Raw genomic sequence first — 54469 nt, 5'->3', positions numbered from 1 at the left:
CACCGGCAGGGGCGTCAGTCCGGTGTCCAGGATGAAGCGGCGCTGTCCGCTGTGTCCGGGCTCCTCGATGGCCAGTTCGTGGATGCCGAGGCGCTGGAGGGAGTCGGAGAGCAGGGCCAGCCCCTGGGCGAATCCGGCGGTGACCATGACCTGGCCGGGTTCGGTGTGCACGGAGCGGACCCGGCCCAGATAGCCGGAGAGTTCGTTGCGCAGTTCGGCGATGCCGGCGACCGGGGGGTAGTCCATGCCTTCGCGGCCGACGTTCTGCAGCACCTTCGTATAGGAGTTGAGCCACTCCTGGCGGGGGAAGTTCGACAGGTTCGCTATGCCGACCCGCAGATCCCAGCGCGCGCTCGTCGCCGGACGGGAGTCCAGCAGGGACGTGTCGCCGATGCTGTCGGGCATCTTCCGGGCCACGTGGGTGCCCGATCCGCGGACCGCGTCCAGATAGCCCTCGGCGATCAGCTGCTCGTACGCCTCGACCACCACGCTACGGGAAAGTCCCAGGTCCAGGGCGAGTTGACGGCTCGACGGCAGTCGTGACCCCGGATGCAGGACCCGGTCCTCGACCCTCGTCTTGATGGCGTTCTGGAGCTGCGCGGTGAGCGGCACCGCCGAGTCCCGGTCCACTTGCACCGACAGATGCCAGGCCATCTGGTCTGCTCCGTCTCCCCCGCAGTGGTCTGGGTGGTCCCCCTCGCCCACTGGCCTACTTGATCACGCCAACGGCCTTTATTTATAGCACTCAGAGGGAGAACACCATGGTTGAAATGACTGGCGTACTCGCTCCCGTGATCCATGGGCGGGACGGCGCGAGCCTCTTCGACGAGAAGATCGAGCGCCGCACTCTGCGGGTGGGAATCGTCGGCCTCGGATACACCGGTCTGCCGCTCGGTCTCGGCTTCGCCACGGCCGGTCTTCCGGTCCTGGGGATGGACACCGACGCCGAGCGCGTCGGCCGGGTGGCGTCCGGCAGTTCCTACCTGCCGGATGTGAGCGACGCCGAACTGGCTTCGGTCGGCGCCCGGTTGAAGGCGACCACGGAGTCCGGCGAGCTGGCCGGCTCGGACGTCCTGATCGTCTGCGTGCCCACCCCCGTCACCGGTGACCAGCAGGCCAATCTCGACTACGTGCAGGCTGCGATGGACTCGGTGGCGCCGCTGCTGCGCCGCGGGACGCTGCTGATCCTGCAGTCCACGGTCCCGCCGGGCACCACGGCCGCCGCGGCGGCCGCCCTGGCCCGCGCCACCGGCCTGGAGCCGGGCACCGACTTCCACGTGGCGATGGCCCCGGAGCGGGTCGACCCCGCCAACACCAACGGATGGAACCTGGCGAACACCCCGAAGGTGGTGGGCGGCCTCACCGAGGAGTGCACGCGTCGCGCGGCGGCCCTGTTCGGGCTGGTCTGCGAGACGGTGGTCCCGGTGTCGCGGACCGAGGTCGCCGAGCTGTCGAAGGTCTTCGAGAACACCTTCCGCCTGGTCAACATCAGCCTCACGCTGGAACTGTCCGACCTGTGCAGGAAGTTGGACATACCCGTCCGCGAGGTGATCGACGCCGCGGCCACCAAGCCCTACGGGTTCCTCCCGCACTATCCGGGGCCGGGTGTGGGCGGGGAGTGCATCCCCGTCGACCCGCTGTTCCTGCGGGAGGCCGCGGACCGGGCCGGCACCGAGATGAAGCTGGTGGCCGCCGCGTTCGAGCGGGTGGAGCAGCGGCCCTGGCAGGTCGTGGAGCGGCTCGCGGAGCTCGTCGAGGCGCGCGGCTCCTCACTGCGGGGCGCCAAGGTGATGGTCGTCGGCGTCAGTTACAAGTCCGGCGTCGCCGATCTGCGCAACGCGCCCGCCCTGGACGTCATCCGGGGCCTGCGCGCCGCCGGGGCCATCGTCTCGTACCACGATCCGCTGGTCCCGGGCCTCGTCATCGACGGGGAGCCGGTCACCGCGGCCGACTGGGCGGTGGTGGAGCTGGCGCAGCTGGACGCGGCGGTGATGGTCACCTCCGTGCCCGGCCTGGAGCAGGACCTGCTGTGGGGCATTCCGCCGGTCGTCCTCGACACCCACAACAAGCTCACGGCGGCCAGCAATGTGGCGGTGCTGTGATGGCGGCCACCCTGCTCGCCGGCCGTGCGCTCCCCACCGTCACCCGGGACGCGGTCGCGGGTCGTACGGTGTCGGCCGAGGCGGCCCGGGCGGCGGTGGCGGAGCTGCTGGACGAGGCCACGGACGAGGTGGACGCCGCTGCCTTCCTGACCGCCGTCGCGGTGGGCGGGGCGACGCCGGTCCTGGTGGCGTCCGCGGTGGAGGCGGTGCTCGCGGTGGCCAGGCCGGTCGCCTGGACGGGCCCGGCGGTCGATGTGGTCGGCACCGGCGGTGACGGCAGCGGCTCGGTCAACATCTCCACGCTGGCCGGTCTCGTCGCGGCCTCGGCCGGGGCGACCGTGGCCAAGGCCGGTAACCGGGCGGCGACTTCGCAGTGCGGGAGCGCCGACCTGCTGGAGGCCCTCGGGATCGACCTCGACGCCGGGGAGCGCATCCCGGAGCTGCTGGCCGAGCACCGGTTCGCGTTCCTCTTCGCCCCCGCGCTCCATCCGGCGCTGCGGAGGCTGGCCCCGGTCCGCCGGCGGCTGGGCTTCCGCACCCTGTTCAACCTGTCCGGCCCGCTCGCCAACCCGGTCCCGCTGACCGGGCGGCTCATCGGCACGGCGACCCTGCAGGACCAGGAAGTCCTGGCGCAGGCCGCCCTGCTGCTCGGCCACCGGCGGACCTGGGTCATCCAGGGCTTCGACGGGATGGACGAACTGACCACCTCGGGCCCCGCGCGGGTGCTCCAGGTGGACGGCGGCACACTCACCGCGTTCACCATCGACCCGGCCGGGCTCCCGCTGCGGCCGGCGGGCCGCGCCGAGCTGGCGGGCGGTGACGCGGCACGCAACGCGGTCCTCTCCCGCCAGGTCCTGGGCGGGACGGCCCCCGGCCCGCTGCTCGACACCGTGCTGCTGAACGCGGCGGCCGTGCTCCACCTGGCCGGGCGCGCCGACGACATGGCGTCCGCGCTGACCCTCGCCCGGAACGCCGTGGAGCAGGGAGCCTCTGCCGCCCTTGCCGACCGGCTCGCCCGGGCCTCGGACACCGACCGGCCCGCCCGCACCACGATCACCGACCGGCTCGCCCGGACCCCGATCCACCCGACCGCCCCGACCACATCGGAGAACCGCTGATGGCCACCCACCTCGACGACATCGTCGCCGCCAAACGCGCCGCCTGGAGCGGCCCGGTGGCCGCGGACGCCGCCGCACGCGGCCGCAGGACGCCCGCCGCCCCCGGCCGGCTGGCCGCCGCGTTCCGCGGGGACGAGGTCTCGGTCATCGCCGAGATCAAGCCCAAGTCCCCCTCCAAGGGACAGCTGCTCGACCCCGCACAGGCCGTGCCCACGGCCCGGAGCTACATCGCGGGAGGCGCCTCGGCCATCTCCGTACTCGGTGACACCCCCTACTTCGGCGGCTCGCCCGAGCTGGTCCGTACCGTCGCCGAGCACCCCGACGTCACCGTCCCCGTCCTGTACAAGGACTTCCTGGTCGACGTCCGCCAGGTGACCCTCGCCCACGACACCGGCGCCGACGGCGTCCTGATCATCGCCCGCGCCGTCGACGACGCGCTCCTGACCGACCTGGTGCGCACCGCGCACGGGCTCGGCCTCGACGCCCTGGTGGAGACCTTCACCCAGGACGAGGTGGACCGGGCGCTGACCGCCGGCGCCCGCATCATCGGCATCAACAACCGGGACCTGCAGACCTTCTCGGTCGACCTGGACAACTCGGCCAGGCTGCGCCGCGACATCCCGCGCGGCGTGCTGACCGTCAGCGAGAGCGGTCTCGGCGGCCGCCCCGACATCGAACGCATCGCCGCGCACGGCTTCGACGCCGCGCTGATCGGCGAGTCCCTGCTCAGCAGCCCCGACCCCGCCGCGCAGCTGCGGTCCTACACCGGGGTCCAGATTCTGGAGGTGGCCTCGTGAACGGCCGATTCGGCGAGTACGGCGGACAGTTCGTCGCGGAGACCCTGGTGGGCCCGCTGCAGGAACTGGAGGAGGAGTACGAGAAGGCGCTGCTCGACCCGGAGTTCACCGCGGAGCTCGACAAGCTGCTGAAGATGTTCGTCGGCCGGCCCACGCCGATCACCGAACTGCACCGGCTCGGCGCCACGGAGAACGGCGTCAAGCTGTGGCTCAAGCGCGAGGACCTCACCCACACCGGCGCGCACAAGATCAACAACTCGATCGGGCAGGCGCTGCTCGCCCGCCGCCTCGGCAAGAAGCAGATCATCGCCGAGACCGGGGCCGGCCAGCACGGTGTGGCCGTGGCCGCCGCCTGCGCCTACCTCGGCCTCGACGCCACCGTCTACATGGGCCGGGTCGACGCCGAGCGCCAGGCCCCCAACGTGCAGCGGATGAAGCTGCTCGGTGCCCGCGTCGAGCTGGTCGACCTGGGCACGGCGACGCTGAAGGACGCCATCAACGCGGCGATCCGCGAGTGGATCGCGCGCCCCGACACCACCCACTACCTGCTCGGCTCGGTCGTCGGCCCGCACCCCTTCCCGACGATCGTGCGCAACTTCCAGTCGGTCATCGGCCGCGAGGCCCGCGCCCAGTTCCTGGAGGCGAACGACAAGCTGCCCGACGCGGTCGTGGCCTGTGTGGGCGGCGGCTCCAACGCGGCCGGCATGTTCAGCTCCTTCCTCGACGACCCGGTCCGGCTCGTCGGCGTACAGGCCGCCGGTGAGGGCAAGGGCGGACAGGGCGGCCACGCGGCACCGCTGCTCTACGGCGACCCCGGCGTGCTGCAGGGCACCCGCACCTATCTGCTGCAGGACGACGACGGGCAGATCCAGCTCACCCACTCCATCGCCCCCGGCCTGGACTACGCGGGCGTCGGCCCCGAGCACTCGCACTACAAGGACACCGGGAAGGTCGAGTACATCTCCGCCTCCGACAACGAGGCCCTGGACGCGTTCGTCGCGCTCAGCTCCCAGGAGGGCATCCTCCCGGCCCTGGAGTCCGCGCACGCGGTGGCCGGCGCCCTGAAGGTGGCCCGCCAGTGCGCACCCGGCTCCACCGTCCTCGTCAACCTCTCCGGCCGCGGCGACAAGGACCTCACCTCCGCCATGGCCGCCCTGAAGCAGCGTGAGGAGACCTCCTGATGAAGCGCATCGAACAGACCTTCACCGACAACCGCACCAAGGACGAGACCACCCTGGTCGCCTACATCACCTCCGGCTACCCGCTGCTCGGCGAGACCGTCGGCCTGATCTCCGCCGCGGTGGAGGCCGGCGCCGACGTGATCGAGCTCGGTGTCCCGTTCTCCGACCCGCTGGGCGACGGCCCGGTCATCCAGGCCACCGGACAGGCCGCTCTGGACACCGGCACCACCGCCGCCGCCACCCTCGACGTCGTCGCCGAGGCGCGCGCCGCCGGGGTCGAGGCGCCGATCGTGCTCATGGGCTACTGCAATCCGTTCCTGCGCTACGGCCTCACCCAGCTGTACGACGATGCCAGGTCGGCCGGTGTCGACGGGTTCGTCGTCCCCGACCTGCCGGTCAGCGAAGGCGCCGAATGGCTGGCGCAGGCCGAGGCGAACGAGCTGGGCCAGACGTTCTTCACCGCCCCCGGCAGCTCGGCCGAGCGCATCGCGGCCTCCGCCGCCGCCTCCCGCGGCTTCCTGTACGTCCTCGCCGCCAACGGCGTCACCGGGGTCCGCAAGGACCTGGACCCGGGCCTCGACTCCTATCTGGAGCGGGTGCGGGCGGCCGGCGACACCCCGATGGCCGTCGGGTTCGGCATCTCCCGGCCGGAGCACGTGGCGTCGCTGCACGGCAAGACGGACGGCGTGATCGTGGGCAGCGCGCTGCTCCAGGCCATCGGCGCCGCCCGGGACGCGGCCGGCCGCCGCCGGGCCGTCACCGGGCTGGTCTCCTCCCTCAAGGCGGCCACGCGATGAGTGACGCCACCGCCATCCCGTTCTTCAGCGGTGCCGCGTCCGCCCGCCGCGACCGGACCCGGCTGGAGGCCATGGTCCGCCAGGTCGCCGCCTCCGGCCGGTTCACCTCGGGGCCGGTCACCGCCGAACTGGAGGCCGCGATCGCCGACCGCACCGGCGCCCGGCACGCGGTGGCCGTCGCCAACGGGACCGACGCCCTCGTGATCCTGCTCCGGGCGGCGGGCATCGGCCCCGGCGACGAGGTGATCGTCCCGGCATACACCTTCTTCGCCACCGCGTCGTCCGTCCTGCACGTGGGCGCCGACCCGGTGCTGGTGGACGTGCTCCCAGGCAGCTACGCGATGGACCCGGAACGCGCCGAGGCCGCGATCACCGAGCGCACCAAGGCGATCATGCCGGTGCACCTGTTCTCGCAGATGGCCGACATGGAGGTGCTGAAGGACCTGGCCGACCGGCACGGGCTCCTCCTGCTGGAGGACAGCGCCGAGGGCATCGACATGTGGGCGGGCGGGGTGCACGCGGGCCTGTGGGGGAGCGGCGGGGTCCTCTCCTTCTTCCCCACCAAGACCCTCGGCTCGCTCGGCGACGCGGGCATGCTGCTCACGGACGACGACGAGCTCGCCGCGTGCGCCCGGCGGCTGCGCCTGCACGGCCAGGGCACGGACGGCGCGTACGCCACGGACGGCGCGTACGTCTACCAGGAGATCGGCTACAACAGCCGGTGCGACGAACTGCAGTCGGCGTTCCTGCTGCACCGCCTGGAGCGGCTGACCGAGGAGACCGGCCGGCGCGCCGAGCTGGCCGCCCGGTACGACCGGCTGCTCGCCCCGCTGGCCGGCACCGTGACGACCCCCTGGATGGCGCCCGCCAAGTCGCCCAGCAACCAGGTCTATTACGTGTACCTCATCGAGTGCGAGCGCCGGGACGAGCTGGCCGCGTACCTGGAGGAGCACGGGGTCGGCACGGAGGCGTACTACCCGCGCCCGCTCACCGAGCAGCCCCTGCTCGCCCCGCTGCCCGGCTCCCGCCACCCCGTCCCGGTGTCCGAGGCCGCCGCCCGGCGGGCCCTGGCGCTGCCCCTCTACCCCGATCTCACCGACCAGCAGGCCGACCGCGTCGCCGCTCTGGTCCACGCCTTCTACGGAGCCGCATCATGACCACCGTCGTCCCGTACTTCGACTGGCCCGCCCGCTCGGCCGACTGGGCCGACGACATCGTGGAGGTCTTCCAGGAGGTCGCCGAGAGCGACGAGTTCATCCTGAAGTCCCGGGTCGAGCGCCTGGAGGCGGAGATCGCCGGGCGCACCGGCGCCGCGCACGCGGTCGCCGTGGCCAGCGGCACCGGAGCGCTGACCGTGGTCCTGGCCGCGCTCGGTCTCGGCGACGGGGACGAGGTCGTCACCCCCGCCTTCTCCTTCGTCTCCACCGCCTCCACCGTCGCCCTGCGCGGGGCCCGCCCGGTCTTCGCCGACGTCGAGTACGAGACGGGTCTGCTCGACCCGGCCGCAGCCGAGGCCGCCGTCACCGCACGCACCCGGGCGCTGCTGCCGGCCTATCTGTTCAGCGGCTCGCCGAAGATGGGCGCCTTCGCGGAGATCGCCGCCCGGCGCGGACTGCACCTGGTCGAGGACAGCGCGATCGCGCTGGGCGCCGAGGTGGACGGCAAGCCCGCCGGCCGGCACGGGCACGCCGGGGTCTACTCCTTCTTCCCGGCGAAGCCCGCCGGTGGCATCGGCGACGCCGGGATGATCGTCACGGACGACCCCGACCTCGCCCGTACCGCCCGGATGCTGCGCAACCACGGCCAGCCCGCCGGCAAGCGCTTCTACCACGAGCTGCTCGGCTTCAACTGCCGCATGGACGAGCTGACCGCCGGCTTCCTGCTGCGCAAACTGCCGCACCTGGACCGGCTGCTGGAGCGGCGCCGCGAGATCGCCGCGCTCTACGAGGAGGGGCTGCGCCCGCTCGCCCCGGCGCTGCTGCCCCCGCCGGCCGGGTTCGAGGGGCGCTCCGTCTACACGTACGTGGTGCGCGCCCAGCAGCGCGAGGAGTTGCGCGGCTACCTGGCCGGCCAGGGCATCGAGACGGCCGTCTACTACCCGCGCCCCCTCCACCTGCAGCCCGCGTTCGCCCACCTCGGCCACCGGCCCGGGGACTTCCCGGTCGCCGAGCAGCTCTCCCGCGAGGCGCTCGCCCTGCCCCTGCACCCGGACATGGCACCGGGAGCGGCCGAACACGTCGTCGCCGCCGTCAACCGCTTCTACACGGCGGGGAGGTGAGCGCGGTGTCCGTACGAGACGCCCTGGCCATCACCGCCGACCGGCTGTGCGGCATCGGGGACGAGGCCGCTCCCGATCTGGCCGGCCAGCTGGCCATACACGACGAACTGGGCATGACCGCCATCGAGTTGCGCAACGTCGACGGGCGCGGACTGCACGAGCTGCCCGCCGGTGACGCCGCCGACCTCGCGCGGCGCACCATCGTCGCCGGTCTGCGGGTGCCGGTCGTGGACACCCCGGTGGGCTCCTGGTCCACCACCGTCGCCACCGGCATGGACGGCGAGCTGGCGACGCTGGAACGCTCCGCCAAGGCGGCGGCGCTGCTCGGCTGCGACCGGCTGCGCGTCATGTCGTACCCCAGCGACGGCCGGCCCGAGCGCGAGTGGCGCACCGAGTCGCTGCGCCGGATGCGGATGCTGGCCCGTGAGGCCGAGCGCCTGGGCGTGACCCTGCTGCACGAGAACTGCCAGGGCTGGGCCGGGCAGAGCGCCGCGCACACGGTGCGCATGCTGGAGGAGGTCGCGAGCCCCCGGCTGCGGCTGCTGTTCGACACCGGCAACGGGCTCGCGTACGGCTACGACTCCCTCGACTTCCTGCGGCGGGTGCTGCCGTGGGTGGAGCACGTGCACATCAAGGACGGCGTCCGCTCCGGCGGCCGGGCCGAGTTCACGATGCCCGGCGAGGGCACGGCCCACGTCGCCCGGTGCGTGGCCCTGCTGGAGGAGCACGGCTACCGCGGCCACTACAGCCTGGAGCCCCACCTGGCCCACATCCCGCACCTCGGGCTGTCGGGCGATCCGGCCGCACTCGCCGACGGCTACCGGGAGTACGCCCGGCGCTGCGCCGGGCTGCTCGGCATCGACACCACGGACACCCGGACGTACTGGGAGGAGAGCCACCATGGCTGAGACGGCCCGCACCACCCGCACCGACGGCGGCCTGGTGGCCGGTGACCTGGAGTGGCTGACCGAGCTGATGGCCGTCGACTCGGTGTCGCCCCTGGAGGGCGGCCCCCTGGACGGGGCGGCCCGCGCGCAGCGGATCTTCCTGGCCGGTGCCGTCGAGCGCGGCTTCCGCACCGTCCTGCACGGGCCGCCCGCGCCCGAACTGCTGGAGCGGCCCGAGGTGCCGGCCACGGTGCGGGAGGTGGCCGCCCGCAACCTCCCGGCGTTCCTGGCCGGGCAGCCCTCCGTGGTCGTCGCCCACGGGTCACCGCAGCCGCAGGAGCGGCGGCTCGTCGTCAACTTCCACATGGACACGGTCGGGCCGCACGTCCCGCCGCGCCTGGAGGGGCGGATGCTGCACGGCCGGGGGGCCGTGGACGACAAGGGCCCGGGTGTCGCCGCCGCGGCCGGGGTCGCCGCCGCCTTCGCCGAGGACCCGGGGCTGGACGGCCGCATCGAGGTGCAGATCGCCTCCGTGCCCGGCGAGGAGGGCGGCGCGATGGGCACCTACGGGACGCGTGCGCTGATCGACGCGGGGTACACCGGGCGCCTGATGGTGTTCGCCGAGCCGACCGGGAACACCTTCATGGACGGCTGCACCGCCGCGATGACGCCGCGGATCACGGTGACGGGCCAGGACTCCACCGACGACCACCCGGCGGACGGCCACAACGCCACCGTGCTGCTGGGCTTCCTCGCGGACTTCCTCGCCCGCCGGCTCGGGCCGCTCGCCCACGGCATGGGAGCCAAGCTCTGCGTGTCGGGCCTGCACACCGGCACCGCGCACAACCGGGTGTACGGGGGCGGGCAGTTGCTGCTCAACATCGCCTACCCGGCGACCGAGCAGGCCGAGCTGCTCGCCGCCTCCCTCGAAGTGCTGATCGAGGAGGCCCGTACCGAATTCGCCCATCTGCACGCCCACGACCCTTTCAGCCGCCGCACGGTGAAGGACTGGCGCCGGATCGTCCGGCTCGACTGGCTGAAGCAGGGCCTGCCCACGCTGAACAACCGCGACGCGGAGGCCGAACTCGTGCTCAACGAGGCCGGGTTCCTGCGCCATGACGGCCTCGCCGACGGCTCCGCGTTCACCTGCGACGCCATCTGGGCGCCAGGACCCGGCCGCTACGTCGTGGCCTGCGGGCCGGGCCGCCTGGACGCCAACGGGGCGCACACCGACGACGAGTTCGTCCATCTGGACGACCTCGACACGTACGCCCTGCGCATCAAGGACCTGGTGCACGCGTTCGCCGCCCGCACCGCCTGAACCCTCGACTCACCTCCCTACGAAACATACGAAACAGAGGACCTGCCATGACCGTCCGTGTTCCCCTCGCCGAGCTCACCTCCTTCGTCCACAACGTCCTCACGGAGTGCGGTCTGGACGCCGAGTCGGCCCGTACCGCCGCCGACGTCATCACGTACGCCGACGCGAACGGCTTCACCACCCACGGCACCAACGGGCTGGTGAACATCTACGCCCCCCGTCTGCTCGACGGCCGGATCGACGCCGGTGCCGCACCCCGCGTCGTCCAGGAGACCGCGGGAGCCGCCCTGCTCGACGGTGACCGCGGGCTCGGGCTGGTCACCATGGACCTGGCCATGGACATCGCCATGGCCAAGGCGCGGCAGACCGGCATCGGCATGGTCGCCGTACGCAACAGCACCCACTTCGGCAGCGCCGGCTACTACACCCAGAAGGCGGCGGCCGCCGGGCTGATCGGTATCGCCATGACGAACTGCGGCGCCCAGGGCGTCGCCCCGCCGCTCGGCGGCACCGTGCGGATGCTCGGCACCAACCCGCTCAGCGCGGCCGTCCCGGTGACCGAGGGTGCGCCCTTCGTCCTCGACATGAGCACCACCGTGGTCGCGACCGGAAAGATCAAGGCCGCCCACCGGGAGGGCCAGGAGGTCCCGCAGGAGTGGCTGGTCCGCCACGACGGCACCCCGACCTCGGACCCGGCCGACTTCATGGCCGAGGAGGCGGACGTCGCCTGGCTCGGCGGGCCCGCCGCGACCGGTGGCGCCAAGGGCTTCGGGCTCGCCCTGCTGGTGGACCTGCTGTGCGGCCCGCTCTCCGGCGCCGCGTACGGCCCTCGCCCCGGCGTGCTGAAGGGCGAACCGGCGGGCGACGACAACGTCGGCCACACGGCGATCGTGATCGACCCCTCGGCCTTCGGCTCCGCCCGGGCGATCGCCGCCGAGAACCGCATCCTGCTCGACACGGTCGCGAACTCCCCGGCCGCCGCCTACGCGACGCGCGGCGTCACCTACCCGGGCGCTCCCGAGGCACAGCGGTACGCGCGGTCCCAGCGCGACGGCGTCGAGCTGCCGGGGCCGGTGGCCGCGGGCCTGGCCGCGCTCGCCGAGCAGCTTTCGGTCCAGGCGCCCGCCGCGCTGACCGGCCGGACCCTCCAGCCGGCCGCCTGACGTCTCAGACACACGACCATCCACCATCCACGCGTCACGGAAGGGACCGAACCATCATGCGTATCGGAGTGATCGGAGTGGGCGTCATCGCCCCCTTCTTCCTGCAGGCCATCGAGGACGACCCGGAGCTGCGACTGACCGCCGTCTGCGACCTCGACCGGGGGAAGCTGACCGGGTTCGCGCCGGGGACCGTCATGTTCACCGACCACCGTGACCTCCTGGCCTCCGGGCTGGTGGACGGTGTCGTCGTCACCCTGCCCAACCACGCCCACGCCCCGGTCGTGGCGGACGCCCTGCGGGCCGGTGTCCACGTCTGCTGCGAGAAGCCGCTGACCGTGCACGCCGCGGACGCGCACCGCCTGATAGGGCTGGCCGACGAGCACGCCACGACCCTGTTCACCGCCTTCCACCGCCGCTACAACACCCATGTGCGGGACCTGGCGGACCGGCTGCCGGAGCCCGCGCTCATCTCGCACGTCACCAGCCGCTACCAGGAGAAGATCGAGGAGCACACCGGCGCCGACCGCTGGTACCAGGACCTCGACCGCTGCGGCGGCGGCTGCATCATCGACAACGGCCCCAACGCCCTGGACGCCCTGGAGACGGTGCTCGGCCCCCTCACGCTGACCGACGCGACGATCGGGGAGGTCAGGTCCGGCGTCGAGTTCTGCGCCGAACTGAGCCTGGCCACCGCCGACGGCATCCCGGTCCAGGTGGACCTGGACTGGGCCCTGGAGACCGGTGAGCGCAAGGACATCACCGTCCACCTCAAGGACGGCCGCGAGCTGCACGCCGACATGCTGGACGGCTTCGAGGCGTTCAAGTCCTCCCTCGACCACGAGTACGCGGGCATCATGGCGGACTTCCACCGGGTGGTGCGGGACGGCCGGAGCGAGCCGGACCGGGGGCCGCACATCGTCGACCTGGTCGAGGAGGCGTACGGCATCGGCCGGACCAAGGAGCAGCGGCTGCGGATGTCCGCCAAGGAACCGGTTTCGGCCCATCTCGTGAAGCTGCTGTTCCACCGCCGTACGGACCGGGGGATGCGGCTGTCGCCCTGGCAGTCGCGCTGTGTGCGGGCCGGCGACGTGCACGAGCTGGTCACCACCACCGACCGGCCCTCCACCACCGGGGACCGCGTCGACCACGTGGGGTTCCTGGGCTTCGCCGAGTTCCCCACCGGCACGGTGATCGACCGGGGCGACGTGGTCTCGGGCCCGAACGGACCGATCGGAAGGGTGGCCGGATTCGACGAGTGCCACGCGCCGAACCACTACAACATCCTCATCGACACCGAACGCGTCCTCACCGCAGAGGACCTGGACCTGCACACGCTGGACACCTTCACCTTCTCCGGAGGAACCCGATGACCACCGCACAGGGCACGCCCACCTTCCGCAAGGTCTCCGTGACGCCCGAGGCCCGCGCACTCGTGCCCGGCGTCCAGGTCCTGACCCTGGAGGCGCAGATCCCCGCCGCCGGCCCCGCACCGGCCGACGAGGTCTGGGCCGAGGCGCACGCGCAGTGGACCGGGGCGAGCCGCGCCGAGGTGCGCGCGGCCCCGAACGTCACGGCCTACCGGGAGCTGAGCCGCATGCTGGGCAGCCACCCCGACAAGCGGCCGCCCTCCGTGCAGGCGCTGATCGACCGGGGGCTGCGCGCCAAGCCGCTCGGCTCCTGGCCGAAGATCAACCCGGCCGTCGACGCGGTCAACGCGGTGGCGGTACGCACCCTCGTCGCGCTCGGCCTGTTCGACCGGGACATGATCGAGGGCGAGGTGGCGCTGCGGCTGACCGACGGCACCGAGGAGTTCACCGCACTCGGAGCGGACGGCCCGGTGACCCTGGAGGCGGGCGGGCTCGTCCTCGCCGACGAGAAGCGCGTGCTGTCGCAGTTCGCCCACCGGGACGGCGTGCACCAGGCGGTGACCGCGGGGACCCGCCGGGTGCTGCTGCTGGCCTGTTCGGTCCCCGGCGTCGACGAGGACACCTGCCGGGACGCCCTGCTGGAAGCCGCCGGACTGCTGGGCGGCGCCGCGCGGTAGAGGCGGATCCGGGGGTCTCCCGGGCGGGCCGGTCAAGTGGTCCGCCGCCGCCCCGGAACAGTGGACTGCCGGGCGGGTACGCGCAGTTGGTTGGCTGGAAGCACGTCGCCGACCGACCCCCGTACCGAAAAGAGACCGCCCACGATGACCATGACCGCCGTCGAGCCCGCCGCAGCACCACCCCGGGCGGTCGCCGCACCCCTGCGGGTGACCGTGGCCCGCACACCGCTGCCGCCGCACGCCCCGCTCGCCCTGGGCGCCGAGCTGCGCCGGCTGCTCGGCGAGGACCAGGTGTTCCTCTTCGAGAGCCTGGCCGGCCCCGACGAGGACTGCCGCTTCGCCGCCGTCGGCGCCGAGGCTCTGGCCCGGATCACCGTGCGGGACGGACAGGCCGTCGTGGATGGCCTGCCGGAGCTGGTGGACCGGCTGCGCCCCCTCGCCGACCGTGCCCGCGACGGCGTCCGGCACCTGCTGGAGGCCGCGAACGGGGCCTTCGCCGTGGAGACCGACGTACCGCTCGACACGTACGCCTTCGGGTTCCTCGCCGTGCTCGGATACGAGGCCGCCTGGCACCTGGAGCAGCTGCCGCCACGCGCTCCCGGCCATGACCCGGAGATCACCCTCACGCTCTTCCGGCACGTCGTCACCTACAACCTCGCGACCGGCGAGAGCCATCAACTCCATGCGAGCGCCGCTGAGTTCGGTGCCGGCGGCCTGCTGGGCGACGATCTCTCCACCCTCGTACGCACCCTGCCGGACGGGGCCGAACCCCCCGTGCCGCCCGCTCCCCGGCCGTACGCCGTGCGACGCACCGTGCGCCGGGAGGTGTTCACGGAGCGGGTGCGCCGCTGCCTGGAACACATCAGGGCGGGCGACGTCTACCAGATCCAGATCGGCCACCGCATCGAGGTGACGACGCCCCTGCCGGCGATCGACGCCTACCGCCGGCTGCGCCGGAGCAACCCCTCGCCGTACATGTACCTGGTGCCGTGGGCGGGAAAGACGCTGGTCGGGGCCAGCCCCGAACTGCTGCTGCGGATCGAGGGCCGGACCCTGGCGATGCGGCCCATCGCCGGCACGATCGCGCGGGCCGCCGACCCCGCCGAGGACGCCCGCCGGGTCGCCGCGCTGCACGCCGACGAGAAGGAACGCGCCGAGCACATCATGCTGGTCGACCTGTGCCGCAACGACGTGGCCCGGGTCTGTTCGCCGGGCACCCTCGCCGTCGGACAGATGATGGCCGTCGAGCACTTCGCCCAGGTCCACCACCTCGTCTCCACGGTCCGCGGCGAGCTCGCCGACGGCGCCGACGTCTGGTCCGCCCTGCGCGCCACCTTCCCCGCCGGCACCATGACCGGGGCGCCCAAGGTCCGCGCCATGGAGCTGATCCAGGAGATCGAGGGCCGGCCGCGCGGCGCCTACGCGGGCGCGCTGGGCCTGATCGACGTACGCGGGCAGGCGGCGACCCTCGCCCTGTGTATCCGTACCGCCGTCCACGACCCCGACACCGGGACGTACGCGCTGCAGGCGTCCGCCGGGGTCGTCGCCGACTCCTCGGCCGACGGCGAATGGCGCGAGACGCTGATCAAGATGAGTGCGGTGTACGCCGCCCTGACGGGCGAGGTGCTGAGCGCATGAGGATCCTGCTCGTCGACGCACGCGACAGCTTCGTCCACATCATCGACCACTACCTGCGGGAACAGGGCGCCCACACCGACGTCGTCACCGCGCTCGCCCACGCCCCGGACGAGCTGGACGCCCTTCGCCCCGACGCGGTGGTCCTCGGCCCCGGCCCGGGGCACCCGGCCGACTCCGGCCACCCGGAACTCGTACGCCACTTCGCCGGACGCGTCCCGCTGCTCGGGATCTGCCTGGGCCACCAGGCCATCGGACTCGCCTACGGCGGCCGGATCGAACGGGCGGCGCGCATCGTGCACGGCAAGACCAGCCGCCTCGACCACGACGGCTCCGGGGTCTTCGCGGGGCTCGCCGACGGCACCGAGGTCACCCGCTACCACTCACTGGCCGTCGCCGACCCGCTGCCCGACGCGCTCACGGTGACCGCGCGGGCCCGCGAGGACGGCTGCGTGATGGGGCTGCGCCACCGCCGGCTGGCCGTCGAGGGCGTGCAGTTCCACCCCGAAAGCATCACCACCCAGACCGGATCCGCCTTCATCGCCAACTTCCTCGAAGGGATACAGCCATGGTCGACCACGGTCCCTGGGCGTCGATAGCCGCCCTCAACGGCTCCGAACGACCCGACGGGCTCACCGGAAGGGTGCTGCGCATGCTCGCCGCCCAGGCCGCCGAGCACGGCGTACACCTCGACGTCATCCCGCTCGCCGAGTACGACATCACGCCCTGCGGTCCGTGCGGCGACTGCAACGTCCGGCCGCTGCCGTGTGCGGTCGACGACGACGTCCCGGCCCTGGTGGACCGCCTCGTGCGGGCCGACGGGGTGCTGTACGCGGCGCCGGTCCACGGCTTCGGGCTGGCGGGCGTGATGCAGAACTTCATCGAGCGGGCCGGGGTCGGACACCTGCGCTTCGACCGCCCGCTCGCCAACAAGGTGGCCGGGGTGGTGGTCACCGGCCGCCGCTACAGCCACGACCGGGTCTACGGACAGCTCATCGACAACGTCCTGCTCAACCGGATGATCGTGCCTGGCAGCGGCTTCCCCGCCTTCGTGCACGACCAGTTCGCGCCCGGCGAGGACGAGGAGGGCCTCGCCGCCGCGCGGGGGCTCATCGACCGCATGATCGACCTGCTGCGGCTCCTGCTCCTGCCGCACGGCGGCCGCGGGGACACCGCACGGCTGCTGTCGCTGCCCCGCAACGAAAGGGCCGGACTGCTCAGCCCCACGGGGTGAACAGCCCGGCCCGGTACGCCGGTTCAGCGGGCGGGCGGTGCCACCGGGCCCGCCGCGTGCCGCCCGCCGACCAGTACCGAACGCAGCGCGCCCCTGTCCTGGAGCATCGTCATGTCGGCCGCCGGGTCGCGGTCCCACACCACCAGGTCGGCCAGGCGGCCCGCGGCCACCACCCCGGCGTCCGCGCCGCGCCCGGCCAGCTCGGCCCCGTGCGCACAGGCCCACTTGATGACCGTCTCCGGCGCGATCCCGGCCCGCTCCACGTACATCACCAGCTCGTCCGCGTAGGTCCCGTGCGGGGTCCAGGCGAAGCCGAAGTCGTCGCCCGGCACGATCTTCATGCCGCGGTCCTCGGCCAGCGGCAGGAAGCGCAGGGTGTTCTCGATCTCGTCCCGGAAGTCGAGCGACTCCAGGTAGTCGGGCGCCTTGCCGAACCGCTCCCCGAGAGCGAGCAGCCGGTCGGGCTGGAACAGGCTCGGCACCACGAACACGCCCCGCTCGGCGATCTCGTCGAGCGCCCGGTCGTCCGCGTACGTGGCGTGGTCGATGACGTCGACCCCGGCGGCCAGGGCGTTGCGGATGCCGGCCAGCCCCCGGGAGTGTGCCCGGACCCGGGCGCCGCGCCGGTGCGCGGTCTCCACGACCAGGGACAACTCCTCACGGGTGAAGAGGAGTTCCTCGGAGCGGGCGTTGGGGAACGTGTCGTCGCCGGACGAGAAGACCTTGATGATCTCCGCGCCCTCGTCGATCTCCTCCTCGGTGTACTTCACGAGGTCGCCCAGCACGTCGACGACCGGCATCAGCTCGCGCGGCATCCGCTCCTTGAGCTCGGGCGAGCGCCGTCCCGGCGGGCCCGACACCATCAGGTCGCGGCTGCACGGGGTGATGCGCGGGCCGGCGATGACCCCGGCCTCGATGGCGTTCTTCAGCGCCATGTCGATCCCGGCGACCGATCCGGCCCCGACGAACGCGGTGTATCCGCAGCTCAGCAGGTCCGCCGCGTGCCGGGCGGCATGCAGCGCGACCTCGGGCACCCGGTACTTGAACAGGGTCTCGCGCCCGGTGGTGACGTTCACGTACGCGATGTGGGTGTGGCCCAGTGTCATGCCGGGCATCACCGTCGCCCCGGCCAGGTCCCAGCGGACGAAGTCGCCCTCGGCGGGTGCCTCGGCGGCCGGCAGGACGGCCTCGACGCGGTCGCCGGTCACCAGGACCGAGCGGGCGGGCAGCGAGGCGCGGCCCAGCCCCTCCTGGACGGTGACGTCGTGCAGCAGCAGTCGGCGGTCAGTGGTCATGATCAACTCCCCAGGGGCTGACGGGTCGGCTCGGGCCGGGCGAGTACCGCGGGTCCGAAGACCATCCACACCATGGGGACGCCCGGCCGTGAGACCTGGAACTCCAGTCGGTGCGCGACGCGTCCGGGCTCGTTGGTGACGGCGGCGTCCGCGCGTCCCTCGGCGACCAGTTGGGCGGCGTGCATGGTGGACTCGGCGGGCACCCAGGCGATGTCGTAACCGCCCCGCCCGCCCTCGGCCCCGTCGAGCAGCTCCACCAGACGGCGGGTCTCGTGCAGGGTCGCCAGCCGCAGGACCCCCTCGCGCAGACCGGGTGACGGGGTCGCTATGCCGTACTCGGGCGTCGGCGAGGAGAAGGTGGCGTCCAGCCGCAGCCGGGGCGACCAGAAGAAGCGCGTCGCGCACTCGGCGGCGCCCGGCACCAGGGCGTACGCGGGTCCGCCGCGGCTGCCGACGGCGGCCAGCAGCTCCTCGAAGGAGTCGTACGGCACGGGCTCCACGACGGGGCCGCCCAGGTGGGCGAGCCGGTGCCCGAGACGGCCCAGGGCCACCATCGAGGTGGTGCCGTCCGGGCCGAGGGTGCCGACCCGCAGGGTGCCGGGTCGCAGCAGCGGCGAGTGGGGTATCCGGGCGGGCTCCCACAGGATGGGGAACGGCGTCGCGTCGGAGTCGGCGTCCGCGTCGGAGTCGCGGAAGCCCAGGCCGCGGAAGAGTGGCTCGGTCATGCGCGGTGCCCCCTGGCCCCGGCGAGCCGGCGGGCGGCGGCCGTCTCGTGGTCGACGGCGGTGCGCCGGTCGTGGATGCGCGCCGCCTTCCAGCTGACGAAGGCCCCGGTCGTGGTGACCGGGTCCAGCTCGTCCGGCAGCTCCACCCGGCAGCGCACCCCGAGGGCGTCGGCGACCCGTGCCGCGTGCGCGGCCTCCAGCCCCTGTACGGCCCCTTCGGGCAGGTCGAGGCGGACGGTGAGCAGGTCCTCGCCGTCCTCGGCCCGGTCGATGACGACCTGGTAGCCGTAGCTGTGGTCGATCCGCCGCAGGACGGCCTGCTCGATCTGCCAGGCCTGGTAGCTCCGGCCGCCGAGCACGATGCGGTCGCGGGTGCGGCCGACGACCCGGATGACGGGCCCCCGGATGCCGCAGCCGCACGTGTTGTCGGCGAGCTCGACCAGGTCGCCGGTGCGGTAGCGGATCAGCGGCTTGATGCCGTCGATCAGCATGGTGACGACCAGCTCCCCGGTGCCCCGGTCGCCGAGGGGTGCGCCGGTGTCCGGATCGACGAGCTCGGCGATGTAGTTGGGCCGGGCCAGGTGGAGCCGGCCGTGCGCGCAGGCCGAGGCGACGACCAGGGTCTCCTGCGAGCCGTAGAGCGCGTTGTAGGTGCGGGCGTTCCAGGCCTGGTCGATCTGGCGGGCCAGGTCGGGGGTGCACATCTCACCGGTGACCAGGAAGACCTTGACGGCGAAGTCGCGGCGCGGGTCGAGCCCCAGCTCACGGGCGGCCCGGGCGAGCGAGAGGGCCACGTTGGGGGTGCAGAACACCACGTCCAGGGCCAGGTCCCGCATGAGCTGCAGCGCCTTCGGGAAGCCGATGACGGGGGAGTACGGCCAGATCTTGGCGACGGCCGAGCCCACGTTGCGGGCCACGTCGCCGAGGGTGTCGCCGAGCGAGTGCACCTCGGTGGGGCCCATCACGCCGACGCGCGGGGCCCGGTCGCCGAAGACGTCCGCGAAGATGTTCCGCCAGCTCTCCGTCACATGGGCGTTGGAGGCGACGACCTCGCGCGGGTCACGGGGGCAGGGGGTGGCCGGCCCGGTCGTGCCGGTGGTCTCGTAGAAGAAGCACGCCTCGTCGAGATCACGGCTGAGGACGTCGGACATGGCCGTGCGCAGGTCGTCCTTCGTGGTGAAGGGCAGCGAGCTCACGTCGTCGAGGGTGAGCCGGGCGGCCGGCACACCGGCCAGGTGCCGGGCGTAGAAGGGCGAGCCGTCCTGCGCGAGCGCGACGACCTCACGCAGTTGAGACTGCGCCCATGTGCGCCACTCGGCGTCGCCCAGCTCACCCGCGGTGTACCGGTCGTGCAGGGACAGATAGCGCTCGATGAAGTCGCGGTGCTTCCCGGATGTGGGCAGCCACATGGATCCCCCAGGTGATTCGACGGGTGCGGTGGACGTCAGTGCCGTGCACCAGGTGGGTGCCTGGGTGCGCCCGTACGCGTCCGGGAAGCGGCTATCCGATACTGCGGGCCGCACCGACGCGCCCTCAATTCACCTTAGGAGACAGTCCGTTCGCTCTTGGTGGCAGTGGGACAGGGGCCCGGCCGGTCACGCGGCCGCTCTGGCCGCTGCCACGAACTCCCTGATCAGGCCGGTGTCCTTGACGCCGCGGGTGCGCTCGACGCCGCTGGAGACGTCCACGCCCCAGGGCCGCAGACCGGTGACCGCCCCGGCGACGTTGTCCGGAGACAGCCCACCCGCCAGAAGCCACGGGCCCGTGGGGGAGACGCCGAGCGCGGCCGGGTCCCAGCGCTCGCCGGAGCCGGGCCGGGGCGAGTCGATGATCAGCAGGTCCTCGCCGTACGCACCGGTCTCCAGCGGCGCCCCGCCGGCGGCCGGGGAGGTGGCCCGGATCAGCCGGAACCCGTCGGCGCGGATCGCGGCGAACGCCTCGGGCGGCTCCCCGCCGTGCAGCTGCACGGTGTCGACGCCCGCCTCGGCGGCGGCCCGGCGCACCTCGTCGAGGGGCTCGCCGCGGAACACGGCGACCGTGGCGGTCCCCTCCGGCACCAGGGCGGTCAGGGCGCGGACAGAGGCCGGGGTGACCTGGCGGGGGCTCGGCGTGAGCACGAAGCCGATCGCGTCGGCCCCCGCCTCGACGGCGGCCGCCACGTCCTCGGGGCGGCTCAGGCCGCACACCTTGATGTACATGTCTTCTCCTGGATCCGGAACGGGAATGTCCATGCTGTCAGGGCCGGCCGCTACGACCGGACGGCGGTGCGCGAGCACAGGAAGGCCAGCGCCGCCGCGGTCAGCCCGCCCGCCGTCAGGGCCAGCGCGGTCCGCGGACCGGCCGCCGACGCGAGCAGCCCGCCGAGCAGCCCGCCCACCGGGATCACCGCCCAGGTCAGGAACCGGAAGGTGGCGCTGACCCGGCCGATGAGCTCGGGGGGCACGGTCGCCTGGCGCAGCGTGATCGAGTGGATGTTGAAGATCGCGATGCCGAAGCCGTTGAGGACGTACCCGGCTCCGAGGAGCGCGTAGCCGAGTCCGCTGCCGGAGCCGGGCGCGAGCGGCAGGAGCAGCGTCGCGGAGGAGGCCACCACCATGCCGAACACCATGGCGCGGCCCACCCCGAGCCGCTCCCCGAGCCGGCCCGCCGACAGCGCGCCGCCGAACGCGCCGATGCTGCCGACCGCGATGATCAGGCCGAGCCCGGCCGGGCCGAGATGCAGGACCCGGATGCCGTAGAGCGGGAAGACGACCAGGACGACGTCCCAGAGCAGGTTGTACAGCGACGCGTGCAGCATGATCACGCGCAGCAGCCGGCTGTTCAGCGTCATGCGCAGCCCCGCCGCGATGTCCTTGCGCACGGAGGACCGGCCCCCCGCCGGGCGGACCGGCCGCGTCTCCGGGGTGCGGATGCGCAGCAGCATGGCGGCCGCGAAGAGGTAGCCCAGGCAGTCGACCAGGATGGCCACGGGCGCGGTGAGCGCCTGGATCAGCGTCCCGCCCAGGCCCTGCCCGGCGGTCTCCGCGACCGAACGGCTGGCCTGGAGCTTGCTGTTGCCCTCCACCAACTGCTCCTTGGCGACCAGCGAGGGCACGTACGCCTGGTAGGCCACGTCGAACAGGGCGGTGAGCACCCCCGTCGCGAACGCCACGGCACACAGGGCCCAGACGCCGAGCCCGCCCAGCCAGGCGAGCAGCGGTACGGCGGTGAGGATCGCGGCCCGCCCGAGGTTGGCGGTGATCATCAGCGGGCGGCGGCGCACCCGGTCGGCCAGCACCCCGGCGAACAGGGTGACGCACAGCACCGGCAGGTACTGGGCGCTGTTGAGCAGCCCCAGCTGGGCGGGGCTCGCGTCGAGCAGCACGATCGCGGTGACCGGCAGCGCGAGTTCGGTGACCCGGGAGCCGAGCAGGGAGACCGTCTGACCGGCCCAGAGCCGGCGGAAGTCCCGGTGGTGCCACAGCCCGCGGGGCGGCTCCGGGGCCGGCGACCCGGCCCGGTCGAGGAGCTCAGCCGACGACATCGGCTGCCTCCCGGATGGCGTCAGGCTTTCCGGCGTCGGCGGGCTGCTCGCCCTGCGGGTGGTCGTGGGACTTTCCGGCGTCGCAGGGCTGCTCGCCCTGCGGGTGCCAGTCGAGCCGGTAGGCGGCGAGCGTCTGCCGGATCGCCGCTTCGACGTCCGCCGAACGGGCGGCCCGGTAGCGGAACGTGCCGGCGGTGTGTACGGCGCCGCCGTTCCCGCTGAGCACCGTCCCGGGCGGCGGCAGCGTCTCGGAGCAGAGCGCGGGCACCCGGCCCACCAGCGAGGTCACCGCGTCCACGACGGCCGGGCGCACGGGCGGCTCGGGCATCATCAGATACCCGGCGACCGGACCGTCCAGGTCCATCGGCTCGATCGTCAGGTCCTCGCCGAGCTGCACCCGTGCGGACGCGGCGACCAGGTCGACCCCGTACACCTCCTCCCAGATGACCCGGACCTGACCGCCCCCGGCCCGCGCCCCGATCTCCAGGAACACCAGGTCGTCGTCGCCGTCGTCCTCGCCCTCGCGGAAGACCTCCAGGTGGAAGACGTCATCGGTCAGGGAGAGGGCGGCGCACACGCGCTCGGCGAAGCCCGTGACCCGCTTCTCGAAGTCCCGGTCGTCGTTGGCGACCGAGCTGAAGGCCGTGCCGGTGGCGAAGTCGAGGCAGCTGCCGCCGCAGCGCCAGGCGCGCGAGGTGAGCAGCTCGCCGCCCCGGACCACCCCGTCGATCTGGTAGAGCGCCCCGTCGATGAACTCCTCGCACTGGGCGTCGGCGAGGTCCGCGCCGTCCAGCAGGGTGTCCAGCTGCCCCTGGGAGCGCACCACGTGCACGCCCTGGCTGTCGGCGCCCGCACGCGGCTTGAGTACGAACGGGTAGCCGTGCAGGGCGGCGAACTCCCGTACCCCGTCGCCCGTCGGTGTCTCCCGGTAGGCGGGCACCCGCAGCCCGGCCGCCGCGACCAGGCCCTTCATCACGACCTTGTCCCGCACGGCGGCGACCTCCCGGGGGCCGCGCCCCGGGATGCCGAAGTGCCGGCGGATCTCGCCCGCGGGCTCCAGGTCGAACTCGGACAGCGCGAGGACGTGCGTGAACGGTCCGTACAGCTCGACGAGTTGTGCGGTCTGCGCGAGGACCTCGCCGGTGTCGGAGAGATCGGACAGCACCCGGATGTCCTCCGCCAGCTCCTCGTCGAGCGGCGGACGGCCCGCCGCGGTGGTCAGGTAGGCGACGCGGTCGACGGTGTGGTCGATGTAACGGTGGTACTCGGCGAAGGAGTTGGTCCAGCGGTTGATGATGAGGACATGGCGGTTCATCGGGTCTCCGGATGGTTCGTGGACGGCCTTGCGGATGGCTCAGCTGAAGGTCACGGCACGCTCGGCCCGTCGCAGCACCCTCGCCGTCTCCCGGTACGTGGCGCCCGCGGCGAGCACGTAACCGAGTCGGCCCGCCGAGCTGCCGGGGTCCGGGAGGGTGCTGCCCGGCGGCAGGAGGACGCCTATCTCGCGCACCCGCGGATCGGACTCGATCACCGGGTCGACGCGGAACTCGCGGTAGGTGTCGAGACCGGGCCGCAGGAAGTAGCGGATGCCGGCCCGGGGGCCGGTCCGGGGCCTGGCCGGTTCGGGGTTGGGCAGGCCCAGGTAGCAGCGCAGCATGATCTCGTACAGATCGTGGCCGCACGCCAGGCGCAGCAGGTCGGGGATGCGGTCGCCGGGCAGCCGGGCCGCGACCTCCATCAGCAGCGGGCCGCGCGAGGACATCCGCAGCTCGGCGTGGAACGGGCCGATGCCCAGCGCGACGGCGTCCAGGACGCGGGCGATGTACGTCCTGATCGCGTGGGCCGAAGGCGTCTTCAGCTGGGCCGGCACGATGTGCCCGACCTCGACGAAGTGCGGTTCGGCCCCGAGGATCTTCTCGGTGATGCCGAGGACGTGCACCTGACCGTCCTCGACGTACCCCTCGACGCTGTACTCCGGGCCCTCGACGTACTCCTCGACCAGCACCAGCCCGAGACCGCCGCGCGATCCGTCGGCCCGGCCGGAGCGCAGCGCCCTGCGGAACGCGACCACGGCCTCCACCTCGGAGCCGGCCCTGCGGACGTCGAGGCTCCCCGACTGGTCGACCGGCTTGACCACGCACACCGGTCCGAGCTCCGCGTACGCGGCGGCGGCCGAACGCGCCGTCGAGACGATCCGGTACCCGGGCTGGTCGAGCCCCGCCGCGTCCAGCGCCCGGCGCATCCGGTGCTTGTGGCGCAGCGGCTCCACGCCCGCCGGGTCGATGCCGGGCAGGCCGAGCGCGGCGGCGGCGTCGGCGGCGAGCGAGACGAAGTGCTCGAAGCCGGGCAGGACGGCGTCCAGCGGGGTCTCGGCGTGCAGCGCGCGGACGAGGTCGAGGACGGCCTCCCGGTCCGAGGTGTCGGCGGTGATCACCCGGTCGGCCTTCGCCGGGGTGGTGCCGGGCCCGGTGCGGGCGCTGAGGACGAGGGCGGTGTGCCCGAGTTCGTGGGCCCGGGTCACCAGCTCCAGCCCGGAGGAGCGGGGCTCGATGATCAGAACGGTGCTCATGCTGCTTCCTGCGGGGCCGGGGTGCCGGAGTCCGCGAACGCGGCGGCACGGGCGGTGTCGAGGAGTTCCATGGACTCCAGGTGCAGGGCGAGGTCGCTGCGCGGCGCCGGGGACTCGCCGCGGAAGTGGGCGTACGCCTGCTCGATGAACCGGGTCAGCGGGGCGTCCTGGACGACCCTGCGGACCGGGCGCCCGGCGATGCGGACCTGGCCGAAGTCGTCGTCGCCGGAGACGGGGTAGTCCGCCACGAGCGTGCCCTCGGTGCCGTGGATGTGCAGGCGGCGGCGGCGTACCGGCGAGGCCAGATCGGTGTAGAGGGTGGTCCGTACGCCGGAGGTGTGCCGCAGCGTGACCTCGGCGCCGCCCAGGCGGGCGAGCCGGCCGGACGGCAGGGGCAGGTCCCAGCCGCGTGAGCCGGTCACCTCCGCGACGGGCCCGGCGAGGTGCAGGGCGAGCAGCAGCTGGTGCGGCAGCTCCACCTCGAAGGCGCTGCCGTGGCCATGGGTCTGCAGCGAACGGCGGAAGCGGGGCTTGCTCTGCTCCATGTGGTACGAGACCGGCTCTCCGATCGTCCCCGAGGCGACGAGCTCCTCGGCGGCCTCGGTGACCCTGCTGGCCGGCCAGACGCTCATCGGCAGCACCACGGCGCCGGTGGCCTCCGTGAGGTCCACCAGGTGGGCGGCCTCCTGCACGGTGTGGGCGATCGGTTTCTCCAGGATGAAGCGCTGGGCCCCGACGCGCAGGAGCTGCTCCAGGCAGTCCCGGTGTGCGTCGGGCGGCACCGCCACGTGGAAGACGGCGTCGGCCACCCGGTGCCCGGCCGCCCAGAGCGCCGTCACGGCGCCGCGGACATCGGGTACCCACTCCCCTCCCGTCACCTCGGCGGGGCGTGGATCGACGGCGATCACCGTCGACGCGCCGCCGGTGATGTCCCGCAGTGCGCGATGGTGCAGATCGCGGCCCGCGTGCCCGTATCCGACGATGACGGAAGGTGAATTGCCTTTCTTCCTCATCTGATTACCGCCCTTCGCTGTCGTAGTGAAAGGAGCTTCGCAGCGGGCCGGGAGGGGCTGCCAGGCCAATTCCCCGGACCCCTGGCGGACCACTTGGAAGGTGCTGTGCCGGCCTTTGGTGCCTCGAAAGGAACATGACCGGCCGCCGAGGTGGTATCGGTCGGAGCCCTTTGTCAACAAGGTGGGTGGATAGGCTCGTTCGAGGTATTCGGAATTGCGGCACCCATTCAATTCACCTGAAGAAGGAGTCAATTGATGAGCCTCGAAGGCCGGGCCGCCCTGGTCACCGGTGGTTCCCGCGGCATCGGACGGGCCATCGCGCTCCGTCTCGCGGCCGACGGTGCCGCGGTCGCCGTGAACTACCGCTCCCGCAAGGACGAGGCCGAGCGGACGGTCGAGGAGATCACCGCCCTCGGAGGGCGGGCGATCGCCCTGCAGGCCGACGTGTCGGACCCGGACGCTGCCCAGCAGCTGGTGGACGAGGCCATGGCCGGCCTCGGCGGACTGCACATCCTGGTGAACAACGCCGGAGTGGCGCAGGACGGGCTCATATTCGACCAGGCGCCCGAGGACTGGTGGGAGGTGCTCAAGGTCAACGTCGGAGGCGTCTACCACTGCACCCGGGCCGTCGCCGGGCACTTCATGTCCCAGCGTGACGGCAACGTCATCAACATCTCCTCGGTCATGGGCGAGGGCGGCTGGGTCGGGCAGTCCAACTACTCCGCGTCCAAGGGGGCCGTCAACGCCTTCACCCGGGCCGCCGCCGTCGAGCTGGCCCGCTTCGAGGTCCGGGTCAACGCGGTCCTCGCCGGTTTCACCACCACCGACCTGATCGGCGGGCTGCTGGAGAAGGACGGCGGCCGGACGATCAAACGGCAGCTGCCGCTGCGGGAGTTCGCCACACCCGAGCAGGTGGCCGGCGCGGTGTCCTTCCTGGCCGGTGAGGACTCCACGTACATCACCGGGGAACTGCTGCGCGTGGACGGCGGCTGGGCGGGTCAGCTGGGCCTCGGCCGGCCCAAGTAGGCCCGCGGGCCCCGTACGCGGCGGCCGGCACGGGAACGGAGGAAGCCCCGGGGAGCATCTCCCCGGGGCTTCCTCCGTTCCTCGCATCAGCCGATCCGGGCCAGACCCCGGGCATCGCGGCGGCCGGAGCCGCGGGAGACGGCCAGGGGGTCCCAGCCCTCCGCCCGCTCCGGCAGCAGGTCCGGGTCGCCCAGGAGCGCGCCCCGGTGGACCTCCGCCATGAGGCCGCGGCCCAGGATCTGCCCGGCCAGGGCCATGCCACCGGCCGCGGAGCCGGTGATCCCGGTGCCGTGACGGGTGTTGGTCCCCACCATGTGGAGCCCCTCGATGCTGGTGCGGGTGTCGGGGCGGCTGCCCGTGCCACCCCACTCGGCCAGGCCGTACGGTGTCCCGCCGGTGGCGAGCGTGTAGCGCTCGTGGGTGATGGGCGTCGCCGTCTCCAGGTGCACGATGTGCTCGCGGAACGGGCCGAGCGCCTCCTCCGCCGTGCTCAGCATCGCCTCGGTCAGCTCGGCCTTGCGCCGCTGGTAGCCCTCGTTGCGCCGGTAGCGCTCACCGGCCGCCGGCCCGCTGTTCACCCCCCAGTACTCGTATCCGGGCGGACACAGCGTCATCACCTGGAAGTTGCTGTGCCCCGGCGGACAGACCGCCGCGGTGCCCGGGTCCTTCAGCGAGGCGAACGAGGCGAACAGGAAGGGCACCGGGCTGATGTTCTCCTTCGCCACCTGCTCGTAGTAGCTCTCGATGTCGTCGTCCCGGTACCACCACAGGTTCGCGTTCGGGCGGGCCGGCAGCTCCTTGTCCGTCGCGATGTAGAGCGTGGCCAACGGCAGCGCCATCTTCGCCTGCCGGGTCCGCGACACCACCCGGCGGCCGAAGTGCTCCTCTCCCACCAGGTCGAACACGGTGCGGGAGTAGTCGGCGTTCGACACCACCAGGGGAGCGCTGTGGACGTCGCCGTCCGTCATCCCCACCCCGGTGACCTTGCCGCCCTCGACGAGGATGCGCTCCACCCGGCGTTTGGTCCGCAGCTCACCGCCGTGTGCCTCCAGCGCCTCGACCAGCGCCGCGGCGAGCACCTGGCCACCGCCCTCGGGGTAGTACGCGCCCCGCAGGTAGTGGTCGGTGACCGCCGCGTGGGTGGAGACGGTGGCCTGGCGCGGCCCCATCCCGTAGTTGGGCGACTGGGCGGCGAGCACGGTACGGGCCCTCGGTGTCAGCCCGCAGTGGTCGAAGAGCTCGGCGAGGGTGCGCCGGCCCCACTCGGCGGTGACCGGCGTACGCGCCAGCAGCTCGGCCAGCGACGGCTCACCGTCCGACAGCATCATCGAACGGGTCTCCGCGGCGACGGCCGCGCAGATCCGGGTGAACCGTTCGATGCCGGCGCTCTGGGCCGGCAGCGCCGCCGTCAGCCGCTTCGTGTACGCCTCCCAGCCCACGGGCACGTCCACCGTGAGCCCCGGCAGGACGATCCGGTCGAAGCCGTCCCGGTCCATCTCCCGGTACGCCACCCGCCCGTCGAGCCCCAGACCGGAGAAGATCGCCGGCAGCAGCCCGCCCGGACCGCAGTCGCCCAGGTAGTGGACGCCCACGTCGAACTCGTAGGCCCGGCGGCGCCGGAAGACATGACTGTTCCCCCCGGCCACGTCGTGCTGTTCCAGTACGAGGACGCGGCGGCCGCTCACGGCCAGGTACGCCGCGCACACCAGGCCGCCCATACCGCTTCCGACGACGATGGCGTCCCACTCATCCCGCTTCACCATGCGGCTCAACCGTCCTGTTCCTGTAGGCGGGACTGCGTTCCCTGCGTTCTCTTCCGGCGGGCTCAGACCCGCTCGCGTACGACCAGCGCACCGGCGTTGCCGTCGTGCCCGACCGAGGTGATCAGACCGATCCGGGGGCCGCCGCTGCCCGGTGAGCCCTGCCAGCGGGCGAGGAGCGCCGCGAGCTGCATCGCGCCGCCCGCGCTGTACGTCTCACCCAGCACCTCGGTGACGCGCACCTGCTCCGGCATCCGGCCGAGGGCGAGCCGTACGGCACGCTCCTCCACCCGGTCCAGCCCGATGTGGTCACCGGCGCCCAGGGACACGTCGGCCACGTCCTCGGCCGCGACCCCGCTGCGCTCCAGGGCCCGGGTGATGGCGGTGGCCAGGCCGTCCGTCAGGCCGCGGCGGGCACCGGGCCGCCCGCTGACCCCGGTCCAGCCGAAGAACCCGACCTCGCAGGCCAGCAGCTCAGCGAGCACCGGCTCCCCGGCGGTCTCCTCGGCCCGGACGACGAAGACGGCGCTGCCCTCGCCGACCGGCGCGGCCTCCCGCAGCGTCCCGGCGTGGTGCCACGCCCAGGCCGCCGGGGCGCTGAGCTCCTCCGCGCCGCCGACGAGCAGTTCCTCGGCGCGCCCCGCCGCCATGGCGAGCCTCGCGTGGCGGAAGGCGTAGAGGCTGGCGCTGCGGCCGCCGGCGACCGTGGCGTTCAGGCCCTTCAGCCCGTGCCGGATGGCCATCTGCCCGGCGCTGCAGTTCATGACGCTGCCCGCGAACTTGCCCGGGTTGATCAGGTAGGGCTTGTCCAGGGTGAGCGTCTCGTACAGCAGGTCGGAGTAGCCCTGGATGCTGCCGGTGTTGGTGGCCAGCACCACGCCGGTCCTGGCCGGTTCCGTACCGGCCGCGGCCGGGCCCGCCGCTTCGAGCGCCTGCTTGCAGGCGACCAGGCTCAGGCCGGCGAGCCGGTCCAGGTTCTTGGTGCCCTTGCGCCCCAGGTGGTCGGCGGCCTTGAAGCCGGGGACGGGCCGGACCGGACGCGGCGGGTACGCCGCGTCCGCATCTGCGGCGGGCCCCGGCGCGGAGACCCCCTCCAGCGCTCCGGCCAGGGGCGCCAGCCCGTAGCCCGCGCTGGAGACCACTCCGACGCCGACGACCGGCAGGGGCTGCACGGGCGGGGCCGTGGTCACAGGTACCTCCCGAGGATGGTGATGACGTTGTTGCCGCCGAAGGCGAAGCCGTGGTTCTGGACGATCTCCACCCGGGCGTCCCTGCCCCGGCCCGGGACACAGTCCACGCCGGGCCCGAGCTCCGGGTCGGTCTCGACCAGGTTCGCGGTGGGCGGCAGGAACCCCTGCTCCAGGGCGGTGCAGCAGGCGATCGCGCCGAAGCCGCTGGCCGCGCCCATGGTGTGGCCGAGCATCGACTTGATCGAGCTGATCGGCGGCAGCCGGTCCCCGAAGACCTGGCGGACCGCCCGGACCTCGGTCGCGTCGTTGGTCGGTGTCCCGGTGCCGTGGGCGCAGATGTAGTCGATCTGGTCGGGGACGACGCCCGCGTTGCGGTGCGCCGCCTTGATGCAGTCCGCGATGCTGGTGGCGTCCGGGTGCACCATGTGGGAGGCGTCGCAGTTCGCCGCGTACCCGAGCACCTCGGCGTAGATGCGGGCGCCGCGGGCCAGTGCGTGCTCCAGCGGTTCGAGCAGCAGCGCGGCCCCGCCCTCGCCGGTGATGATGCCCGAACGGTTGGCGTCGAACGGCTGCGGCAGGTCCTCGGCCATGGCGCCCAGGGCGTAGAACCCGGCATGGGTCAGCCGGTTCACCGAGTCGGCGCCACCGGCCAGCATGAAGTCGGCCTCGCCCAGGCGCACCATGTCGAAGGCGTACCCCAGCGCGTAGTTGCTGGCCGAGCAGGCGGTCGGGATGGTCTGCGCGTCGCCGGTCAGGCCGAGTTCGGCGTTGACGGCGCCCGCGATCTGGCCGGCCGGCAACTGCCCGACCAGGCGCGGCTCCAGACCCTTCAGGCCCTGGTCGACCCACTGGCCGCCCAGGCTCTGGGCCACCGCGGACTCACCGCTGGTGGTGCCCATGATCGAGCCGGACCGGCCGGCGGAGAGCAGTCCGGGGTCGATGCCGGAGTCCTCGACCGCCAGCCGGGAGGCGGCGGCGGCCAGGAGCGCGCTGCGGCCCCAGCGGTCCGGTTCGAGGTGGTGCAGGAGGGTGGCCGGGTCGAAGTCGTCGACCTCGGCTGCCTTGCGGCTGGGGAAGGGGGTGGCGTCGAAGCTGCGGGCCGGCCCGATGCCGACCCGGCCCGCCCGGAGGGAATCGGCGAAGTCCCGCACGCCGATTCCGACCGGGCTGACCGCTCCGAGCCCCGTGATGACGACTCGGCGCAAGGTCGACTCAGGCATTACGCGCGCATCCCTCGACGGCGAGCAGCAGCGCACGGAGCGTGGTCAGGGACTCCAGCTCCTCCTTGGGCAGGACGAAGCCGAGCTCCTTCTCTATTCGGGAGACCACGGTTATCAGCGTGAGCGAGTCGCTGTCGTAGTCGTCGATGAACAGGCCGTCGTCGGTCAGCTCACCGTCTTCCAGTTCCAGTTCCTCGTTGACGATGTCCATGACGCGGATCCGCAGCTCGGCATCCAGTTCAACGGTCTGCACGGTCATGATGGGTCCTTTCGTAAGGAGAGAACATGAAGGGGTTTCGCGACAGGTCGCGGGAAACGGGCCGGACGGATCAGACGGCGGCCGGGGTCGGCGGCTTGAGGGTTATGGCGTCGATCTGCGTCAGCAGCAGCAGGTCCTGGCGGAAACCCCAGTGCTCGACGACCTTGCCGTCCTCGATCCGGTAGATGTGGCTCTGCTCGACGTCCACGTCGCGCCCGGTCGGCGCTATGCCCAGGAAGTCGCCGGTGTGCTTGCCGGTGAAGCGCAGCCGCAGGACGGCGCGGTCACCCTCGGAGAAGCTGTCCAGGTGCTCCCACTTGGCGCCCTCGAACGCGCTGTGGACCCAGCGCGCGGTGCCGAGGTAGCCGTACGGGCCGTTCGGGACGCCGGCCTGCGCCTCGTGGTCGACGAAGCCGTCCGCGACGTACTTCAGCGCGGCCTCCTCGCTCAGGTCGTTGAAGATCAGGCCCATGTTGATGGAGAGGTCGAGTGCTTCGGTGCTCATCTGTTTGCTCCTCAAGGGTGGGGAGGGAACCCGGGGAGAGACCCCGGAAATCTGTGGAGCGCGGGCCCGGAGGGTCCGGCTCAGTGCCCGGCGCCCAGACCGCCGGTGACCGGAATGACCCCGGCGGTCACGTACGAGGCGTCCTCGCCGGCGAGGAAGCGCACGGCCGCGGCCACCTCCTCGGGGGTACCGGTGCGGGCCAGCGCGGTCCTGGCCAGGGCGGCCTGGCGGCGCGCGTCGGTGACGTGCTCGACCATGTCGGTCTCGATCATTCCGGGAGCCACCACGTTGACGGTGACGTTGCGCCGGCCCAGCTCGATGGCGAGCGACCGTGCGAACCCGATCAACGCCGCCTTGGCGGACGCGTAGTTGGTCTGCCCCGGTGCGCCGGACATGCTGTTGATGGACGACATGTAGATCAGCCGGCCCCAACGCGCCTTGATCATCGCCGGGACGACCTCGCGGGTGACGGTGACGGCGGCCTGGAAGTTGGTCTCCATCACGGCCCGGAAGTCCTCCTCCGGCATCCCGATCAGCAACTGGTCCCGGGTGATGCCCGCGTTGGAGACCAGGACCTCGACGGCCCCCTGCTGGATCGACACCTCCTCCACCGCGGCCCTGACCTGCTCGGGGTCGGTCACGTCGCACCGTACGGCGAAGAAGCCGGGCGGGGGCTCGCTGCTGTGGTGGGTGATGGCGACCTTGTGGCCCTCGGCCGCCAGGGCCCGCGCGGTGGCGAGCCCGATGCCCCGGTTTCCGCCGGTGACGAGTACGGAGCGGCTCATATGCACTTCCTCCTGATCGGGCGCCGCGCACCGTGCGGCCGGATCGCGGTCGGGGTCGGGGAAGGGCGCCTCATGCGACGCCGTCCCACAGGGATGCGAGCTGGGCACCGGCGCTCTCGGCGTCGAGGAACAGCACCGACTGCCAGCCGGCCGCCTCGGCACCCGCGCAGTTCTGCGCCATGTCGTCCACGAGCACACAGCGCTCCGCGGGCACGCCCGCCCGCTGCGCGGCGAGTGCGAACATGCCGGGCGACGGCTTGCGGTGGCCCACCTCGAACGAGAGGATCACGTCGTCCCAGAGCCCGTCGGGCTCGATCATGCGCCGCCAGTACGGATCCCAGGCGGGCACCATGTTGGAGAGCATTCCGACGAACGCCCCGCGGTCCCGGGCCTTGCGCAGGTGGGCCAGCCAGTCGTGGTTGGTCTCCCGCCCGTCGAACCAGGCGTCCGCCATCGTGGTGAGGCGCAGCGTCACGCCGTGCTCGGCCTCCAGCACGTCGCCGATCTCCTGGAGCCACTCCTCCTCGGTCACCAGCGGGGTGTCGATCGGCTCCATGATGTCGCTGGTGCCGTACCGGGCGGTGACCGTGGCCAGGGCGCGGCCGAGCACCTTCTGGTCCAGGCCCATCGAGGCACAGAACGTCTTCATCGTGTGGGCGAGCGGAGGGGTCAGGACCCCTCCGAAGTCCGACCAGACGGCCAGACGGGGTGGTGTGGTGTCAGACATGGCGGGCCTCAGGATCCGTGGAGGTGGGAGACGTCGGTGACGGTGACGGTGAGCTCCGCGATCTCCTGGGCGTCCTGCTGGAAGCCGACCCGTATCCGGTGCAGGCCGGCCGGCGCGGCGACCGGCGTCGCCGTGGCGGTCAGGGGGACGTCCAGCTCGGCGAAGCGCTCGAACCCGCCCTCGTAGCCGACGGCACAGAGAGAGGCGGAACGGGACGCGGGGTCCGCGGACGTCGCGGCCCCCGCCGTGAACAGCGCCAGCTGACGGGCCGCCTCCACCAGGGTCATCGCCGGCAGGTGGTCGTAGACGTGGTCGAACAACGCGGGGTTGTCGAAGCGCGGCGCGACCCGGGCCGTGACGGCGTCCGCGGTGAACTCCGGCTCCGTCAGCACGACGTTCAACGGGTTGTCCCGGCCAACCAGTTCCGGCGCCACGCGGCTGACCGCACCCGGCGCCTCGGTGAAGTCCGAACTGAGCGGCGCGGGCGTGCCGCGCTGGGCGTGGCGCAGGATCTCGTTCTCGTCCCCCTTGAGGAAGAGCACGTCCATGGAGTGGTCGCCGACATGCACGTCACCCATGAAGATCCGCTGCTCCAGCCGCCCCTTGCGGTAACGCCCGCTGTGCCGCGCCGTCTTGCCGAAGAAGTCGGTGTCCACGCGCGGCGGACCGGCTTCGCCGCCGATCCGCAGCGCGTGCAGATTCCGCAGGGAGAACTGGAAGGCGTGCACGATGGCCATGGTTCCCGCCGGGACCCCGGCGTTGGTGTGGGAACCGGCGATCGCCGACTGCCGGCCCGCCTCCAGCAGCAGCAGGGAGTCGTGCAGCTTCGGCTGCTGCCGGTGATCGCTGTAATAGAGGTGGGTGAGCGGCAGGTGGATGCCCGCCGTCACCGCCATCGGCCGCAGGCTCCTGACGTCCGTGACGAAGACCTCGGAGATCGCGGAACGGTGGGCGAGGGAGCGCTCGATCGTGCGCCCGTACTCGACGGCAGGGGCCACGGACGTCGTGGCGTCTTCCAGCACCTGGGTGGTCATCGGTTCCTCCGAACCAGTTCTCGGGGTGGTGTGCCGGGTGGTGGACCGGTCAGCCGACCGGGACCGACACCGGGCTCTCCTCGGCGGCGTCGTCGCCGGCCCGCTCCGCGCTCCGCCTGATGAACAGGCCGCTCACCGCGCCGAGCATCACCACGACCACACCGATCCACAGGGCGGCCTCCAGGCCGTCGGTGAACGCCGCGGCAGGGTCGCCCGAGGTGTTGTCGGCGAACTGGCGGCTGAACACGGTGGTCAGCGCGGCCACACCCAGCGCACCGCCGAACTCACGGCTGGTGTTGTTGGCACCGGACGCCTTGTTCTGCTCGTTCTCCGGCACCGCCGAGATCACCGTGGCGGGGTTACCCGCGAAGACCAGACCCATACCGATACCGGCCAGGGCCAGCGCCGGCACCATGGCGGCGTACCCGACGTCGGGCGTGACGACCAGGGCGATCCAGCCGAGCCCGACACCCTGCAGCGCGCAGCCCGCTGCCTGCAGCACACCGCCGCCGATCCGGTCCACGAACTGACTGGCGACCGGCACCACGAACATCGGCGCCAGCGTCCACGGAATGGTGCGCAGACCTGCCTCGAAGGGCGAGTAACCCATGGGGCCCTGAAGGAACTGCGTGAGGAAGAAGATCGACCCGAAGACACCGAAGTACATCGTGATCGACACCACGTTGCTCAGCACGAAGGCCGGCGCGCGGTACATGTGGGTGGGGATGAGCGGGTGCTTGCTGCTGCGCTCGGACACGATGAACGCCACCGCCAGGACCACCGTGAGGGACAGCCCGATCAGGGTGGTGGCGTGCGTCCAGCCGTGGTCGGCGGCCGACACGATGCCCCAGACCGCGGACACGACCGAAGCGGTCACCAGCACCATGCTCGGGACGTTCAGGCTCCGCTCCTTGCCGCGGCTCTCGCTGACCGCCCAGAGGGCGAGCGGCAGCGCGATCACGCCGACCGGCACGTTGATCCAGAAGATCCAGCTCCACTCGATCTTCTCGGTCACCAGACCGCCCGCGAGCGGACCGGCCGCGATACCGAGGCCGTTGACACCGCCCCACACCCCGACCGCCAGATTCCGCTGCGCCCGGGAGACCGCACCGACCGCCAGGGTGAGCGACACCGGAAGGATGGCCGCCGCGCCCGCGCCCTGGAACACCCGGGCGATGACGAGCGTCACGACCGAACCGGCCATCGCACAGGCCACGGAGGACACGGTGAACAGGGCGATACCGCCCAGGAACACCCGGCGCCGGCCGAACCGGTCACCCAGCGCCGCACCTGCCAGCAGCAGACCGGCGAAGGCCAGCACATAGCCGTTCATCACCCACTGCAGTTCCGACTGCTTGACGTCGAAGTCCTTGCTGATCTCCGCCAGCGCGTTGGTCACCACGAGGTTGTCCAGCGAGACCATGAACATGGGCAGGGACGTGGCGACCAACGCCCAGAGAACGCCTCGGCTCTTGGTTGTCGTCATCGGATGATCCCCTTGCTGCTTGTGGAGGTGCCGCTCGAGGAGCGGTGGCCGGGGTGGCCGTGGTGCTTCGGGCCCGAGCAGGGAAGGCGACGCAGGACGATCCGGTCCGAGGTCTCCCCGACCAGGACCGTTCCCACCTCACCGCTGAGGACGTAGTCGCCGTACGGCGTCACGGCCACGGTCGTGGGGCCGCCGACGGGCCACGGCTCCACCCGCGAACGGACGGCGGCGCTGCGCCACCCGTCGCGCGAGCCCACGACCTTGACGCCGTCCACCCCGCCCGGCGCGCCCACGGCCTCACCGATGGAATTGGTGACGACGACCAGGGAACCGTCGGCACGCAGTCCGAGCCCGTCCGTGCCCACCAGCGGCTCGGCGAGGTCCACCTCGGCCACCTTGCGGCCGGCCGGGGCGTCGGGACGGATCCGGAACATACGGCCGTCGTCGTAGCGAACGGCCAGCAGATAGCCGTCCGGGTGCCACACGATGCCGTTCAGACCGACGATCTGCGCGGCGAAGCGGGGGTCCGTCACCACCGGGGTGACGTGGCCGGCGAGGTCGATCCGCTGCAACGTCTCCGACACGGAGTCCGTGACGTAGATGTTCCCCTGCGGGTCGAAGGTCAGGTCGTTGGCGAACGTACGCGACAGCCCCTGGGCGACATCGATACGGCGCTGCAGCTTGCCGGTGTCCAGGGCGAAGACGGCCACGCCCGAGGTCGGGGGCTGGTCGCCGACGTCCAGGCGCTGACGGATCCAGAAGTCGCTGTAGGCGACGAGGATGCGGTTGCGCGCGGTGTCCACCCGGACGCCGAGCGTGGACACCATGCCGATGCTCGGCGCGAGCTCCTGGACGGTGCCGTCCAGCCGGATCACCGAGAGGGTGCCCTTCAGCGCGGAGCCGACCAGGAAGGCGCGGCGCGTGGGGTCCCAGGCGACGCCTTCCGGATAGACGTCGGTCGCCCGGGTGTCGATCACGTCCGGCCCGGCGTGACGGCCGGCGACAGCGGCCGCCGGAGAGGGCGAATTCGCCAGGGCGGGGGCCGGAAGGGCAAGCGGCGCGATCGCCGTGAGAACGGCCGCGGAGGCGAGCACGGCTCTTAGCGGAAGGGCGCGGGACACGGTATTCCTCTCATGGTGGGTCGGCGGAATCCGGACTCCGTGAAGTGAGGGGAAATGGGGGGTGCACGGAGCATTCGAATTCCGGCGGCGCAACGGTCGGTGCAAGGTCGGTGAATTGCGGCGCCGTGACACGCCGGGGGCGCGTTCACTGCGGCACACCATCGAATCTAGGGGCGCCGCCGCGCGATATGTAGAGGACCTAGGACGTACCGGGAATGTCTCCTTCGAGACATTCCCCGACCGCGCTGAGGTGCGGGAACCTACGCCCCGCACGCACACCTACGGCCGAGGGCCGCCACCCGGTGATGCGGGTGGCGGCCCTCGGCCGTAGGTGTGAGGCGTACGTCAGTCGGCGCCGTCGCTCATCGCTGTCACGCGATGTGGTCGGCCTCGAGTTCCGCGTGGTAACGGTTCTTGAAGTCCTGGATCAGCTGGCGCAGGAGCGCCGCACTGCGCGGGTGTCGCACGTTGTGCCCGTCCGACAGGTGTATGTCGAGGACCTCGATGCTGGGGTACGTGTTGTTCTCCTGCACGAACGCGGCGAAGACCTCGTACGCGATCTCGCTGAACTCCGCGTCCTCCTGCGCCCACTCCTCGGCCCACTCGTCAGCGGCCTCGACGACGGGCTGCGGCTGCTGCTCCTGCACCGGGAACTGCTCCTGGACCTGCGCCCCGGGCGCCTCCGCGGCCGCCGGCACCTGCTCGGTGCGGGGGCCGGGCACGCCACCGATCGTGCCGACGTTGCCCAGCGGCCGCGTGCGCCCACGGGGGCCCGACGGGATCATGACGGGGGTGGGCTCCAGCCCCTCGACGTACGTCGGGTTGTACGACCCCTCGTACGCCCCGTCCGGAACCTGCGCCGCGAACCACGGGCTGTCGTGCGAGACGGGCCCCTCCGCGGGCTGCTGAACCGGCTGCTCATCGGCCCACTCACCGGGCACCGTCGGGGCGTACTGCTCCTGCTGGTTCGGCTGCTGACCCGGCTGCCGCTCCTGCTGATTCTGCTGCTTGTGCTGGTTCTGCTCGTTGTGCCGGGGTTCGTACGCGAGCTCCGGCTGCGCGGCCGTCTCCACCGCGACGGGCACGGCGGCGGCGGAGGCCTGGCCGGGGGCCGGGGGCAGCAGGGCGGGTTCGATGCCGGCGGCGGCGAGTCCGGCGGGGCCGGTCTCGGCGAGCGGGACGCCGTACTTGGCGAGGCGGAGCGGCATCAGGGACTCGACGGGGGCCTTGCGGCGCCAGCTCCGGCCGTAGCGGGCCTGGAGGCGGGCCTGGTAGATCAGGCGGTCCTGTTCGAGCTTGATGACCTGCTCGTACGACCGCAGTTCCCACAGCTTCATCCGCCGCCACAGCCGGAACGTGGGTACGGGGGAGAGCAGCCAGCGGGTGAGGCGGACGCCCTCCATGTGCTTGTCGGCCGTGATGTCGGCGATACGGCCCACGGCGTGGCGGGCCGCCTCGACGGAGACGACGAACAGCACCGGGATCACGGCGTGCATGCCGGTGCCCAGTGGGTCGGGCCAGGCCGCGGCGCCGTTGAACGCGATCGTCGCGGCGGTCAGCAGCCAGGCCGTCTGACGCAGCAGCGGGAAGGGGATGCGCAGCCAGGTCAGCAGCAGGTCCAGCGCGAGCAGGACGCAGATACCGGCGTCGATACCGATCGGGAAGACGACCGAGAACCCGCCGAAGCCCTTCTGCTCGGCGAGTTCGCGCACGGCCGCGTACGAGCCCGCGAAACCGATCGCCGCGATGAGCACCGCACCGGCGACCACGAGCCCGATGAGTATCCGGTGCGTGCGTGTCAGCTGCATCGCGGCCACCCGCGACCCCTCCCCAATTCTCTGTCTCCGACGTCCGGTCCAGCGGGACGACTTGGAGTTCTGGCGGGCACAGCCTGGCACATGCCCGCGCGGGGTGTTGCGCGGGGAGGGGCGAAGCCCGGTTCTCGGGTGAGGACCGGGCTTCGTAAGGCCGCTTGTACGGAACGGCGTTGAGGCCGGGGGCGGTCAGTCGGACTTCGTGGCCGAGGCGGAGGGCTTGGCGGACGCCTTGGCGGACTGCGTCGGCTTCGGCGAGGTGCTCGCCTTTCCGCCTCCGTTGGCGGTGGTCACCGAGGCGACGGCCTCCGTGGCGGCCTTCTGGGCGCCCTTCAGGATGTCCCCGGCGGACGGGGCCTTGGCGCCCGCGTAGCCCGCACCGTTGTAGTTGACGGTGACGACGACGTTCCCCGTACGGGCGACGACCGTCACGTACTTGAAGTCCTCACCCGTCTTGGTGAGGTCGTACGTGATCTTGGTGGCCACCTCGCCGATGGTGCTGACGGGGGCGGCGACGAGCTTCTTCGCCCCCTCGGCGGCCTGCGCCTTGGCGACCTGCTTCGTGTAGTCCGCCTGGGCGCGATCGGCACCGCTGCCCAGGGCCTGGTCGGAGGCGAAGCGGGTGAAGCCGACGTCGAGCCAGCGGTACTGGGAGCCCTTGACGCCGTTGTCGTCGAGGCCGTTCCACGAGCATCCGCCGCGGGCGGCGGCGTCGCTGGACTTGCCGCGGGTACCGCTCTTGGTCTTGGCCGAGGGAACCAGGGACCTGACCGTCTTCGCGGTGATCGACTTGCACGGGTCGGGCAGCACGGCGAACTTCGCCGGCGCGACGACCGGTTCCGTCTTCGTCGCTTCCGGTGAGGCGGACGACGACGAGGAGGCGTCGTCCTTCTTGCCGTCGGAGTCCGACGAGCAGCCGGCGACGACGAGCATCACCGGGACGGCGGCGCAGGCGAGTATGCGGGTGAGTCGCGGGGCTGATCGGTGCATGGTTCCTTCACTCGGGTGGCGCGGCGGTCGGGACGGGTGGTTCCGGAGGGCCACGGTACGACGGACGGGCACCGGATGGCGCCTTGCCGGGAGTGCCGCGGGGTGGGCCGGGGCGGCCGGGGACGGGCTACTCGCTCAGCCTGTCGACCAGCTTCTCGCCCAGTGCCTGGGCCTTCTCCTGCAGTTCCTTGCTGTCCGGGACCTCGGTGGGGAGGGCCGGCTGCGCGGTGTACTCGATGGTGACGATGACGTTCGATGTGCGGAATACCACGCTCACCGTGCGGTGCTGTGCGGTGGAACCTGCCCGGGTGAGCAGATCGTCCAGAAACGCGCTGTCCCCGAGCTTGTCGAGGACGCGGGGCTGGAGGTTCTCGGCAGGGCTGCCGGCCGTGCCGCCGTCCGTGGCGGTACCGGCGTCGCCGGTCGCGTCCCCCGCGTCGTCGGTGGTGCCGGGCGTCGCGCCCGTCTTCCCGTCGGCGTTCGCGCTCGCCGTCGGGGAGCCCTGGGGCGTGACCGTTCCCTTCCCCGCGTCGTCGGGCGGGAGAGGGGCCGAGGGGAGGTCGGCGGCCTCCTCCTTCTTCGCGTACACCTCCCGGGCACGGTCGTCGTCGCTCACGGACGGGTCGTAGGAGACGACCCGCTCGAAGTCGATGGAGATGTTGCGGGAGGTGTCGGGCGCGTCGTACTTCCAGCGGCAGCCGACCCGGCGGTCCGTGTCGAACGTTCCGGCGGGCGTGCCCTCGTACACCGTCTCCTGCTGGGCCTCGGGCAGTTGCGCGGCGCCGGGCAGGAGGTCCTTCAGGGTGGCGAGGGGGATGGCACGGCAGGCCTCTGGGAGGGTGCGGTACTTGCCCGGGGGTGCGGCGGAGACGGTCAGCGTGCCGGGTTTGCTGTCGGCGGCGGACGCGCCGCCTTCGGTGCCGGAACTGCAGCCGGCGACGAGTGCTGCGATCAGCACGGCGCCTGGTACGTACGCCATTCGTCGCACGGTCCTGGGCTCCCTTCGCGCGAAAAACGGTTGCCGCTCGATGGCGGCCGGTGGACACAATGTGTATCGCACGCGCCGCCGTGAATGCCGGTCGACCGACTCATTTGCCGACCTTGGCACCGGTTTTGCGCTATCAGTCTTTTCGGGGGAATCGAGGGGTTATGTCGTATGTAGAGGTGCCGGGTGCGAAGGTTCCCATCCGGATGTGGACCGATCCGGCTTCGGTCGAGGACGTCGCGATGCAGCAGCTGCGCAACGTCGCCACCCTGCCGTGGATCAAGGGCCTGGCCGTGATGCCGGACGTCCACTTCGGCAAGGGTGCCACCGTCGGCTCGGTGATCGCGATGCACGGAGCGGTCTGCCCGGCGGCGGTGGGCGTGGACATCGGCTGCGGCATGTCCGCGGTGAAGACCTCACTGACCGCCAACGACCTGCCCGGGGACCTGTCCCCGCTCCGGTCGAAGATCGAGCAGGCCATTCCGGTGGGCCGCGGGATGCACGACTCCCCGGTGGACGCGGGCCGGCTGCACGGTCTCGCGGCGACCGACTGGGACGACTTCTGGGGGCGGTTCGACGGGGTGGCCGATGCGGTCAAATTCCGTCAGGAACGGGCCACTAAGCAGATGGGAACGCTCGGAGGGGGGAATCACTTCATCGAGTTCTGTCTTGATGAGGCAGATTCGGTCTGGCTGATGCTGCACTCCGGATCCCGGAACATCGGCAACGAGCTGGCCGACTTCCACATCGGCCGGGCGCAGCAGCTGCCGCACAACCAGGATCTGGTGGACCGTGACCTGGCGGTCTTCATCGCGGACACCCCGCCGATGCAGGCGTACCGCAACGACCTCTTCTGGGCACAGGAGTACGCGAAGCTCAACCGTGCGGTCATGATGGCGCTCTTCCAGGACGTGGTCCGCAAGGAGTTCAAGAAGGCCGGGGTGAGCTTCGACCCGGTCATCTCCTGCCACCACAACTACGTGGCGGAGGAGCGGTACGACGGCATGGACCTGCTGGTCACCCGGAAGGGGGCCATCCGGGCCGGTTCGGGTGACTTCGGGATCATCCCGGGCTCCATGGGCACCGGCTCGTACATCGTGAAGGGCCTCGGCAACGAGAAGTCCTTCAACTCGGCCTCGCACGGTGCCGGCCGCAGGATGAGCCGGAACGCGGCCAGGCGGCGTTTCTCGACGAAGGACCTGGAGGAGCAGACGCGGGGCGTGGAGTGCCGCAAGGACTCCGGCGTCGTCGACGAGATCCCGGGGGCCTACAAGCCGATCGAGAAGGTCATCGACCAGCAGCGCGACCTGGTCGAGGTCGTCGCGAAGCTGAAGCAGGTCATCTGTGTGAAGGGGTGAGGGCGGTGGGGCGGGGGCACGGGGGCCCCGCCCCGCCGTGGGCCGTCACGCCGTGCGGTGGACCTTCGAGTTGGAGGCCTGGGCGCGGGGGCGGACCACCAGGAGGTCGATGTTCACGTGGGCGGGGCGGGTGATGGCCCAGGTGATCGTGTCGGCCACGTCGTCCGCCGTGAGGGGGGCGTCGACGCCCGCGTAGACCTTGGCGGCCTTCTCGGCGTCGCCGCGGAAGCGGGTGGTGGCGAACTCCTCCGTCTTGACCATGCCGGGGGCGACCTCGATGACGCGGACCGGGGTGCCGACGATCTCCAGGCGGAGGGTCTCCGCCAGGACGTGTTCGCCGTGCTTGGCGGCCACGTAGCCGCCGCCGCCCTCGTACGTGGAGAGGCCGGCGGTCGAGGAGAGGATGACCACCGTGCCGTTCCCGCTCGCGGTGAGGGCCGGGAGCAGGGCCTGGGTGACGTTGAGCGTGCCGATGACGTTGGTCTCGTACATCTGGCGCCAGTCCGCGGGGTCCCCGGTGGCCACGGGATCGGCTCCGAGCGCGCCGCCTGCGTTGTTCACGAGGACGGCGAGGCCGCGGAACGCGGTGGCGAACTCGTCGACCGCGGCGCGGTCGGTGACGTCCAGGGCGTAGGCCGTGGCCTCGTGACCCGCCTCGGTGATCTCGGCGGCGAGCGCCTCGATGCGGTCCTTGCGGCGGGCGGTCAGCACCACGCGGAAGCCGGCGGCCGCCAGCTGCCGGGCGGTCGCGGCACCGATGCCGCTGCTCGCTCCGGTGATGACGGCGATGGGGGATGCGGCCATGACGGGCTCCTCGGACAGCTGATCGGTACGGAGTCAGGATAGGCAGGGCGCGGTCAGTGGTTGCGGGGGGCATACATGATCACGGCCATGCCTGCCAGGCAGATCAGCGCGCCCGTCACGTCCCAGCGGTCGGGCCGGTAGCCGTCGGCGGCCATGCCCCAGGCGATCGACCCCACGACGAAGACCCCGCCGTACGCGGCGAGCACCCGCCCGAACTCGCCGTCCGGCTGGAGGGTGGCGACGAAGCCGTAGGTGGCCAGGGCGATGATCCCCGCGCCGATCCACGCCCAGCCCCGGTGCTCCCGGACCCCTTGCCACACGAGCCAGGCGCCACCGATCTCGAACAGGGCGGCGACGACGAAGAGGGCGAGGGAACGGAGCACGGACATGGGGGCAGGGTGTCACGGCCGGGCATGCGAGACGCGCCGAACTGGTGGGTTAATACGGATAATTCATGATGATCTGTATCTTCGGGTCATGGTGACGCGTAAGGCTCTGAGGGTGGTGTCCGCTGCGGCGGCGGTGGCGTCGGCGGTGGCGCTGGGTGCGGGCGGGACGGCCGCGGCCGTCGGTGCGCCCGCGGCGTGGAACGTCGCACCGGAGGCGGATGTATCGCACCACGGGCACGTTTCCCTGTGGGGCACCGGCCTCGGGATCTGGCTGCGCAGCGAGAACCGCGGCCCGGCGGATCTGTCCGGCGTGACCGTGCGGCTGCGGGTCTCCGTACCGCTGGCGGGCCTCCAGGAGCTGCCGCCGGAGTGCTTGCAGGCCGACCGGTCGACCGTGCTGTGCCGGACGGGCGCGCTGCACGCGGACGGTGCCGAGCAGCGGCAGCTCGCCCTGGAACTGCAGCTCGCCGGCCGGCCGGCGGAGGTCGTCGTCCGGATCGACACCGTGTGGAACGGCGGGGCGACGGACCGGAACGCGGCGAACAGCGACCATGAGGTGCTGGCTCCCGCCACGGGGGACGAGTACGTCTTCTGAGGCGTCTGCGGCCGTCCCGGGCGCGATGTCTGCTTCGTACACTCTCTGCATGCCGCAGAAGTCATCCACCGCGCGCCGCACTGTGCTGCTGGCCGAGCTGTCCGTCACATCGCGCCGCTACATGGCCTCGTACGCCCTCTTCAACCAGGCCGTGGCCGATCATCTGGGGCTGCACCCCACCGATCTCCAGTGCCTGAACCTGCTCGGCCTGGAGGCGGAACCGGTCACCACCGGGCGCGTCGCGGAGCTGACCGGGCTCACCACCGGGTCGGCGACCCGGCTCGTCGACCGGCTGGAGCGGGCGGGCTATGTGACGCGTGCGCGGGACACGGCGGACCGGCGGCGGGTGCTCGTGACGACCGTCCCCGAGCGGATGGCGGAGTTCGGCGCGGTCTGGGAGCGCTTGAACAGCGGCTGGGCGGCCCTGTTCGACGCGTACGACGATGACGAGGTCGCCTTCCTCATCGCCCATATGCGCAGGACGACGGAGCTGAGCGCGGCGCAGATCGAGAGGGTGCGCGACGGCGGCGACACCTCCTGACGCGGTGTGCCGCCGCTCAGCTGCCGCCCGACGGGCCCGGTCCGGCCAGGGCGTCACCGAAGTCGCGGACGGCCTCGGTGACGATGGCCTCCAGGCGGGCGTGGTGGGCGCCGCGCCAGTACACCCGGTCGCACTCGGTGCACTGGGCGAAGACGTCGTACGACCGCTGGGTGCCGTGTTCCAGGTGCGCGCTGACGGAGTCCTTGTCGGCCGCCGCCAGGGGGCCGTTGCAGGCCGTGCACCGGGTCCAGGGGGCGAGGGCCGGTGCGAACCGCTCCAGGACGTCCCGCAGTTGCGCCTCGGGGCGGTCGCTGTAGACGTAGGCGCCCGCCCAGATCTCACGCCGGTGCAGCAGCCCCCGGTCCCGGGAGAGCAGGACCCGCCGCTCCTGCGCCGAGCGGGTGGCCAGCGCGGGGTCGCCGATGTCCTCGCTCTCGTACGCCGCGTCGACCCCGAGCAGGCGCAGCCGCCGCGCGAGCGTGCCGAGGTGGACGTCGAGCAGGAAGCGCAGGGGTGCGCCCGGTACGTGCTGCGGGCGCTGAACGGGCCGGACCTCGACCACTTCGCCCGCCGCGGGAAGGTGCGATACGGGCACGGGGCGTCCGTCGACGAGGAGCTGCCCTGCCTCGGTGAGCGGGATGCCGAGCGATTCCACGACGTGACCGAGGGTGGAGGAGCCGTCGGTGGTCACGGCCGTCCGGCCGCGGCGGCGTTCGTGCGCGACGAAGAGGCGCAGCTCGGGGGCGACTTCGAGGTGGATCTCGGGTCCGTTCACCGGGTCAGGATGCCATCGGGGCGACGGGGCCGGCCCGGCGTCAGGCGCGGAACGCCGCGGCGTGCGTGGCTGCCCAGTCCGCGAACGTACGGGCCGGGCGGCCGGTCAGCCTCCGGATGTCGTCGGTGACGTCCGCGGGCGTGCCGTCCGTGGTGGCCTGGTAGTCGAGCAGTGCCTCGGCGATCGCTTCCGGTACGAAGGGGGACACGGCCTGCTTCCAGGCGGCCCGGCTCACGGCTTCGACGGTGACGTGGCTGCCCGATGCCGCGGCCAGGAGCTCGACCTGTTCGCCGACGGTGAGGGACGCGGGGCCGGTCAGGTGGTACGCCGAGCCCTGCAGGCTCGCGTCGGTGAGGACGGCGAGCGCGGCCTCGGCGATGTCGGCCTCGTCGATGGGGCTGGTCCCGCTGTGCGGGTAGGGGAGGTCGACGGGGCGGCCGGACCGGAAGGCCTCCGACCACTGGTAGGCGTTGCCCGCGAAGGCGCCGGGGCGCAGCAGGGTCGTGGTGAGGGAGGACTCGGTCAGGGCCTGCTCCACCGCGTGGTGGGAGGCGGCGATGGCGTTGGACGCGGCGTCCGGAGCGAGGACGGAGCTGGAGGAGAGCAGGACGATGTGCGTGACTCCGGCGGCCTGCGCGGCGGCGAGGAACTCGGTGATGTGGGACGGCTCGGCGTAGAGGAAGACGGAGTCGACGCCGTCCAGGGCGGCCGCGAAGGTGCTGGGGTCGCCGAGATCGCAGGCGAGGGACGGGACGCCGGTCGGGAGGGAGAGCGCGCCGGGGTTGCGGGAGGCGGCACGTACGGCGTGGCCGTCGCGGTGGAGGAGCGAGACGAGCGCGGAACCTACGCGGCCGCGGCTGCCGGTGACGAGGGTGAGCATGGAGAGGGTCTCCTCGGTGAGTGTGGTGAGTGTGGTGAGCTCGGTGCGTGGGTCGTCCGGAGGCTCCGGACCCGATGATCGTCGTGGTTGGCTGCGAAACGCATAAGCTGCGCCACGCAGATAAATATCCAGCAGGCCGACCGGCCCGTCAAATGCTTTCCACGTCCGTGTGCCTGCGGGTGCCCCGGCCCTCCGCCCGCTCAGCGGTCCGGGTGGAGGTCCAGCCGCCAGTCGTTGGTCAGCAGTGGGTGCCCCGGCGGGTACTCGATCTCGCACGCGCCGATCAGGACGAAGCCCGCCTTGCGGCACACCCCGTTCGACGCGCCGTTGTCCACGGACGGGTAGGCGTGCAGATAGCGGTGCTTGTGCTCGGCGCGCGCCTGCTCGGCCACGGCCGCCGTCGCGGCCGACGCGATGCCCCGGCCCTGGAACTCCGCGAGGACGGCCCACCCCGTCTCGTACACCTCGCTGCCCTGCCAGGTGCGCTCCCAGAAGCCGATGGTGCCCACGGCGTCGGCCTCGCCGGGCAGGGCGACGCGGAACATCCTGCCCCGGCCCTCCCGGTCCGCGCTCAGCGCCACATAACGGCCGTGGCGCCCTATGAGCTGCTCCTCCGACTCGGGGCCGCCCAAGTGGTCCATCAGCTCCGGTGCGTTGGCACGGCGGAGCAGCTCCAGGTCGCTGTCCGACCAGGGCTCGATCCGTACGGATGATGCTGTGGTGCGCTCCATGCCAGAACTGTAGGACGGGCCACTGACAGTCAGCGGGTACCGAGCACGGTCGGCGGGACGCCGACCGTCGCCGTGAAGTCTCTGACCAGGTGTGCCTGGTCGCTGTAACCGAGATCGGCGGCGAGTCCCGCCCAGTCCACCGCCGGTTCCGATTCGGCGCGTTCCAGTGCCTCGTGGATGCGGTAGCGCAGGATGACCCACTTGGGGCCGACACCCACGTACGTGGCGAAGAGCCGTTGCAGCGACCGCACCGACAGCCCTTCGGCGCGGGCCAGGTCACCGACGCGCCGGACCGTGCGGTCGGTGCGGACCAGGTCGACCAGGGCCATCGCCCGGTCGGCCTGCGGATCGGGTCGCGGGCCGAGCGCCAGCAGGTACGCGTCGAGCGCCGCGACCCGCGCGTCCTCCTGGGCGGGGTCCAGTACGGCCGACGGCGGCGCGGGCGGTGCGAACACCTCGGCGGCCGGAACCCGGCGGCCCGTCCACTCGGACACGGGGTGGTCCGGTGCGAACGGCCGGAAGCCGCCCGGCCTGAACTGCACGCCGCAGACCCGGCCCCGCCCCTCCAGCTTCTGCGTGAAGAGCTTCAGGCCGATGCCCGAGACCTCCACGAACCCGGCTTCCTCGTCGCCGCAGCCCGCGTACCGCTCGAAGACCAGGTTGACGCTGGGGTGCGGGACCAGGTGGGAGGCGTAGGGCTCGCGCAGGTCCCAGTCGATCAGCCAGTAGTGCTCCAGGTACGGACGCAGCGCGGGGGCGGGCTCGCGGCGCCGGAAGCGTACGTGCGTGAACAGCTCGGGGGCGTCGACGATGCCCCGGGTGTCGCGTCGGGGACCTCGGGAGCCGGGCATGGCTGCCGATCCTATGACGCGGGCGCTTTCCGCGCCCCTGATGGCGCGTTTCTTCAAGACCCGGGGCGTCGCCGGATGCATGGTCGAAGCATGAAGAAGATCAGTGAATTGCTGGATGCGGCAGCCGGCAGCGCGCTGCCCGTGGTGCGTGGGATCGACGACAGCCGGCTGGCCGGCCCCACACCGTGCGCGGAGTACGACGTCCGTGCCCTGTTCAGCCACCTCTCGCAGGTGGTCGTCAACTTCACCGCGCTCGCGGCCCGGCAGGACGTGGAATTCGGCGAGGCGCCGGACGTGGTCACCGGCGACTGGCGGAAGCGGTTCGGCGAGGAGACGGCCGCGCTGGTCGAGGCGTGGGCGGCGCCGGGCGCGGAGGAGGGGACCGCGGGCTCGATGGGGTTCCCCGCCCGGACGGTCGGGCACATGGTGCTCGGCGATCTGACGGTGCACGCGTGGGACCTGGCGCGGGCCACCGGACAGGAGTTCGTGCCGGACGCGGATGTGGTGGAGGAGATCGGGCCCGCTCTGGAGGGGATGGCTCCGAAGGCGCGGGAGGGGAGGATGTTCGGCGAGCCGTTCCCCGTACCGGAGGGGGCTAGCCCCTTCGCGCGGGTGCTGGCGCTGACCGGTCGTGATCCTGACTGGCAGCCGCCCCGGGGCTGACATCGGTGGCCGGAACACATGTGCCGGTGGGGCTGCCGTAGAGCGTGCCGAGGGTTTCGTAGGCGTCGTCCACGATGCGTTCCGCGTCCACGAGCATCGCGCGCTCGGCGAGCCGGGCCGCCTGGTGGGTGTACGGGGACGGGGGCGCCGGTTGCCTGCGGCGCCACCATGTCTCACCTGCTGCGTAGAGGCCGGAGGCGAAGACCAGCACGGGGATGGACAGAGCCGACAGCGCGTCACCCACGGCAGGCCTCCTTCAGTTCCGATGCCTCCTGCATCGGCAGGTTCGGCAGGTCGACTGAAGATCGTTCTTCGGCCAATGAATGGCCGGATAAGGCTGGTTGAGGGATGCTCTTCGTGCAGGTGGGCGCCGGGGCGGCACCTGTTGGGCCGTGTGTTCGGCGGTGGTCCGCCCAGCGGGGTGTGTGTTCGGCGGGAGTGTGTTCCACGGGGGAGCCGGTCGTCGTCGGCGGCGGGTGCGGGGAGCCGAAGGTGCACGCCTCGGACCCTTCGCCGGCTTCACGGATCAGGGCGACGCGGTTACGTGCAGTTCCGCAGCGCTTGGACCGACTCCCGGACCGAGCAGTCGATCAGGCTCGGGTCGTCGTCGCGGCGCTCGGAGCGCGGGAGGGACAGGTCAGGGCCACACCAGGCAGTACGCCTGATGCCCCGCGTCGTGCAGACGATGGCTGAAGTCCTGCCACTCGTGCAGCAGCTGGTAGACGTTGAACGCGTCACGCGGCCCGCCGCGGTCCGGAACCGTCGACCAGATGAAGGCCGCGGCACCCACGGACTCCTCGCCCACGCCGCGCAGCGGGTCCACGACCGTCATGGGGAGCTTGACCACCGCGTAGTCGGGGTGCAGGACGACCAGCTCCAGCGGCGGGACCTTGTGCAGGGGTATGCCCTGTATGCCGGTGAGGACCATGGCGGCCACGGTCTCCGGCTTGATCTTGGTGAACATGCCGCCCATGCCCAGCTCGTCGCCGCCGAGCTCCTCGGGGCGCATGGAAATGGGCACGCGTGCGGCAGTGGCCCCGTCGGGAGCACCGAAGTACTTGTAGGTCACCCCCATCCCGCCACTGCTCCTGCTTCCGGCTCCGACCTGCGCACCGCCGGCCTGTATGCCCTGCTTGCGCTCAGCCTCGCGCCGGTGCCGACCCCGCCGGGCAGGCTCGGGCCCCAGGTCGTCGGTCCCTTCGCCCACTCCGCCACCGCGATGCATATTTCATCCACCCGACTACTAACTAGGAGACACAGCCCCCGCCGCGCAACCCGATCATCGTGTCAGTGACCTCCCCCGCGAACGTGCGGTGAAACACCTGTCCGCAAGACCGTCCGCGGCTCTGACACCATGGCATGTGTGAGCTTTCCCTATGACGCCCCCGACGCCCCAGTTTCGCAGACGCTTTTCGACCGCGCGTCCCTCGTGACGCCCGGTGGCGTGAACTCTCCGGTCCGCGCCTTCCGGGCCGTGGGCGGTACGCCCCGCTTCATGGTCTCCGGTGCCGGTCCGTACCTCACCGATGCCGACGGTCGTGAGTATGTCGACCTCGTGTGCTCGTGGGGACCGATGATTCTCGGCCATTCCCACCCCGACGTCATCGCCGCCGTGCAGGAGGCCGTCGCCCGCGGCACCTCCTTCGGTACGCCCGGCGAGGGCGAGGTGGCGCTCGCCGAGGAGATCGTGGCCCGGGTCGAGCCCGTGGAGCAGGTGCGGCTCGTGTCGTCCGGCACCGAGGCGACCATGTCCGCGATCCGTCTCGCCCGCGGCTTCACCGGCCGGACGAAGATCGTGAAGTTCGCCGGCTGCTACCACGGTCACGTCGACGCGCTGCTCGTCGCCGCCGGGTCCGGCCTGGCGACCTTCGGCCTGCCGGACACGCCGGGAGTCACCGGCGCCCAGGCCGGCGACACGATCGTGCTGCCGTACAACGACCTGGAGGCCGTGCGGGCCGCCTTCGCCGCGCAGCCCGGTGAGATCGCCTGTGTGATCACCGAGGCGTCGCCGGGCAACATGGGCGTCGTACCGCCGCTGGACGGTTTCAACGCCGGGCTCAAGGAGATCTGCGCCGCCGACGGGGCGCTGTACATCTCCGACGAGGTCATGACCGGGTTCCGTACGTCGAAGGCCGGCTGGTTCGGCATCGACGGGGTGCGGCCGGACCTGATGACCTTCGGCAAGGTCATGGGCGGCGGCTTCCCGGCCGCGGCGTTCGGCGGCCGTGCCGACGTGATGGCGCACCTGGCGCCCGTCGGCCCCGTCTACCAGGCGGGCACCCTCTCCGGTAACCCGGTCGCCACCGCCGCCGGTCTCGCCCAGTTGCGCCTGCTGGACGACGCCGCGTACGCGAAGGTCGACGCGGTGTCCGCGGAGATCCGCGGGCTGGTGAGCCAGGCCCTGGACAAGGAGGGCGTCGCGCACACCGTGCAGGCGGCGAGCAACATGTTCTCCGTCTTCTTCACGGACGGACCGGTGCGCGACTACGACGACGCGAAGCAGCAGGAAGCTTTCCGCTTCACCGCGTTCTTCCACTCGATGCTGGCGCAGGGTGTCTACCTCCCGCCGTCCGCGTTCGAGTCGTGGTTCGTCTCCACCGCCCACGACAGCCGGGCCGTCGAGCGCATCGCCGCCGCGCTGCCCGCCGCAGCCCGCGCCGCATCGGAGGCCACCGCATGAGCGAGACCAGCAGCAACACCGGACGCGAGGACATCACCGTCGTCCACCTGATGCGCCACGGAGAGGTGCACAACCCGGAGGGCGTGCTGTACGGGCGCCGGTCCGGCTACCACCTCTCGGAACTCGGCCGGCAGATGGCCGACCGGGTCGCCGAGCACCTGGACAAGCGCGACATCACGCATGTCGTCGCCTCCCCGCTGGAGCGGGCCCAGGAGACGGCGACGCCGATCGCCAAGACGCACGGCCTGGACCTGGCCACCGACGAGCGGCTGATCGAGGCCGCCAACGTCTTCGAGGGCAAGACCTTCGGCGTGGGCGACGGGGCGCTGCGCAAGCCGGACAACTGGAAGCACCTGACGAACCCGTTCCGGCCGTCGTGGGGTGAGCCGTACGTCGAGCAGGTCGTACGGATGATGGGCGCGCTGGACGCGGCGCGTGACGCGGCGCGGGGGCACGAGGCGGTGTGCGTCAGCCACCAGCTGCCGATCTGGATCGTCCGCAGCTTCGTGGAGCGGCGGCGGCTGTGGCACGACCCGCGCAAGCGCCAGTGCACGCTCGCCTCGCTGACCAGCTTCACGTACCAGGGCGACAAGATCGTGTCGGTCGGGTATTCGGAGCCGGCGCGGGACCTGGTGCCGGCGCATCTGCTGGCGGGGGCCAAGCCGGTGAAGGGGGCGTCGAAGGGGTTCGGCGCGTAGCCGGCCCTCGGGCCGGGGGTCTCCCGGTTCGGGCCCGCCCCGGGTGCGCCGGGGTGGGGCCCGGATGCGGCCCGGTGGTCGTTTTGTCCTCAAGCGTGGGCCAACCGGGCGGAATCATGCCGTCCGGGGTTTTGGCCTGCCTTTTTTCGGGAGCTCCGGGATCGATCTTGCGTTCGGTCATGGCTGGGGTCTGGTTCCGTAAAGAATTGTGTGCTAATTCGGGGAACCCCCGTGTTGCTTCACCCATCTAAGCCTTTGCCAGTTTGTATGGACTTGAGGCAAAACGACCGCAGATGGGAACGGTATGCGCGACATCAGCCGAAGGGGTTTGCTGGGAGCCGGACTTGGGGCGGCGGCCGCCATCGGGGTGGCGGGCTGCAGTTCCTCCGGCTCCGATACGGGTCGGACCGCCGGGCCGGACAAGGGGGCCAAGGGCGAGAAGGGTGCCGACGGCGCGGTCAAGGGCAACGGGCCCGCGAAGAAGGACGTCCGCGCCATCGGAGACGGTTCCACCGCCGACACCGGCAAGCAGCCGCACCAGCCGTCCGCGCCCGTGCCGCTCGAACCCGGCCAGACGCCCCCGCAGTTCGTGATCTTTTCCTGGGACGGCGCCGGCGAGGTCGGCAACGGACTGTTCCCGCGTTTCCTGGAACTCGCCAAGGAACACGACGCGGCGATGACCTTCTTCCTCTCCGGGCTCTATCTGCTTCCCGAATCGAAGAAAACCCTCTACCGCCCGCCGGGCAACCCCATCGGCGCCTCCGACATCGGCTATCTCACCGACGGCCACATCAAGGAAACGCTCAAGAACGTGCGCCAGGCCTGGCTCGACGGCCATGAGATCGGCACGCACTTCAACGGGCATTTCTGTGCCGGGTCCGGATCCGTGGGCAACTGGTCGCCCTCCGAGTGGCAGAGCGAAATCGATCAGTCGATCTCCTTCGTCACGGAATGGCGCACCAACACCGGCTGGACCGACCTCGATCCGCTGCCTTTCGATTACCGCAAGGAACTCGTCGGCGGCCGCACCCCCTGTCTGCTCGGGCAGGACGATCTGCTGCCCACCGCGAAGAAGCTGGGCTGGCGCTACGACGCCAGTTCGCCCGGTGGCACCCAGGTGTGGCCCAGCAAGCGCATGAACGTGTGGGACCTGCCGCTCCAGGGGATCCCGTTCCCCGGGCACAGCTTCGAGGTCCTCTCCATGGACTACAACATCCTGGCCAACCAGTCGAAGAATTCGACCAAGGGAATGCCTTCCCGGTATCCGGGCTGGCGCGAGCAGGCCACCGAGTCGTACATCAGCGGTTTCCAGCGCGCGTACGAGTCCAACCGTGCGCCGTTCTACATCGGAAACCACTTCGAGGAGTGGAACGGCGGCATCTATATGGATGCGGTCGAGGACGCGCTCAAGCACATCGCGGGGAAGCCGGATGTGCGCCTCGTCTCCTTCCGGCAGTTCGTCGACTGGCTCGACGTCCAGGACCCGGCGGTGCTGGCGAAGCTTCGTACGCTGGAGGTCGGAGAGGCCCCCGAGGGCGGCTGGAACACGTTCTTTAAACAAGCCTGACAACGGGCTTTACGGGCACCGAGGGGGGTGCCCAAGATCCCCGAAACCGCCATGCGAAACTTTTCACATGAGCTATGGCCGCGCATCCCGACGCCGCTTCACCCTGCTCGCCGCCCCCGCGGCGGCCGTCGCGCTCGCACTGACGCTGACCGCCTGCGAGTCGGGCAACACGACCGGTGGCGGCGGCGACACCAACTTCGTCACGGGCAACAGCGGGATCGCCACCGCGGCCAAGGGCGAGCGCGCCGATGCTCCGAAGCTCGACGGCGAAGGCCTGGACGGCAAGCAGATCGACCTCGCCGACTACAAGGGCAAGGTCGTCGTCCTCAACGCCTGGGGCTCGTGGTGCGCCCCCTGCAGACTGGAAGCCAAGTACTTCACCAAGGTGGCCAAGGCCACCGAGGACCAGGGCGTCCAGTTCGTCGGCGTCAACACCCGCGACCCGGAGCGGGCTCAGGCGATCAGCTTCGAGAAGGACTTCGACGTCACCTACCCCAGCTTCTACGACCCGACCGGAAAGCTCCTGCTGCGCTTCCCCAAGGGCACGTTCAAGCTGCAGTCCATCCCGTCGACCGTCGTCATCGACCGCGAGGGGAAGCTGGCCGCCCGTTACGTGGGCCCGCTCGACGACAGCAAGCTGCGCGAGATGCTCGACCCCCTGATCGCGGAGAAGTGATCAGGTGATCACCCTCGCCGCCGCCACCCAGAACGAGACCGTCCTGAGCGGGGCCCTCCTGGTCGCCCTGCCCATCGCCCTGCTCGGCGGACTCGTCTCCTTCTTCTCCCCGTGCGTCCTGCCCCTCGTCCCCGGCTACCTCAGTTACGTCACCGGGGTCAGCGGCGCCGATCTGGCCGATGCCAGACGCGGGCGCATGGTCGCGGGCGCCTCCCTCTTCGTGGTCGGCTTCACCGCCGTGTTCGTCTCCGGGGGCGCGCTCTTCGGCTACTTCGGCGACACGCTCCAGGCGAACAGCGGACCGCTCACCAAGGTCCTCGGTGTGCTGATGATCCTCATGGGGGTCTTCTTCATGGGCCTGATGCCGTGGATGACCCAGCGGGAGTTCCGCATCCACAAGAAGCCGGTGACCGGCCTGGTGGGTGCCCCGCTGCTCGGAGCGCTCTTCGGGATCGGCTGGACGCCGTGCCTCGGCCCGACGCTCAGCTCGGTGAGCATCCTGGCGATGGACCAGGGCACCGCCGGACGCGGGGCCATACTGACCGTCGCCTACTGCCTCGGCCTGGGCATCCCGTTCGTGCTCGCCGCCGTCGCCTTCCGCAAGGCGCTCGGCGCGTTCGGCTGGGTCAAGCGCCACTACGCCTGGGTCATGCGCATCGGCGGCGGCATGATGATCG

General features: G+C 71.9%; 55 protein-coding genes (2 of these 55 only partly in view). 25 read left to right on the top strand and 30 right to left on the bottom strand.

Annotated elements, in window-relative coordinates; genetic code table 11:
- Positions 1–654, bottom strand: the 5' end (the start) of a protein-coding gene (locus tag ACFYPA_RS28145; protein ID WP_359086041.1) for a PLP-dependent aminotransferase family protein. It extends 747 nt beyond the left edge of the window; 654 of the gene's 1401 nt are visible here — the first part of the coding sequence; its start codon is at positions 652–654; its stop codon lies beyond the left edge, outside the window.
- A gap of 107 nt (positions 655–761) precedes the next feature.
- Between ACFYPA_RS28145 and ACFYPA_RS28140 the strand changes: the two genes are divergently transcribed.
- The 15 genes from ACFYPA_RS28140 to ACFYPA_RS28070 all read left to right on the top strand — a co-directional run bounded on the left by ACFYPA_RS28140 (position 762) and on the right by ACFYPA_RS28070 (position 16557).
- Positions 762–2102: a nucleotide sugar dehydrogenase gene (locus ACFYPA_RS28140; RefSeq protein ID WP_359086043.1), complete on the top strand. Its 1341-nt coding sequence runs from the start codon at positions 762–764 to the stop codon at positions 2100–2102.
- Entirely contained in the window at positions 2102–3220 is a 1119-nt protein-coding gene (trpD, locus tag ACFYPA_RS28135; RefSeq protein ID WP_359354676.1) for an anthranilate phosphoribosyltransferase, read from the top strand. The genes ACFYPA_RS28140 and trpD overlap by 1 nt, the downstream gene beginning before the upstream one ends.
- Entirely contained in the window at positions 3220–4017 is a 798-nt protein-coding gene (locus ACFYPA_RS28130; RefSeq protein WP_389134887.1) for an indole-3-glycerol-phosphate synthase, read from the top strand. Before trpD ends, ACFYPA_RS28130 begins: the two co-directional genes overlap by 1 nt.
- Positions 4014–5198 carry a tryptophan synthase subunit beta gene (gene trpB / locus ACFYPA_RS28125; RefSeq protein WP_359086047.1) on the top strand — a complete coding sequence of 395 codons (1185 nt, stop codon included), beginning with the start codon at positions 4014–4016 and terminating at the stop codon, positions 5196–5198. The genes ACFYPA_RS28130 and trpB overlap by 4 nt, the downstream gene beginning before the upstream one ends.
- Positions 5198–5995 carry a tryptophan synthase subunit alpha gene (gene trpA, locus ACFYPA_RS28120; protein WP_359086048.1) on the top strand — a complete coding sequence of 266 codons (798 nt, stop codon included), beginning with the start codon at positions 5198–5200 and terminating at the stop codon, positions 5993–5995. The genes trpB and trpA overlap by 1 nt, the downstream gene beginning before the upstream one ends.
- A complete protein-coding gene (locus tag ACFYPA_RS28115) occupies positions 5992–7152 on the top strand; it encodes a DegT/DnrJ/EryC1/StrS family aminotransferase (RefSeq protein WP_389134884.1) in 1161 nt (386 codons plus the stop codon). The genes trpA and ACFYPA_RS28115 overlap by 4 nt, the downstream gene beginning before the upstream one ends.
- Positions 7149–8273: a DegT/DnrJ/EryC1/StrS family aminotransferase gene (locus tag ACFYPA_RS28110; protein ID WP_359086050.1), complete on the top strand. Its 1125-nt coding sequence runs from the start codon at positions 7149–7151 to the stop codon at positions 8271–8273. The genes ACFYPA_RS28115 and ACFYPA_RS28110 overlap by 4 nt, the downstream gene beginning before the upstream one ends.
- 5 nt (positions 8274–8278) lie before the next feature.
- The gene (locus tag ACFYPA_RS28105) at positions 8279–9181 is read left to right on the top strand and encodes a sugar phosphate isomerase/epimerase family protein (protein ID WP_359086052.1); all 903 of its coding nucleotides are present in this window, start codon (positions 8279–8281) and stop codon (positions 9179–9181) included.
- Positions 9174–10481, top strand: a complete 1308-nt coding sequence (locus ACFYPA_RS28100) for a M20/M25/M40 family metallo-hydrolase (protein ID WP_359086054.1) — start codon at positions 9174–9176, stop codon at positions 10479–10481. Before ACFYPA_RS28105 ends, ACFYPA_RS28100 begins: the two co-directional genes overlap by 8 nt.
- Before the next feature lie 47 nt (positions 10482–10528).
- A complete protein-coding gene (locus ACFYPA_RS28095) occupies positions 10529–11644 on the top strand; it encodes an Ldh family oxidoreductase (RefSeq protein WP_359086056.1) in 1116 nt (371 codons plus the stop codon).
- Positions 11645–11700: 56 nt separating this feature from the next.
- Positions 11701–13014, top strand: coding sequence for a Gfo/Idh/MocA family oxidoreductase (locus ACFYPA_RS28090; RefSeq protein ID WP_359086058.1), 1314 nt, complete (start codon positions 11701–11703; stop codon positions 13012–13014).
- Complete coding sequence (locus tag ACFYPA_RS28085; protein ID WP_359354682.1) at positions 13011–13688, top strand: phenylalanine--tRNA ligase beta subunit-related protein; 678 nt, start codon at positions 13011–13013, stop codon at positions 13686–13688. Before ACFYPA_RS28090 ends, ACFYPA_RS28085 begins: the two co-directional genes overlap by 4 nt.
- A gap of 144 nt (positions 13689–13832) precedes the next feature.
- Complete coding sequence (locus tag ACFYPA_RS28080; RefSeq protein ID WP_359086061.1) at positions 13833–15326, top strand: anthranilate synthase component I family protein; 1494 nt, start codon at positions 13833–13835, stop codon at positions 15324–15326.
- Entirely contained in the window at positions 15323–15922 is a 600-nt protein-coding gene (locus ACFYPA_RS28075) for an aminodeoxychorismate/anthranilate synthase component II (protein ID WP_359086063.1), read from the top strand. Before ACFYPA_RS28080 ends, ACFYPA_RS28075 begins: the two co-directional genes overlap by 4 nt.
- A complete protein-coding gene (locus ACFYPA_RS28070; protein WP_359354686.1) occupies positions 15892–16557 on the top strand; it encodes an NAD(P)H-dependent oxidoreductase in 666 nt (221 codons plus the stop codon). The genes ACFYPA_RS28075 and ACFYPA_RS28070 overlap by 31 nt, the downstream gene beginning before the upstream one ends.
- Before the next feature lie 23 nt (positions 16558–16580).
- On the opposite strand, the gene ACFYPA_RS28065 is transcribed toward ACFYPA_RS28070, so the two are convergent.
- The 8 genes from ACFYPA_RS28065 to ACFYPA_RS28030 form a co-directional block, all read right to left on the bottom strand.
- A complete protein-coding gene (locus ACFYPA_RS28065) occupies positions 16581–17852 on the bottom strand; it encodes an amidohydrolase family protein (protein WP_389134876.1) in 1272 nt (423 codons plus the stop codon).
- Positions 17853–17854: 2 nt separating this feature from the next.
- Entirely contained in the window at positions 17855–18577 is a 723-nt protein-coding gene (locus ACFYPA_RS28060; RefSeq protein ID WP_359086068.1) for a hypothetical protein, read from the bottom strand.
- Positions 18574–19986: an AMP-binding protein gene (locus ACFYPA_RS28055; RefSeq protein ID WP_359086070.1), complete on the bottom strand. Its 1413-nt coding sequence runs from the start codon at positions 19984–19986 to the stop codon at positions 18574–18576. The genes ACFYPA_RS28060 and ACFYPA_RS28055 overlap by 4 nt, the downstream gene beginning before the upstream one ends.
- A gap of 186 nt (positions 19987–20172) precedes the next feature.
- The gene (locus tag ACFYPA_RS28050) at positions 20173–20775 is read right to left on the bottom strand and encodes a phosphoribosylanthranilate isomerase (protein WP_359086071.1); all 603 of its coding nucleotides are present in this window, start codon (positions 20773–20775) and stop codon (positions 20173–20175) included.
- Positions 20776–20825: 50 nt separating this feature from the next.
- Complete coding sequence (locus tag ACFYPA_RS28045) at positions 20826–22100, bottom strand: MFS transporter (RefSeq protein ID WP_359086073.1); 1275 nt, start codon at positions 22098–22100, stop codon at positions 20826–20828.
- Positions 22087–23415 carry a hypothetical protein gene (locus ACFYPA_RS28040; protein WP_359086075.1) on the bottom strand — a complete coding sequence of 443 codons (1329 nt, stop codon included), beginning with the start codon at positions 23413–23415 and terminating at the stop codon, positions 22087–22089. The genes ACFYPA_RS28045 and ACFYPA_RS28040 overlap by 14 nt, the downstream gene beginning before the upstream one ends.
- Positions 23416–23454: 39 nt before the next feature.
- The gene (locus ACFYPA_RS28035; RefSeq protein ID WP_359086076.1) at positions 23455–24669 is read right to left on the bottom strand and encodes an ATP-grasp domain-containing protein; all 1215 of its coding nucleotides are present in this window, start codon (positions 24667–24669) and stop codon (positions 23455–23457) included.
- Positions 24666–25682, bottom strand: a complete 1017-nt coding sequence (locus ACFYPA_RS28030) for a Gfo/Idh/MocA family oxidoreductase (protein ID WP_359086078.1) — start codon at positions 25680–25682, stop codon at positions 24666–24668. Before ACFYPA_RS28030 ends, ACFYPA_RS28035 begins: the two co-directional genes overlap by 4 nt.
- A gap of 255 nt (positions 25683–25937) precedes the next feature.
- Between ACFYPA_RS28030 and ACFYPA_RS28025 the strand changes: the two genes are divergently transcribed.
- Positions 25938–26708: a 3-oxoacyl-ACP reductase family protein gene (locus tag ACFYPA_RS28025; protein WP_359086080.1), complete on the top strand. Its 771-nt coding sequence runs from the start codon at positions 25938–25940 to the stop codon at positions 26706–26708.
- An 86-nt stretch (positions 26709–26794) separates the two neighbouring features.
- Here the strand turns inward: ACFYPA_RS28025 and ACFYPA_RS28020 are convergent, their stop codons facing one another.
- From ACFYPA_RS28020 to ACFYPA_RS27960, 13 genes are all read right to left on the bottom strand, one after another.
- Entirely contained in the window at positions 26795–28471 is a 1677-nt protein-coding gene (locus tag ACFYPA_RS28020; RefSeq protein WP_359320112.1) for an NAD(P)/FAD-dependent oxidoreductase, read from the bottom strand.
- A 62-nt stretch (positions 28472–28533) separates the two neighbouring features.
- Positions 28534–29658 carry a beta-ketoacyl synthase N-terminal-like domain-containing protein gene (locus tag ACFYPA_RS28015; RefSeq protein ID WP_389134871.1) on the bottom strand — a complete coding sequence of 375 codons (1125 nt, stop codon included), beginning with the start codon at positions 29656–29658 and terminating at the stop codon, positions 28534–28536.
- On the bottom strand, positions 29655–30878 hold the full coding sequence (locus tag ACFYPA_RS28010) for a beta-ketoacyl-[acyl-carrier-protein] synthase family protein (protein ID WP_359320114.1): 1224 nt from the start codon (positions 30876–30878) through the stop codon (positions 29655–29657). The genes ACFYPA_RS28015 and ACFYPA_RS28010 overlap by 4 nt, the downstream gene beginning before the upstream one ends.
- Positions 30871–31137 carry an acyl carrier protein gene (locus ACFYPA_RS28005; protein ID WP_359086088.1) on the bottom strand — a complete coding sequence of 89 codons (267 nt, stop codon included), beginning with the start codon at positions 31135–31137 and terminating at the stop codon, positions 30871–30873. Before ACFYPA_RS28005 ends, ACFYPA_RS28010 begins: the two co-directional genes overlap by 8 nt.
- A 70-nt stretch (positions 31138–31207) precedes the next feature.
- A complete protein-coding gene (locus tag ACFYPA_RS28000; protein ID WP_359086090.1) occupies positions 31208–31642 on the bottom strand; it encodes an ester cyclase in 435 nt (144 codons plus the stop codon).
- 80 nt (positions 31643–31722) lie between these two features.
- Entirely contained in the window at positions 31723–32427 is a 705-nt protein-coding gene (gene fabG, locus ACFYPA_RS27995) for a 3-oxoacyl-ACP reductase FabG (protein ID WP_359320116.1), read from the bottom strand.
- A gap of 70 nt (positions 32428–32497) precedes the next feature.
- On the bottom strand, positions 32498–33154 hold the full coding sequence (locus ACFYPA_RS27990) for an HAD-IA family hydrolase (protein WP_359086093.1): 657 nt from the start codon (positions 33152–33154) through the stop codon (positions 32498–32500).
- Positions 33155–33162: 8 nt separating this feature from the next.
- Positions 33163–34188 (bottom strand): AfsA-related hotdog domain-containing protein, encoded by a 1026-nt coding sequence (locus tag ACFYPA_RS27985; RefSeq protein WP_359086095.1) that lies wholly within the window; start codon positions 34186–34188, stop codon positions 33163–33165.
- A 49-nt stretch (positions 34189–34237) separates the two neighbouring features.
- Complete coding sequence (locus ACFYPA_RS27980; protein WP_359320119.1) at positions 34238–35674, bottom strand: MFS transporter; 1437 nt, start codon at positions 35672–35674, stop codon at positions 34238–34240.
- Complete coding sequence (locus tag ACFYPA_RS27975) at positions 35671–36768, bottom strand: SMP-30/gluconolactonase/LRE family protein (protein ID WP_359320122.1); 1098 nt, start codon at positions 36766–36768, stop codon at positions 35671–35673. Before ACFYPA_RS27975 ends, ACFYPA_RS27980 begins: the two co-directional genes overlap by 4 nt.
- A 398-nt stretch (positions 36769–37166) precedes the next feature.
- Complete coding sequence (locus ACFYPA_RS27970) at positions 37167–38603, bottom strand: DUF2637 domain-containing protein (RefSeq protein ID WP_389134866.1); 1437 nt, start codon at positions 38601–38603, stop codon at positions 37167–37169.
- Positions 38604–38798: 195 nt separating this feature from the next.
- Positions 38799–39599, bottom strand: coding sequence for a DUF3558 family protein (locus ACFYPA_RS27965; RefSeq protein WP_359315426.1), 801 nt, complete (start codon positions 39597–39599; stop codon positions 38799–38801).
- A 127-nt stretch (positions 39600–39726) separates the two neighbouring features.
- Positions 39727–40578 carry a DUF3558 domain-containing protein gene (locus ACFYPA_RS27960; RefSeq protein WP_389134864.1) on the bottom strand — a complete coding sequence of 284 codons (852 nt, stop codon included), beginning with the start codon at positions 40576–40578 and terminating at the stop codon, positions 39727–39729.
- A gap of 170 nt (positions 40579–40748) precedes the next feature.
- On the opposite strand from ACFYPA_RS27960, the gene ACFYPA_RS27955 reads away from it, so the two are divergent.
- Entirely contained in the window at positions 40749–41942 is a 1194-nt protein-coding gene (locus ACFYPA_RS27955; RefSeq protein WP_359354078.1) for an RtcB family protein, read from the top strand.
- 45 nt (positions 41943–41987) lie between these two features.
- On the opposite strand, the gene ACFYPA_RS27950 is transcribed toward ACFYPA_RS27955, so the two are convergent.
- Positions 41988–42746 (bottom strand): SDR family oxidoreductase, encoded by a 759-nt coding sequence (locus tag ACFYPA_RS27950; protein WP_359085718.1) that lies wholly within the window; start codon positions 42744–42746, stop codon positions 41988–41990.
- 53 nt (positions 42747–42799) lie between these two features.
- Entirely contained in the window at positions 42800–43135 is a 336-nt protein-coding gene (locus ACFYPA_RS27945; RefSeq protein ID WP_359085719.1) for a YnfA family protein, read from the bottom strand.
- Positions 43136–43223: 88 nt separating this feature from the next.
- Here ACFYPA_RS27945 and ACFYPA_RS27940 point away from each other — a divergent pair, with 88 nt between their 5' ends.
- Positions 43224–43730 (top strand): hypothetical protein, encoded by a 507-nt coding sequence (locus tag ACFYPA_RS27940; RefSeq protein ID WP_389134862.1) that lies wholly within the window; start codon positions 43224–43226, stop codon positions 43728–43730.
- 49 nt (positions 43731–43779) lie between these two features.
- Positions 43780–44271 (top strand): MarR family winged helix-turn-helix transcriptional regulator, encoded by a 492-nt coding sequence (locus ACFYPA_RS27935; protein ID WP_389134860.1) that lies wholly within the window; start codon positions 43780–43782, stop codon positions 44269–44271.
- 16 nt (positions 44272–44287) lie between these two features.
- Here ACFYPA_RS27935 and ACFYPA_RS27930 read toward each other — a convergent pair whose 3' ends face one another.
- The 4 genes from ACFYPA_RS27930 to ACFYPA_RS27915 all read right to left on the bottom strand — a co-directional run bounded on the left by ACFYPA_RS27930 (position 44288) and on the right by ACFYPA_RS27915 (position 47508).
- Positions 44288–45046: a Mut7-C RNAse domain-containing protein gene (locus ACFYPA_RS27930; RefSeq protein WP_359085722.1), complete on the bottom strand. Its 759-nt coding sequence runs from the start codon at positions 45044–45046 to the stop codon at positions 44288–44290.
- Positions 45047–45086: 40 nt separating this feature from the next.
- The gene (locus ACFYPA_RS27925; RefSeq protein WP_389134858.1) at positions 45087–45926 is read right to left on the bottom strand and encodes an NAD(P)H-binding protein; all 840 of its coding nucleotides are present in this window, start codon (positions 45924–45926) and stop codon (positions 45087–45089) included.
- 200 nt (positions 45927–46126) lie between these two features.
- Entirely contained in the window at positions 46127–46657 is a 531-nt protein-coding gene (locus tag ACFYPA_RS27920; RefSeq protein WP_359315414.1) for a GNAT family N-acetyltransferase, read from the bottom strand.
- A 29-nt stretch (positions 46658–46686) separates the two neighbouring features.
- Positions 46687–47508: a helix-turn-helix domain-containing protein gene (locus ACFYPA_RS27915; RefSeq protein WP_359315412.1), complete on the bottom strand. Its 822-nt coding sequence runs from the start codon at positions 47506–47508 to the stop codon at positions 46687–46689.
- Between the two features lie 90 nt (positions 47509–47598).
- On the opposite strand from ACFYPA_RS27915, the gene ACFYPA_RS27910 reads away from it, so the two are divergent.
- Positions 47599–48171: a TIGR03086 family metal-binding protein gene (locus ACFYPA_RS27910; protein ID WP_389134855.1), complete on the top strand. Its 573-nt coding sequence runs from the start codon at positions 47599–47601 to the stop codon at positions 48169–48171.
- On the opposite strand, the gene ACFYPA_RS27905 is transcribed toward ACFYPA_RS27910, so the two are convergent.
- The gene (locus ACFYPA_RS27905) at positions 48104–48415 is read right to left on the bottom strand and encodes a hypothetical protein (protein ID WP_389134853.1); all 312 of its coding nucleotides are present in this window, start codon (positions 48413–48415) and stop codon (positions 48104–48106) included. The two genes, ACFYPA_RS27910 and ACFYPA_RS27905, sit on opposite strands and share 68 nt — an antisense overlap.
- Before the next feature lie 393 nt (positions 48416–48808).
- Entirely contained in the window at positions 48809–49246 is a 438-nt protein-coding gene (locus ACFYPA_RS27900; RefSeq protein ID WP_003968390.1) for a hypothetical protein, read from the bottom strand.
- 279 nt (positions 49247–49525) lie between these two features.
- Between ACFYPA_RS27900 and hemL the strand changes: the two genes are divergently transcribed.
- The 5 genes from hemL to ACFYPA_RS27875 form a co-directional block, all read left to right on the top strand.
- The gene (gene hemL / locus ACFYPA_RS27895; RefSeq protein WP_359085728.1) at positions 49526–50851 is read left to right on the top strand and encodes a glutamate-1-semialdehyde 2,1-aminomutase; all 1326 of its coding nucleotides are present in this window, start codon (positions 49526–49528) and stop codon (positions 50849–50851) included.
- On the top strand, positions 50848–51549 hold the full coding sequence (locus ACFYPA_RS27890) for a histidine phosphatase family protein (RefSeq protein WP_359315402.1): 702 nt from the start codon (positions 50848–50850) through the stop codon (positions 51547–51549). Before hemL ends, ACFYPA_RS27890 begins: the two co-directional genes overlap by 4 nt.
- Positions 51550–51853: 304 nt before the next feature.
- Positions 51854–53116, top strand: a complete 1263-nt coding sequence (locus ACFYPA_RS27885) for a hypothetical protein (protein ID WP_359085730.1) — start codon at positions 51854–51856, stop codon at positions 53114–53116.
- A 67-nt stretch (positions 53117–53183) separates the two neighbouring features.
- A complete protein-coding gene (locus ACFYPA_RS27880) occupies positions 53184–53792 on the top strand; it encodes a TlpA disulfide reductase family protein (protein WP_359085731.1) in 609 nt (202 codons plus the stop codon).
- 4 nt (positions 53793–53796) lie between these two features.
- Positions 53797–54469, top strand: the 5' portion of a protein-coding gene (locus ACFYPA_RS27875) for a cytochrome c biogenesis protein CcdA (RefSeq protein ID WP_359085732.1). Its footprint extends 89 nt past the window's final position; 673 of the gene's 762 nt are visible here — the first part of the coding sequence; it begins with the start codon at positions 53797–53799; the stop codon falls past the right edge of the window.

Origin of the sequence: Streptomyces sp. NPDC005775 (assembly GCF_042871565.1) — a bacterium.
GTDB lineage: Bacteria > Actinomycetota > Actinomycetes > Streptomycetales > Streptomycetaceae > Streptomyces.
The sequence above is the reverse complement of the archived record's forward strand: the minus strand, read 5'-3'. Positions and strand labels throughout refer to the sequence as shown.

What these genes read in the sequence shown, in the direction of transcription:
- trpD (WP_359354676.1), top strand. Translation starts at nt 2,102, where the DNA reads ATGGCGGCCACCCTGCTCGCCGGCCGTGCGCTCCCCACCGTCACCCGG.
- ACFYPA_RS27945 (WP_359085719.1), bottom strand. Translation starts at nt 43,135, where the DNA reads ATGTCCGTGCTCCGTTCCCTCGCCCTCTTCGTCGTCGCCGCCCTGTTC.
- ACFYPA_RS27950 (WP_359085718.1), bottom strand. Translation starts at nt 42,746, where the DNA reads ATGGCCGCATCCCCCATCGCCGTCATCACCGGAGCGAGCAGCGGCATC.
- ACFYPA_RS28080 (WP_359086061.1), top strand. Translation starts at nt 13,833, where the DNA reads ATGACCATGACCGCCGTCGAGCCCGCCGCAGCACCACCCCGGGCGGTC.
- ACFYPA_RS28140 (WP_359086043.1), top strand. Translation starts at nt 762, where the DNA reads ATGGTTGAAATGACTGGCGTACTCGCTCCCGTGATCCATGGGCGGGAC.
- ACFYPA_RS28095 (WP_359086056.1), top strand. Translation starts at nt 10,529, where the DNA reads ATGACCGTCCGTGTTCCCCTCGCCGAGCTCACCTCCTTCGTCCACAAC.
- ACFYPA_RS28110 (WP_359086050.1), top strand. Translation starts at nt 7,149, where the DNA reads ATGACCACCGTCGTCCCGTACTTCGACTGGCCCGCCCGCTCGGCCGAC.
- ACFYPA_RS28090 (WP_359086058.1), top strand. Translation starts at nt 11,701, where the DNA reads ATGCGTATCGGAGTGATCGGAGTGGGCGTCATCGCCCCCTTCTTCCTG.
- ACFYPA_RS28085 (WP_359354682.1), top strand. Translation starts at nt 13,011, where the DNA reads ATGACCACCGCACAGGGCACGCCCACCTTCCGCAAGGTCTCCGTGACG.
- ACFYPA_RS27920 (WP_359315414.1), bottom strand. Translation starts at nt 46,657, where the DNA reads ATGGAGCGCACCACAGCATCATCCGTACGGATCGAGCCCTGGTCGGAC.
- trpA (WP_359086048.1), top strand. Translation starts at nt 5,198, where the DNA reads ATGAAGCGCATCGAACAGACCTTCACCGACAACCGCACCAAGGACGAG.
- ACFYPA_RS27965 (WP_359315426.1), bottom strand. Translation starts at nt 39,599, where the DNA reads ATGCACCGATCAGCCCCGCGACTCACCCGCATACTCGCCTGCGCCGCC.
- ACFYPA_RS27880 (WP_359085731.1), top strand. Translation starts at nt 53,184, where the DNA reads ATGAGCTATGGCCGCGCATCCCGACGCCGCTTCACCCTGCTCGCCGCC.
- ACFYPA_RS28045 (WP_359086073.1), bottom strand. Translation starts at nt 22,100, where the DNA reads ATGTCGTCGGCTGAGCTCCTCGACCGGGCCGGGTCGCCGGCCCCGGAG.
- ACFYPA_RS27885 (WP_359085730.1), top strand. Translation starts at nt 51,854, where the DNA reads ATGCGCGACATCAGCCGAAGGGGTTTGCTGGGAGCCGGACTTGGGGCG.
- fabG (WP_359320116.1), bottom strand. Translation starts at nt 32,427, where the DNA reads ATGAGCCGCTCCGTACTCGTCACCGGCGGAAACCGGGGCATCGGGCTC.
- ACFYPA_RS27980 (WP_359320119.1), bottom strand. Translation starts at nt 35,674, where the DNA reads ATGACGACAACCAAGAGCCGAGGCGTTCTCTGGGCGTTGGTCGCCACG.
- ACFYPA_RS27960 (WP_389134864.1), bottom strand. Translation starts at nt 40,578, where the DNA reads ATGGCGTACGTACCAGGCGCCGTGCTGATCGCAGCACTCGTCGCCGGC.
- ACFYPA_RS28050 (WP_359086071.1), bottom strand. Translation starts at nt 20,775, where the DNA reads ATGTACATCAAGGTGTGCGGCCTGAGCCGCCCCGAGGACGTGGCGGCC.
- ACFYPA_RS28040 (WP_359086075.1), bottom strand. Translation starts at nt 23,415, where the DNA reads ATGAACCGCCATGTCCTCATCATCAACCGCTGGACCAACTCCTTCGCC.
- ACFYPA_RS28000 (WP_359086090.1), bottom strand. Translation starts at nt 31,642, where the DNA reads ATGAGCACCGAAGCACTCGACCTCTCCATCAACATGGGCCTGATCTTC.
- ACFYPA_RS27955 (WP_359354078.1), top strand. Translation starts at nt 40,749, where the DNA reads ATGTCGTATGTAGAGGTGCCGGGTGCGAAGGTTCCCATCCGGATGTGG.
- ACFYPA_RS27915 (WP_359315412.1), bottom strand. Translation starts at nt 47,508, where the DNA reads ATGCCCGGCTCCCGAGGTCCCCGACGCGACACCCGGGGCATCGTCGAC.
- ACFYPA_RS27985 (WP_359086095.1), bottom strand. Translation starts at nt 34,188, where the DNA reads ATGACCACCCAGGTGCTGGAAGACGCCACGACGTCCGTGGCCCCTGCC.
- ACFYPA_RS27925 (WP_389134858.1), bottom strand. Translation starts at nt 45,926, where the DNA reads ATGCTCACCCTCGTCACCGGCAGCCGCGGCCGCGTAGGTTCCGCGCTC.
- ACFYPA_RS28060 (WP_359086068.1), bottom strand. Translation starts at nt 18,577, where the DNA reads ATGACCGAGCCACTCTTCCGCGGCCTGGGCTTCCGCGACTCCGACGCG.
- ACFYPA_RS28025 (WP_359086080.1), top strand. Translation starts at nt 25,938, where the DNA reads ATGAGCCTCGAAGGCCGGGCCGCCCTGGTCACCGGTGGTTCCCGCGGC.
- ACFYPA_RS28035 (WP_359086076.1), bottom strand. Translation starts at nt 24,669, where the DNA reads ATGAGCACCGTTCTGATCATCGAGCCCCGCTCCTCCGGGCTGGAGCTG.
- ACFYPA_RS27990 (WP_359086093.1), bottom strand. Translation starts at nt 33,154, where the DNA reads ATGTCTGACACCACACCACCCCGTCTGGCCGTCTGGTCGGACTTCGGA.
- ACFYPA_RS28075 (WP_359086063.1), top strand. Translation starts at nt 15,323, where the DNA reads ATGAGGATCCTGCTCGTCGACGCACGCGACAGCTTCGTCCACATCATC.
- ACFYPA_RS27900 (WP_003968390.1), bottom strand. Translation starts at nt 49,246, where the DNA reads ATGGGGGTGACCTACAAGTACTTCGGTGCTCCCGACGGGGCCACTGCC.
- ACFYPA_RS27970 (WP_389134866.1), bottom strand. Translation starts at nt 38,603, where the DNA reads ATGCAGCTGACACGCACGCACCGGATACTCATCGGGCTCGTGGTCGCC.
- ACFYPA_RS27940 (WP_389134862.1), top strand. Translation starts at nt 43,224, where the DNA reads ATGGTGACGCGTAAGGCTCTGAGGGTGGTGTCCGCTGCGGCGGCGGTG.
- ACFYPA_RS28065 (WP_389134876.1), bottom strand. Translation starts at nt 17,852, where the DNA reads ATGACCACTGACCGCCGACTGCTGCTGCACGACGTCACCGTCCAGGAG.
- ACFYPA_RS28130 (WP_389134887.1), top strand. Translation starts at nt 3,220, where the DNA reads ATGGCCACCCACCTCGACGACATCGTCGCCGCCAAACGCGCCGCCTGG.
- ACFYPA_RS28005 (WP_359086088.1), bottom strand. Translation starts at nt 31,137, where the DNA reads ATGACCGTGCAGACCGTTGAACTGGATGCCGAGCTGCGGATCCGCGTC.
- ACFYPA_RS28020 (WP_359320112.1), bottom strand. Translation starts at nt 28,471, where the DNA reads ATGGTGAAGCGGGATGAGTGGGACGCCATCGTCGTCGGAAGCGGTATG.
- ACFYPA_RS27910 (WP_389134855.1), top strand. Translation starts at nt 47,599, where the DNA reads ATGAAGAAGATCAGTGAATTGCTGGATGCGGCAGCCGGCAGCGCGCTG.
- ACFYPA_RS28115 (WP_389134884.1), top strand. Translation starts at nt 5,992, where the DNA reads ATGAGTGACGCCACCGCCATCCCGTTCTTCAGCGGTGCCGCGTCCGCC.
- ACFYPA_RS28070 (WP_359354686.1), top strand. Translation starts at nt 15,892, where the DNA reads ATGGTCGACCACGGTCCCTGGGCGTCGATAGCCGCCCTCAACGGCTCC.
- ACFYPA_RS28055 (WP_359086070.1), bottom strand. Translation starts at nt 19,986, where the DNA reads ATGTGGCTGCCCACATCCGGGAAGCACCGCGACTTCATCGAGCGCTAT.
- ACFYPA_RS27890 (WP_359315402.1), top strand. Translation starts at nt 50,848, where the DNA reads ATGAGCGAGACCAGCAGCAACACCGGACGCGAGGACATCACCGTCGTC.
- hemL (WP_359085728.1), top strand. Translation starts at nt 49,526, where the DNA reads ATGGCATGTGTGAGCTTTCCCTATGACGCCCCCGACGCCCCAGTTTCG.
- ACFYPA_RS28100 (WP_359086054.1), top strand. Translation starts at nt 9,174, where the DNA reads ATGGCTGAGACGGCCCGCACCACCCGCACCGACGGCGGCCTGGTGGCC.
- ACFYPA_RS28030 (WP_359086078.1), bottom strand. Translation starts at nt 25,682, where the DNA reads ATGAGGAAGAAAGGCAATTCACCTTCCGTCATCGTCGGATACGGGCAC.
- ACFYPA_RS27935 (WP_389134860.1), top strand. Translation starts at nt 43,780, where the DNA reads ATGCCGCAGAAGTCATCCACCGCGCGCCGCACTGTGCTGCTGGCCGAG.
- ACFYPA_RS28010 (WP_359320114.1), bottom strand. Translation starts at nt 30,878, where the DNA reads ATGCCTGAGTCGACCTTGCGCCGAGTCGTCATCACGGGGCTCGGAGCG.